Raw genomic sequence first — 50,832 nt, 5'->3', positions numbered from 1 at the left:
TCCATTAAAATACACATAATAATCTGGATCTAAATTATACGGTTTATTAGACACAAACAAAGAAACCACAATTGCCATTAAAAAAATAAAAAATGATAAAAAATGATTTTTTTTAACGATAAAATTCATATTTTATCCTTTTTAATTAAAAATTTCTTCTTATGATATATTTTCCCTAATGTACTTTTTTTGCTAAAAAAACCTTTTCTTAAAAAAAGATTTGTCATATTTCGTGTTTCTTTAGTGAACTTAATTAATTTAGGCGAATTCTCCCTATTTTCAGAAAAAATAAGAAGATATAAAGCAATTATGAACCCATTTGAAATATAAAAGTAATTATAATAGTGACCATGTGAACCAGAATTCACAGTTAATATATTGTATTGTTTTTTATTCATTATAATTGCGGCTGATATATAACACATTAGATAGTCTGTATTTCCAATATTTTGAATTAAATCAGTTTTATTAGCATAATCCTTATAATATTTTTTTGGATCATTACTTGTAAAACACTTAGAAAATTCTTCGAACCAATCATTTATAAAAATATTATTTGGCTCAGATATTATTAACCAATTCTCAATAATTGGTAAACTTTTATTAATTGTACACTCATCAGAATAAAAGACAAAAGTTTGATTAGATTTCATTTTCTTCAATATCCAATCAAGATTTTCAACTAAAAAAATACTAGCATCTAGCCAGATGCCTCCAAAATCTTTAAGCAATGATAGCCTAATATAATCCGCTATGACGGCTGTTTCAATATTTTTATTAAAATTTGGTAATTCTACATAATCTTTTAAATTCGATTTATTAAGAACATTAACTTCGTAATCTGGGTGTAAGTCTATTATATTTTCTATGCATAAATTAACGAGATCATTCTCACACATAGATTCCCAATATATCCAAATTTTCTTGGGAATTTTAGCATGACAAATGTTTTTTTCTGGAAAAAATTCAAGCCATTCTTCCAATACTGTCTGTTTAACAAATACAAACCTCCACCATGCCTTCATAAGAATATAAACTTTATAAATCCTATCTTTTATCATTGGCAATATCTCCACTAAAGAATTTTAAATAACTTAAAAAAATGCAACTTTAGTAACAAACCATTTCTAAAAAAATAATTTAAAACTGTGGCAGCTAGAACTTCTGTAATTAAAACAGCCAAAGCCGCTCCTATTAAACCATAATACTTTACCAACATAAATGTCAACAATATATTAATCAAAAGCAATATTAAAGTCTTTTTAAATAAATAATGATACCCTCTATATCTCATAATATATTTTTCGGATATATTTGAAATAGATGAAAACAATGCTGAAAAAATAAAAATATATAAATACCTTACCGATTCAATATACTCTTCTCCGTATAAAAATAAAATTATAATTTCCCCAAATACAAACATAAATATAAAAAACAAAATACATAAAGTAAAAACCAAATAGTATGTTTTTAATACTATTGATTCAGCCGCCAAATCTTTTTTTTCAGAAAAAACGTTCACCATTAATGAACTTATAAAAGAATTCAGCAATAAAGATATCCCTCCACCCACTGTATATGCGACTGTAAATATTCCTACACTCCTCATATCCACAAATGTACCAATAAAAAATTGAGATGTTCTTGTAAATATTGCTATCGACAAAGTATAAAGTAACAATTTACTACCATTTTTTAATAAATATTTTCTGTATTTATAAGTAATTTTTTTATATCTGTATAAATTACCTCTATAACCATAATTAAAAATATAAAATTTTATTATAAATGGAATTAATGCAACCAATATAATTGGTACACATAACCACAATATATGCGTATTAAGCTTAACTATTAAAAATCTTATTAACAAACTTATAGTTAGACCAATCAAATTACAGATTGTATTAATCTTAGATTTTAATTGTGCGTTAAAATATATAGTGTATAAATCATGTGATGCAATATAAGCTGAGACTGATGCAGCAACTCCAAAATAAAAAGTGTATTGGTCTGTAAAATAATAAAAGTAAAGTAAGAGTGGAATTGCAGTCAAAAAAAATGCAGTATCTCTTATAGTTCTAGTTAATTTTATTAAATACCAACCTGATATGGCATTTTTACTTGTCCGCTGAAAAATAATATTTTCACAACCCATCCAAGCTATGGTTTGAATTATTCCAAATAGACTAATTGCATAATTTAGTTTTCCAAAATTTTCAGCACCAATATACTTTGCCACTAATGAAGTTACAAATATTAGCCCAAAAATTGAAATGACTTTTTCAGAAAAACTCCAAACTGAATTTCTCAATATTCGACTTTTAAGGATTTTTAACTTCATTAGTTTCTTTTATAAAATACTTTGCATCTATTAATTAAAATTTTTTAGCTTTAAATAAATTAGGAGCATCACTATCTTTATCTGTCAATAGTAATTTCAAATCTTTTGCTATAGGCCAATCAATTCCGATCTCAGGATCATTCCACACAATACTTCTTTCACAATCTTTAGAGTAATAATTTGTCGTTTTATATAAAAACTGGGTATTATCTTCCAAAGCCAAAAAACCATGTGCAAAACCAGCAGGAATCCAAAACTGTTTGTGATTGTCTCCTGTAAGCTCAACCCCTACCCACTCACCAAATGTTGGCGAGTTTTCACGGATATCTACTGCTACATCCCAAGCTCGACCTTGAACCACACGAACTAACTTACCTTGCGCATGTGGATTTAACTGATAATGTAAACCTCTCAACACACCTTTTTGTGAAAAGGAATGATTATCCTGTACAAACTTTGGTACGTCCAAACCACGTTCGGTCAGCTCTTTTTCAAAATTTGCTTGATTAAAACTTTCCATAAACCAACCACGGTCATCACCAAAAACTCGCGGTTCAAATATTAATAAGTCTTTAATTTTAGTTTCAATAATATTCATTTACACGTATTCCAAAATAAATTCACACAAGCAACATCATGTAAAATCATTTACAGGATGTTTTGATGTTAAGACTGACTTGAATGCTCTTGATGCAATTTCAATAAATATTGACCATAGCCTGTCTTTTTAAAGAATTCACCGCGTGCTTTGAGCTGATTTAAATCAATCCAACCATTGTTAAATGAAATCTCTTCCAAACTAGCAACCTTTAAGCCCTGACGATGTTCAATCGTTTGTACAAATTGACTGGCTTCAATCAATGAATCATGCGTTCCCGTATCTAGCCAAGCAAACCCACGACCTAACACTTCTACACTTAAACCATTTTGATTAAGATAAACATTATTCACATCCGTAATTTCTAATTCACCACGGTGTGAGGGTTTAATATTTTTGGCAATTTCCACCACTGAATTATCATAAAAATATAAACCCGTAACCGCATAATTTGACTTCGGCTGTTCAGGCTTTTCTTCAATACTTAATGCTTTCCCATTTATATCGAAGTCAACCACCCCAAAACGTTCAGGATCATTCACGTAATAACCAAATACCGTCGCCCCTTGATCTTGAGCAGCAGCTCGTTTGAGTTGCTCACTAAAATGCTGACCGTAGAAAATATTGTCACCCAAAATCAGAGTTACATTATCGTCTCCAATAAATTCTTCACCCAATATAAAGGCCTGAGCCAGTCCATCTGGAGAAGGTTGTACTTTATATGAAAGTTGAATACCCAACTCTTCACCCGTACCTAACAATTTTTCAAAGTTGGGTAAGTCTTCAGGCGTAGAAATAATCAAAATTTCATTAATCCCTGCCAGCATTAAAACTGACAATGGATAATAAATCATGGGTTTATCATAAATTGGGAGTAATTGTTTTGATGTGCCCATCGTGATTGGGTAAAGGCGTGTACCTGAACCGCCTGCCAAAATAATACCTTTACGATTTTTTTGTACTACTGTCATATTAAATCATCTCTGCAATCGCATGTTCTACACCCTGTTGCCATTCAGGTAAATGGATGTGAAAAGTCTGTTGTAATTTTTGGGTATTCAATCTTGAATTCAGTGGACGCTTGGCTGGTGTTGGATAGGCAGTGGTTGGAATTGCTTCCACTCGCTTAATTTGCAGCTCAATGCCCTTCTGTCGCGCTTGTTCAAAAATCAATTGCGCATAGTCATACCATGAGGTTTCACCTTGTGGAGCAAGGTGATAATGCCCGTGTAAATCATTGTGTTGATGTGGATTAAACAGATAATATCGGATGACTTGAGCTGTAACATCCGCGATCAATGCTGCGCCTGTCGGTACACCAATTTGATCCGCAATAATATTCAGTTCATCTTTACTTTTTGCAAGTTTCAACATGGTTTTAATAAAGTTATTGCCATGCGTACCATAGACCCAACTGGTTCTAAAATTAATAAATTTAGCTTGGCTTTGCTCCAGTGCAATTTCACCCGCTAGTTTGGTATGCCCATAAGCATTTTGTGGGGCTTTCTCATCTGTTTCTTGCCATGCGGTTTGGCCAAGACCATCAAATACATAATCCGTTGAGTAGTGAATCAATAATGCATTCACTGTTTTACATTGTTCAGCTAAGTGTTTCACTGCTAAATGGTTTATTAAATCTGCCTGTTCAAGATCAGTCTCAGCTTTATCCACCGCAGTATATGCGGTTGCATTCACGACAATATTCGGACGAAATTGTGTAAGGACTTGAACGATTGCATCAAAATTTGCGATATCACCACAATACTGAGTTTTCGTATCTTGATAGCGATCTAGGGCCAACACATTACCTAACGGTTGCAATGCTCTTTGCAATTCCCAACCAACCTGGCCATTTTTACCTAAAATCAACAGCTTCATCTATATCCACTCTCTGTTTTAGGCATTGGCATACTGTTGTATAACCCAGTTCTGGTATTCGCCACTTTGTACATTTCGCACCCAATCCTGATGATCCAAATACCACTGTACTGTTTTTCGCAGCCCTGTTTTAAACGTCTCTTCAGGCACCCAATTTAAGTCTTGTTTAATTTTAGTGGCATCAATCGCATAGCGTAGATCATGACCTGGTCGATCTGTCACATAGGTAATCAGATCTTGATACTGTGCTATACCTTCTGGCTTGTTAGGTGCAAGTTCTTCTAAAAGTTCACAAATCGATTTCACAACATCGATATTTTTTTGTTCATTATGGCCACCAATATTATAAGTTTCACCAACTTTGGCTTCAGTCATGACTTTATATAGTGCACGTGCATGATCTTCAACATATAACCAATCACGAATTTGCGCCCCGTTGCCATAGACTGGCAATGATTTACCCGCGAGGGCATTTAAAATGACCAAGGGAATCAGTTTTTCAGGAAAGTGGTATGGCCCATAATTATTAGAACAATTGGTTAACACGATCGGTAGACCATAGGTACGGTGCCATGCACATACTAAATGATCTGAACTTGCCTTACTTGCTGAGTAAGGAGAGCTTGGCGCATAAGGGGTAGTCTCTAAAAATAAATCTTCTGTTCCCTCTAAATCACCGTAAACCTCATCAGTTGAGATATGATGGAAACGAAATGCTGATTTTTTTTCTCCTGCTAAAGTATTCCAGTAGTAGCGTGATGCTTCTAGTAACTGATACGTCCCAATAATATTGGTTTCGATAAAATCAGCCGGACCTGAGATTGAGCGATCGACATGTGACTCTGCTGCTAAATGCATCACAGCATCGGGTTGAAAATCTTTAAATAGCTCGTCTAAAGCGATTCGATCACAAATATCAGTTTGGGAAAACTGGTATCTTTCATTCTGATCGACCTCCTTTAAAGATTCTAAATTGCCCGCATAGGTTAATTTATCTACATTTAAGACTTCATTATTTGTATTTTGAATAATATGTCGCACGACAGCAGAACCAATAAAACCGGCTCCACCTGTAATTAATATTTTCATATATAACCTTTTATACTATCTTTTGAATTTAGAATTACAGCCGAATATCACTTTGCGCTTTATCAAGCACATATTTTAAATCATACAAGACATGTTTTTCTTTACCTAATTGTTTAAATTGATCAATCGTCATACTTTTAAATTGATCATGCGCCACTGCGATCACGATCGCATCATACTGACCTTGCTGTAATGTTTTAATAGGTGCAAGACCGTATTCATGTTGGACTTCTGTATCATCCACCCATGGATCATAAATATCTAGATCAAGATCATATTCTTTCAGGGCTTTGACCATATCGACAATTTTGGTATTACGAATATCAGGACAATTTTCTTTAAAACTGAGTCCCATAATCAGGATTTTAGAGCCCACCACCTGTATCCGCTGTTTCACCATCTCCTTGATCAATTGGGTCGCAACATATTCACCCATCCGATCATTTAAACGACGCGCTGCCAGTATAATTTCAGGATGCAAACCAATGGATTGGGCCTTATGGGTTAAATAGTAGGGATCCACCCCAATACAATGACCACCGACCAATCCCGGACGAAACGGCAAAAAGTTCCATTTGGTCCCCGCAGCTTTTAATACTTCTTCGGTATCAATGTTAAGTTTATTAAAAATTAATGCCAATTCATTAATCAGAGCAATATTGACATCACGCTGCGTATTTTCAATGACTTTCGCTGCTTCGGCGACTTTAATACTCGGTGCTTTATAAGTGCCTGCTTGTATAATCAGTTGATAGACTTGGTCGATATAATCAGCAACTTCAGGGGTAGAGCCTGAGGTTATTTTTAAAATATTGGTCACACGACGCTGTTTATCCCCAGGATTAATGCGTTCAGGACTATAACCTACAAAAAAATCCTGATTAAATTTCAAGCCTGAAATTTTCTCTAAAACAGGGATACACACTTCTTCAGTCGCGCCAGGATAGACAGTGGATTCATATACCACGATGTCACCTTTTTTGAGCACTTTACCAATGGTTTCAGAAGATTTAATTAAGGGTGTTAAATCAGGCTGTTTAAAATCATCAATTGGGGTTGGAACAGTGACAATAAAGAAATTAGATTTTATTAATGCAGCAGAATCATGGGTATAATGCAAATTCACTGCTTGTTTTAATTCTTCTGGCGATGTTTCCAGCGTGTGATCATACCCAGAAAGTAGTTCAGCAATACGTTGTTGATTAATATCAAAACCAAGGGTTGGTTTTTGCTTGCCAAACTCAACGGCTAGTGGCAGCCCAACATAACCTAGTCCAATAATTGCGATACTGAGCTGTTCAAGCTGAAACATAAGAAACCTAACAATAACGAAGCCATCTGCGGAGTATATTACGAAAGTATGTCTTTACATTATACGAAATATAGCAGATCTTACATGAAGGATGTTTGAATTATACAATTTAACATTTAAAAACCTACATCTTATTTTCATTATGGTCTACAATTCTGACAGAATTTTGATTCAAAGTTACAACGAATTACAAACAAAGGGTTTTGCTGTGAAGTTGAGAAGCGCCTCATTTTTATTATCTATCTGTATTTTAAGCCTTTCAGGATGTGCTGTTACTTCCGGATTACAGACCTACGATCTACCAGAACAAGGTCATTTTAGAACAGACCAAGGCGCAGATGTCTCTGTCGTTCAGTTGACTCAGGCCAATATTCCTGCATTACAAACCGCAGCGAATGTGACCTCCTCAGATTTAGCATCATTATTTCGTTCGCAACATACCTTATACCGCTTAAGTGCAGGTGATGTACTGTCGATCCAGCTTTGGGCTTATCCAGAACTAACACCTCCTCTCCAACAAGACTCTGCCAATATCAAAGCTTCAGGCTATCCGATTGATAGCGATGGCAATATCTATTTACCACTTGTCGGTAAAATTCACGCTGCTGGCAAGACCGTGTCTGAACTGAATCGAAATCTTCGCGCTCAATTTGCGCATTATTTAAAAACCCCTGATGTTGTGGTTCGGGTGCTTTCTTACGAAGGGAATCGTTATTTTGTCAATGGTCAGGTGATGAAAAGTGGTCAATACACTTTAAATGACCAACCGATTAGTATTTATACCGCACTGGGTATGGCGGGTGGTGTCAATACCGAAACTGGTGACAATACCTCGATTCAACTGATTCGTAATGGTAAAACGTTTGATTTAAACGCGGTGAGTCTAGAAAAACAGGGCTATTCCCTACACAAACTCCTCATCCAGCCCAATGATACGATTTATGTCAACACCAAACAAAACCAGAAACTCTATGTGATGGGTGAATCGAGTAAAAGTCAGGCGCTGTCTTTACGTGATCAAGGCATGACTTTAAGTGATGTATTGGGTGAAAGTGAAGGGATCAATCCATATTCAGCCAGCGCAGCGCGAATTTATGTGATGCGTACTAATTTACAAACGCGTACCTCAACCATTTATCATTTGGATCTCAGCAGTATTGGAAACCTAGCGTTGGCCAATCAATTTCAAATGCAAAAAAATGATATTGTTTATATCGATGCAACAGGTTTAACTCGCTGGCAGCGTATTATGAACCAGATTGTACCGTTCTCTAGCGCACTTTATACATTTGACCAATTGGGTAAAAACTAAGCGAATAAACGAATGCAAATACAAAATATCTTAGTGGTTTGTGTTGGAAATATTTGTCGTAGCCCAATGGCAGAGTATTTTTTAAAACAAAGCCATCCTCATTTAAGTATAGAGTCAGCAGGAATTTCTGGCTTGATTGGCGAAGGCGCAGATGCCAAGGCTATTCAGTGCATGGATGTAATCAACATTGATATGCGTCCACATGTTGCACGTAAACTAAATAGTGATTTAATCAAAAAAGCTGATTTAATTTTAGTGATGAGCTTAAATCAACAAAAGCATTTAGAGCAGACTTGGCCTTTTGCCAAAGGTAAAGTGTTTCGACTTGGACATTGGCAACATAAAAATGTGCCTGATCCCTATCAACACGATCAGGCGTTTTTTGATGAAACCTGCCGTAATATTCAGGCTTACGTGTCTGACTGGAAATCACATATTTAATTTTTAAGTAGTTGCTACCCATGAGTCAAAATTCTACAACAACTGAAGACACCATCGATTTAAAAGAGCTATTTTTCTCTTTAATTGCGCAATGGAAAATGATCGCGCTGTGCATTATTTTAAGTTTAATCTGTGCCTTACTTTATTTACGTGTTACGCCTGATGTCTATTCAGTCGATGCCATGGTTCAGGTTGAAGATAGCAAAAGTGCGGCTTCAGCGGCTTTATTGGGCGAGTTAAGTAGTGTCGCAGGTGCTGTAAGCGGTCAAAAATCACCTGCTGATGCTGAACGAGAAATTTTGAATTCACGACTGGTTCTGGGTCAGGTCATTCAGAATTTACATTTAGATATCCAGATTCAAGACACTAAAGATACACCTTTCAATCGACTAATTTCAGAATCAAAACGACAACTTGATTATTCTCCATCAGGCGTTTTATTGAAAGAAAAGGGACAATCTTTTTTTGTTGAAAAATTTGAGGTTCCTTTTTACTTTCTGGATAAACCTTTAGTCCTTCAATTTAAACAAAATCAGTTTAGTTTAACTTATAAAGACAATATTGTAGCGGAAGGTCGTTTAAATCAGGATAACCTTTTAACAACGAATCAAGGTCAATGGAAAATCCGCATCAACAGTTCTACACCTTTTCAACACGAATTCAAAATTACCAAATTTGCCTTGCCAACAGCAGTTAAAAATTTAACTGAAAATTATAGCGTGGCTGAAAAAGGTAAAATGACAGGTGTACTCGGTCTGACCTATCAAGGGCAGGATCAGAAGCATATTACGCAAGTTTTAAATAATATTTTGACAGTTTATCACGCGCAAAATATTGAAAGAAAATCTTTAGAATCCAAACAGACCTTAGGTTTTTTAGATAAACAATTACCTGAATTACGTAAACAACTGGAAGATTCTGAACGTAAATTTAACCAATTCCGAGAGCAACATAATACCGTTGATGTGACGCAAGAATCTGAGTTACTGTTGAAACAAAATATCCAACTTGAAACCATGCGAATTGAATTACAACAAAAACAAGCTGAACTTGCAGCAAAATACACGCCTGATCACCCCTTAATGGCTGAAATCAATGCGCAAGTGGCAACCGTTAATAAAAAACTGGGTGAACTGAATGGAACCTTGAAACGTTTACCAGAACTACAACGCTTATATTTGCAGTTGTATCGTGATGTCAAAGTCAATACCGAGCTTTATACCAATTTACTGAATAGCTATCAGCAGCTTAAAATTTCTGAAGCGGGTGAAATTGGGAATGTACGTATTATTGATCATGCGGTAGAACCGATTAAACCCATCAAACCGAAAAAGCTGATCGTGCTGATTCTGTCAATTTTTGTAGGTGGCTTTATCGGAGTGTTGATTGCCTTGACCCGTAATATGTTACGCACAGGCATTAAAGATTCTGCTCAAATTGAAAATGAACTGGAACTTCCTGTTTACGCCACTGTGCCGCGTTCTCCTGTTCAAGAAAATCGTTTGGCTGTATTGAAGAAGAAAAAGAATATTCCGATTCTGGCAGTTAAGCATAGTGATGATGTTGCGATTGAAAGCCTGCGAAGTATTCGTACTGCCATTCATTTCGCGCTTTCAGGTGCAAAAAACAATATCATTATGATCAGTGGTCCTGCGCCAGAAGTCGGTAAATCCTTTATTTCGACCAACCTAGCCACAATCTTTGCTCAAGGTGACAAGAAAATCTTACTGATTGATGCCGATTTACGTCGTGGTTATTTGCATAAATATTTTAATCTGGAAACCCAACCGGGTCTGACCGAGTTATTAACCGACCAAGCGACGTTGACGCAAGTGACTCATTCAACTGAAGTGCCGAATTTAAGCTTTATCAGTCGTGGTAAGAGTCCATCTAATCCGTCCGAGTTATTAAGCTCTCAGAAGTTCCAGACTTTATTGCAAGAACTTTCTCAACACTATGATCATATTATTCTGGATACGCCACCAGTGCTTGCAGTGACAGATGGCATCATTATTTCACAATACACAGGCGTGAATTTGATCGTGGCTCGTCATGCCAAAACTCAAATGAAAGAGCTTGAATTATCGCTGAATCGTTTTGAGCAGGCTGGGGCAAAAGTAAATGGCTTTATCCTGAATGATATTCAGCGTTCAGCGAGCGGTAGCTATGGATATAACTATGCTTATGCCTATAAAGCAGCAAAAGATGACTAATTAATCTCATTATTTTGATGTTTTTAAAAAATCGAATCTACGGGTTCGATTTTTTTATGTACAAATAAAGGATTGATGTGAAAATAGATAAAAATCCTGTTATTTTTTTTATTAAACAGGATATGCTTAAGATAGCCATGCTAAGATGCATGCGATTGATATTTGGTTAAATAAACAACTTTTCTGGAACACTCATGAGTAAAGCCTTACCCATTGCTGTCGCTGTAATTTTAGGCGGTGCTGCACTTATTCCCGTTTACTATGCATCTCAACATCCAGTGGCAGAGGTTGGTTCAAAGGCAGACAAGAATGCCTCGCCTGTACAAAAAATCAGCTATGCACTGGGTTATGAAGTTGCCCATCAAACCCCACCAGAACTTGATGTCAATGCATTTGTCAGTGGTATCCGTGATGGTCATGGCAAAAAACCTGCGGCTTATACTGAACAGGAACTTCAAGCAGCTTATGTTGAATTCCAAAAGCAAATGCAACAGAAACAATTGGACGATGCCAAGAAAACAGAATCATCCAATGCCAATTTCTTAACTGAAAATGCCAATAAAGAAGGGGTTAAGACCACTGCATCAGGCTTACAGTATAAAATTATTAAAGAAGGTACAGGGAAGCAACCGACTGCGACTTCAGTTGTCAAAGTTCATTACAAAGGTCAATTGACTGATGGTAAAGTCTTTGACAGCTCTTATGATCGTGGTGAACCTGTTGAATTTCCTTTGAATAAAGTAATTCCAGGTTGGACAGAAGGTCTTCAATTATTAAAAGAAGGCGGCAAAGCCACATTCTACATTCCAGCACAGTTGGGATATGGTGAGCAAGGTGTACCAGGCATGATTCCACCAAATAGCACTTTAATTTTTGATGTAGAACTGTTAGAAGTTAAATAATTCATGAGGAAGGAGAGTTGATACTCTCCTCTTTTATTTTAGGAAGCACAATGAAAAAAACCAGTTTAGCATTCGTATTATTTGGCGTGGCGGCCACTAGTTTTGCAGCACCCGTTACTTCAACAAGCCCACAAAAAGATCAATTGGGTTATAGCTACGGTTATGTCATGGGACGTACCAATGCAGATACCTTAAAGGATTTAAATCTTGAAACCTTTATTCAAGGCCTCAAAGAAGGCTCTACAGGCAAAGCATCTTCTTTAAGTGATGAGGATATGGCCAAAGCCTTGAGTCAATATAAAAAACAGGTTGAATCAAAACAACTGATTGAATTTCAAAAATTAGCACAAGACAATCAAAAACAAGGCCAGACTTTTTTAACTGAAAATGCTAAAAAATCAGGCGTTATAACCACTAAATCGGGTTTACAATATCAAGTACTTCAAGCAGGCACAGGTAAATCACCAAAAGCAAATTCAAAAGTTAAAGTGAATTATGAAGGTCGCTTATTGGACGGTACCGTATTTGATAGCTCGATCGCACGTAATCATCCTGTAGAATTTCAGCTCAGCCAGGTCATTCAAGGCTGGACAGAAGGCGTACAAACCATGAAAGAAGGTGGAAAAACGCGCTTCTTTATTCCAGCGAATCTAGCCTATGGTGATGTCGGTTCGGGCGATGCGATTGGCCCCAACAGCGTTTTAATTTTTGATATTGAACTGCTACAAGTTTTACCCTAATTTATGATCTAAGTGATCTCAAAAAGGATGCAATCCTTTTTTACTTAAAGCACAGCCAGATTTGGGCTGTGCTTTTTATTCTCTATTAAAGATTTCATAACAGCAAAAACATCAAGTTCAATTTAGCAAGCTCATCACTCATGGCGTAAGTCGCGTGGTCGAAATCCTGTGGCTAACAGTGCAACACCATAAGCAATCACTCCCAATACACATAAAGCAGCCACTTCAATAATCCGTATCCACTGTGACGACTGACCATCGTACCAGTGCAAACCAAGCCATAATGCAGCAATCATCGCAATATTGGCAATCGCATATTGAACCGCCAGTTTTTTCCAATGCCCACCAAATCGAAAAATATTGCGTTTATGCAGATAAAAATAGAGTAATCCTGCATTCACCAATGCCGAACCAGATGAAGCCAATGCCAATGCCATATGCTCGGCATGCCAATTGATTAATTTAAAAAAGCCAATCAACACCACGTTTATAATCGCATTGGCAGCCACTGCCATCAACCCAACACGCACGGGTGTCTTGGTATCCTGCTGCGCATAAAAACCTGGGGCAAAGACTTTAATCAACATAAACGCAATCACACCACCGCTCATACACTGCAATGCCAGAGCGGTCATCTGGGTATCCCGCAAATCAAACTCACCACGCTGGAACAATGCCTGAATAATCGGAGTGGATAACATGAAGAGCGCAATACTGGCAGGTAATCCCACCAAGACAATGACACGCGCAGCCCAATCTAACATGCCGCGAAACTTAGCCTGATCCTGTTCTGCATGTCGTGTTGAAAGTGAAGGTAAAATTACCGTACCAATCGCCACACCAATGAGACCGAGCGGTAATTCGGTCATCCGTTCCGCACTATACAGCCATGACACTGAACCATCCTGCATAAAGGATGCCCAGATGGTATTGAGTAATAAATTGATCTGAGTGACCGATACACCAAACAAGGCAGGCAACATCAATTTCATGATGCGTTCTACCCCTTCATGTTTAAAGTCAATTTTGGGTGGAATGAGCAGTTTTTTACGCCATAGTTCAGGAATCTGCACCGCAAGCTGTAAAATACCCGCGCCCAATACAGCCCAGCCCAAAGCCATAATCGGTTGTTGCATATACGGCGTCAACCACCATGCTCCTGCGATCATGGCGAGATTGAGTAACACGGGAGAAAATGCAGGTGAGGCAAACGAGCCATAACTGTTTAAAATACTACTGGCAAAAGCGGTCAACGACATAAACATCAGATATGGAATGGTCAGACGGAATAGACTCACCGCCTGATCAAATTTTTCAGGATCATGATGAAAACCGGGCGCATAAGCATAAATGATGACAGGCGCGATAATCATCGCCACTAAGGTCAATAAACTCATGACTAGAAGCAAGCAACCAAAGACTCGACTAATCAAAATCTGAACTTCGGCATGCACTCGCCCTGTTTTATATTCCGTCAAAACAGGAATAAAGGCTTGTGAAAATGCACCTTCGGCAAATAATCGTCGAAAAAAATTGGGAATACGAAAGGCAACCACAAAGGTATCGAAATCTTTACCTGCCCCAAATACATTGAGCAAAACCATATCCCGAACCAGCCCCAGTACACGGGACAACATTGTCATTGCACTGACAATAAAGGTTGATCGCCATAATGCCATCGCATCCACCCACGGCTAAATACAAAGCCGATATTGTAATGAAAGTAAAAATTTATTTCGTTGTGAAATGATGTCTAGCCTGCATTTTTTTTGCATTCAGCAGTCGCCGAAAATAAGGCCATTGAAAATAAGGACCAGGATCGGTTTTTCGACCACGGGCAATATCCGAATGCCCGGCAATATGCTGCTGAATTTTAGGATAGCTCTGTTGTAGCACGGCAGTGATTTCGGCTAAGACCTGATATTGTATCTCTTCAAATGGCAAATCATCACTGCCTTCAAGCTCGATGCCAATCGAATAATCATTACATTCGACTTGCGCCAGATAACTGGAACGTCCCGCATGCCATGCTCGATCGTGAAAATTAACAAATTGAATCACCTCACCAGTTCTTAAAATTAACAGATGCGCTGACACCTGCATGCCTTCAATGCTTTGAAAATAAGGATGAACAGACCAGTCCAATTGATTTTGAAAAAACTGCTCGATATAGCCACTACCAAACTGGGAAGGTGGCAAACTAATGTTATGCACCACAATCAGTTGAATTTCGGTGGACTCAGGACGTTGATTATAATTTGGGGAAGCAATCTGTCTGGCACCGATCAACTGCCCATGTTCAACTCGATAGGTCGCGCTTAATGGCATGCTTAACATGATCCGATTTATTTTTGAATGATCCTAGTTTAATCGAGTCCTCAAAAATTAAAACTATTGAGATGGCATATTTATGACAATCGTTTGTGAATTTTGAAAAGGACAGTGCTAATATATCGCTCAATTTTCTGGATGAATCCTAGGTATCAAGTATGAGCATTCCTCAATCTTTGCTAGAACAATCGATTCAAATCAATGTGCAACACGCACTGGCTGAAGACATTGGTGATGGCGATATTACGGCTTTATTAACCCCAGAAAATGAACAGGCGACCGCGACCATTATCAGCCGTGAAGAGATGATATTGGCAGGACGTCCATGGGTTGATGCACTAATTTCGCAATATGATCCAACTGTACAAATTCTCTGGTTAAAGCAGGAAGGCGAATTAGTTGCCGCAGGCGAAGCATTTTTAAAATTGGCAGGTTCGGCGCGTAGCCTCCTTACTGTGGAGCGCCCTGCCCTGAACTTTATTCAAACCTTGTCGGCAGTGGCGACCAAAGCCGCGCATTATGTCAAACAACTTGACGGTACTCAGACCAAATTATTGGATACCCGTAAAACCTTACCGGGTCTACGCATTGCCCAGAAATATGCAGTTGCGATTGGCGGTGGTCAAAACCATCGCTTAGGTTTATTTGATGCCTTTTTAATTAAAGAAAACCATATTATGGCTGCGGGTGGCATCGCTCAGGCAATTGCGCAAGCACGACATATTGCACCGAATAAACCGGTTGAAGTTGAAGTTGAAAATTGGCATGAACTCAATCAAGCCCTTGAAGCTGGCGCAGATATTGTCATGCTGGATAATTTTAGCCAGCAACAAATGATCGACGCAGTGAAACACGTTGCGGGTCGTTGTAAATTGGAAGCTTCAGGCAATATCACTTTGGATAATCTACGTGAAGTTGCCAGTACAGGTGTGGATTATATTTCGATGGGCGTACTCACTAAAGATGTCACCGCCATTGATCTTTCCATGCGCTTTAATGCTCGAATTGTTCAAGTCTGATCTGTTTCGCTATTTTCAGTTTTGATGACTTGATTCTCTACATTCGCCGTTTGCTGAGGCTGGGTTAAAACTTCTGGAGTTTTGACCTGCGCCTGCCATGCAGATTGTTGGCGTGATGTCTCATTTGGGCGTGGATCACAGGCCATAATCGTAAATGTAATAATCGCAAAAAGTACAATAAAGCCCTGTAGCATTTTTTATTTCCCCGATCTTGTAAAACCATAAAAATCAGTTGCTACTGTAAGATTGAATCATGACAAACTAGGGTAGACTATGTTTTCAGCTGACGATAAAAAGTTATCATTTGTGAAATAGTTGTCGTTTTTGTAAAAAGGATGTCCAGAGACATCCCTTTTTAATTTTTAAGCCTCGATATATCCCATATACGGATCAGAAATTGAATCTTTTTGGGTTTCAATACGACCTGCAAATCGGCGACTATAGCTTGGGTCAGCCTCCAAATACACAGTGAAATCGTACCAGCCACCAAATTCAGTCATATCCCAAGCCAGTTCTGTTTCTGTGCTTGTGGTTTCAATTGACCATTGCTGATTGGGTAAATAAGCATTGGCTTTAACTTTGAGCTTACTACTTGATTGCCCATCATGACGAACTTTTAAAAACAGTTTGGCTTCGCAATCTTCCACACAGACCCGAATCTCAGCGAGTGACTGTTGTTGCACCGGTTGAGTGAGATTACCTGTAAACGCACGATGAAAACCATTCGGCCCCAATACCCACAAATCATAAAGACCTTGCTGCGTGTTCCAGTCATCCTGTAATTGCTTACCCGCTTCAACCATATAACGGCGAGGGATCGCATCCAGATTTAAACGGTCATAGACATGAAATACCGCAGCCTGTTTTCCGCTATTGGCGAATAAAAGTTGTATGCTCTGTCCTGACGGATTGACTTTGGCACTGGTATGTAAAATATACGGTAAGGCTCTGGATGGACGGATGCCCATTTCTTGCTGCGGAAAGACTTGCGAACTTGGCACAGCGACTTGCGGCAATAATGACTGCGCCAGACGAATCGCATCGGCTTCGGTTTTGGCTTTTTTCCCTTCAAGCTCAGGCAACTGTGTGATATTTGGGGTTTTAAAATCAAACGCAGTGGTTAAATCACCGCAGACTGCACGGCGGTACACACTAATATTCGGTTCTTTCACCCCAAAACGCTGTTCAAGGAACTGGATAATTGAGGTATGATCAAACACTTGCGAATTGACCCAACCACCGCGACTCCACGGTGAAATCACATACATCGGTACACGAATCCCCGGGCCATAGACACGACCATCGGGTTTGGGTTGAGATTTTGCGGTCGCGACTGCTGGATGGGTAAAATACTCTGGTGACAAAGCATCAATGGGCAAAGTCGTTTTTCCATAGATTTTGCCTGTACTGTCCTGAGAAGGCGCGCTCGGTGATGGCACATGATCAAAGAAACCATCATTTTCATCAAAATTGATGAGTAACACGGTTTGTGACCAAATGGCTGGATTGTCCGTCAGTGCATTGAGCACTTCCTGAATATACCAAGCCCCTTGCACTGGACTAGATGGCCCCGGATGTTCGCTATAGGTCGCAGGCGCAACGATCCAACTGACTTGAGGCAATTTCCCAGTCGCAATATCTTGTTTGAAAGTTCCCAAGAAACCACCATCTGGCATGGTATTGGCAATGCCTTTATACAAGGGCTGGGTTGCATCCACTTTTTCATCATAAGCAGGACTGACCAGATCATCATGACTGACTGGCTGTCCTGATAATTCATTGGCACGACGATATTGCTTAAAACCTGCCAGTGGATTATCGGTAAAATTATCGGGCATATTTTGATAGACTTTCCAGCTCACGCCGGCCTGTTGTAAACGCTCAGGATAAGTTGTCCATTCATAGCCGCTGGTCGAGGCACCCAAACCATCAAATTCGTTCACCACCGCAGCCACACCCGCTGAGGGGCCATTGGTTCCTGTCCAGATAAACATGCGATTGGGATTGGTTCCTGCATGCATGGCACAGTGATAGGCATCACACAAGGTAAAAGCGTTGGCTAAAGCAAACTGAAATTCAACTTCCTGTTTTTGATAATAACCCATGGATTGTGGCTTTTTAAACTTGACCCAATCCCCCATACGCCCATGATTCCACGCATCCTGACCATCTGACCATGAATGCGGTGTACCTGAAACACGCTGAGCATTGCCTAAACGACTATCTAAATGATAAGGCAGGATTTTATTTTGCTTGGCATCATACTGTTCCCAGACTTTACGCTTTTGACTCAATGGAATGCTAAAACGATCACCAAAACCACGGACGCCTTTTAAGGTGCCAAAATAGTTATCAAAAGATCGGTTTTCCTGAGTCAAAATCACCACATGTTTAACATCCTGAATGCTACCTGTTTCTACTTTGGCATCAATGGCGAGTGCTTTCTGGATACTCAAAGGAAAACTGGATAATGCAGCAGTGCCAAATAAAGTCTTGGCAGTATTCAGTACAAAATCACGACGGTTCATTATTTAATCCTTATTTATGATTTTTATTATGGCGCACAGTGCATCGTGCAATTATTTTTAGGCGATTGTGTCGGCTGGGTCGATGATTCATCGTCCTTGCAAGCACTGAGCATGACAGTGCTAATCATGAGAAAAAAACAAAAGAATTTAGACATGGGTCTCTCCATTGAACAATGGAGACTAGTAAAAAGCTTGAAAATTACAACAATATGATGATTTGATGTCGATTAGATGAAGACATAAAAAAACGCATCCGAAGATGCGTTTTCACTTAAAATATTTCCACTCAAGAAAAGATTACCAGCCCAATGCTTCCTGTTGTTTTTGAATCAGGGTTTGAATGCCTTTTTCAGCCACTTCCAACATGTCATTGGCTTGAGTACGAGTAAATGGTTTTTCTTCAGCCGTGCCCTGAATCTCGATAAATTCGCCCGCTTGGGTCATCACTACATTCATATCGGTTTGGCAATTTGAATCTTCTTCATAGCACAAATCCAGTAAAACTTGGTCTTGATAAATCCCGACCGAGATCGCTGCAACCAAACCTTTAAGAGGATCTTGTTTGATTTTCTTCTTTTCTAATAACACATTCATGGCATCAATCAAGGCCACTGCCGCACCTGTAATCGCTGCGGTACGTGTCCCCCCATCGGCCTGAATGACATCACAGTCGATGGTAATGGTATTTTCACCCAATTTTTTCAAATCGACCATCGCACGTAAACTACGACCAATCAAACGTTGAATCTCTTGGGTACGGCCGCTTTGTTTGCCACGAGCCGCTTCACGGTCACTACGAGTATGCGTAGAACGCGGCAACATGCCATATTCCGCTGTCACCCAACCTTGGCCTTGTCCTTTCAAAAAGCGTGGTACCGAGTGATCAACGCTTGCGGTACATAATACCTTGGTATGACCGAATTCGACCAAAACCGAACCTTCAGCATAACGGGTGTAATTTCGCGTAATTTTTACATCACGTAATTGATCAAGTGCTCGTTGGTCAAGACGCATCATCTATCCTTTCTTTGCCGCTAATAAGATTGCAACATAGTATAGCAAAAGCCCTCAATAAAATTGGGCCGAATTTGGCCCAATCTTGTCTTTTTACAAAAGCACTTATTTTGCAAATGAAAATAGATTTTTCACTTTTTGAATCGTATTGGATACTTGATCGCTATAGCCATTGGGTAATGAACATTTAGCTAAACGCACCCAAACACTCCAGAACTGTTTCATAAAGTTGGCTTCGTTATAGTTCACGCCATATTCTTCACACAATGCTCTGATTTTAGGGGCAACTTCCGAATAACGATTTGCGGGCATATCAGGAAATAAATGGTGTTCAATTTGGTGGCTCAAATTACCACTCAAGATATGTAAACCTTGAGTTCCACTAAAGTTACTTGAACCCCGAATTTGACGTAAATACCATTGCGCGCGGGTTTCAGTCTCAGTGTTATCTTCTTCAAAAGTCTCAGCATCTTCAGTAAAGTGACCGTTAAAAATCACCGCAGACGACCATAAACTACGAATGACATTTGCTACAGCATTACCCAAAAAGACAGGAATGGCATTTGGTCCAGCAATCAATGGAAAAAACACATAATCTTTACCGACCTGACGCACTACTTTTTTGCGCAATTTAGCCGAATCTTTCCAAACCTCTTTCCATGATTTGGTTTTGTATACAATGGCATCTTCTAAATGTAAATTCTGCGCCCCAACATACCATTCAAAAAACACCATTAGTTGCATTGCCATTGGAACATTCAATAAGAAGCGGGGTTCCCATTTTTGTTGTTCACTGACGCGCAATAGTCCATAACCGACATCATGATCTTTACCGACAATATTGGTATAGGTGTGATGGACATAGTTATGGGTATGTTTCCAGTCATCCCCTGTGGCAATGGTATCCCAGTCATAATTGGCACCGTTTAAGCTTGGGTCATTGAGCCAGTCAAACTGACCATGCATGACATTATGACCCAGCTCCATGTTCTCTACAATTTTGGAAATACCGAGTAAACCTGTACCGACTAACCATACGGGTGGAATCCAGCCGCCAAACATTAACATCCCGCGTGATGCGATTTCGCTATAACGGACAAAGTTACGAATTTTGTAGATGTATTTGGCATCGGCTTCGCCCAGATTATCCATGACTTCACGGCGAATCTCTTCGACACGGCGACCAAATTCCTCAACCTGTTCTGGGGTTAAGTAGTTAGATTTACTGTTTAATGGAAATTTTACGGACATATTCATTATTTTTCTCCGAATCTATTCAAATGGACTGACGATTGTTAAAGATTGATCGTGACAGGACTAATCGCCTGACTGACGCACAGTTTAATTTGGGTGTTATTGCCATGATCAATTTCACCGGTCAGTATATTTTTGGTTGAACCACTGACTTTGGTACAGGTACAGGTATTACAAATTCCCATACGACAGCCATGTGCTGGACGTAAGCCCGCTTGCTCGGCACTTTCCAGTAAGTTGCTGTGGGCTTCAAAGGCCTGTTGTGAACGTAAGAAAGTGACGGGTTGTGCTTCAAGACTTTCATCGACCACGGGCTGGAAATATTCCATATGTAGACGATCACTCAAATTTAACTCGGCAAAAATGCTTTTCGCCGCCTGCATCATATTGGCTGCGCCACACAGATAAGTTTGTTTTTGATGCAAATCACTGATCAGTTGATTTAACAAATCTACAGTCAAATGCTGTTTTTGCTGCGTTGTATCAATATGATGGTAGTGAATGTTTGGATGACGCTGCGCCAAAGCCTGTAATTCCTGATGAAATGCAGCATCACGGCTAAAATAAATCACATTAATCTGGCTCAGTTGTTGCTGAACCGCCTGCTGTAACAGCGAATAAATCGCGGTAATGCCACTGCCCGATGCAATCAATAGCGCAGCAGTCTGATCGGTATGTAAGCAAAACTCACCTTGGGTTTGTGAAATTTCAATCACATCGCCTGCTTTTAACTGACTCATGGCACGCGAGACCACGCCCTGAACTTTGATGCCTAAATACAGATTGCCTTGTGCATCAATTTGCATGACAGAATAACTGCGTTGATAACGCACGCCTGCCACGACAACGGTCACCAAAATGCTGTGGCCTGCTTTAAAATTTTGTGCTGCAAAATTGCTATTCGGTTGTAAACAAATTTGATACAGCTCAGGGGTGATAGCGGTCACTGAAGTGACCTGAGCTTTGACTTTTTTCCACGTCCACATTGGGTTGACTTTTTCCAATATGAAATCGACAAAATCTTCACGAATCCATTGAGGCTGATAATTGGCTGCAATGTTCATACGTTCCTCGTTTGTATCTGGCTATTTATATGAGTGAACAAATGTTCTTTCAGTGAACATGTGTACACAGTATTCTTTTTTTTAAATTCAGTCAACAGGTGTTCACTGATTTTTTTTAATCATTTGTTTTATTTTTTTTAAAAGACTTCAACTTTTTGTTAGACTCTTGGCTGGTTTAACATAGGTCTAATGCATGTCGATCCGGGACGAACGTAAACAACAAAGCCGTCAGGCGCTGCTGGATGCTGCATTGCAACTGAGTACTGCTGGACGTTCATTTAGTAGTATTAGTTTGCGTGAGGTAGCACGTGAAGTGGGCTTGGTTCCTACGGCGTTTTATCGACATTTTCAGGATATGGATGCACTTGGGCAGGAACTGGTCGATCAGGTTGCCTTGCATATTAAAAGCCTGATTCATCAACTTGGACAAAGTTATTTACATCAGTCCAAAGCCAATCCACAAACCAGCATTGAGTTATTTGTACAGGCGGTCAACCATAGTCCACTCGAATGGCAATTTATGATTGCAGAACGCTGGGGCGGATCGAGCACGGTACGTTATGCGATTGCCCGCGAAATTGAGGATTTGACCGAAGCCCTGACCAGCGACCTGCGTAAATTACCGACCTTTGAACACATTCAGGATAATCAGGATCTTAAAGTACTTTCTACCATCCTGATTAATATGTCATTTACGTGGGCCATGACTTGGCTCAGTTTACCACGGCAGTATCAAGACGAAGCCCTACAGCAACAACAACACGCGTTTATTGAAAGTGCATCCACACAAGTCCGTTTGATTTTCCGTGGTATCGCCAACTGGGAATGAATCCTGAATCAAATTAAATCTTTAAAAAAAAAGATTTAAAAGTCATAAATGCGCTTGGCGAATCCGCGAATTTGGCTTAATGTCAAAGCATGCTCGTTAAAGCTAAACCGTGATAGGAACTGTTATGAATCCAGATCGTCATCAACAATTTTTAATTCGCAAGGAACGCATATTAAATGTTGCCGAAAAGCTATTGCTGGAAAATAATCAGGAAATCACCCTAGATGAACTGGTCGCCGAGCTGGATATTGCCAAAGGCACGCTATATAAACATTTTAAAAGTAAAAATGAGCTGTTACTGGAATTGGTGATTGAGAACGAGAAAAAACTCTTAGATATCTCGCAAAAGCACAATAGCAACTTTAAGGAATATGCACCGATTTATATGCTGCATCATTTACTTGCGCCAGCCAGAACTATTTTGCTGCATCAGCTCGAAGAAAACCTCACCATGAGTGAGTCTAAGCTGAATCATTTGTTTAAAGAACTATATGACATTCGTCAGGAACGTATTCTGGCAATTAAAGAGATTACCGAAGCCTATTTGAAATCAGTCAATTACGATATGTCCATTCGCGACTATTTATCTTATATCTGGTCACTGACCTATGGCGCGGCGTTACTGCTTAATTCAAGTTATTATCAACGTTCGATCGGTTCACGTCAGAAGCTGATTAATTTGTATGTCAATCAGGCACTTTCGTTGCCTAAACAAGCCATTAATCTGGATGCATTCGAGCTGGAAATTAAACTGGATGAGTTGAATAAATCTTAAAGCATAAAAAAGTCGCTTGATGATTTCTGACCAAGCGACTTGTTATCTTAGCGTCTGTTATTTGCCTTTACGCTCTTTTTCAATCAGATAATTGACCACTTGCGTCACTTTACCATCTTCACCCTGTACCACATATTTACCATTGACCACCACCGCAGGGACACCTGTCAACTGGTATTGCTGCGCCAATTTATTTGACTCTGCAACTTTTGCAGTAATTGGGAAGGAATTAAACATGCTATTAAACTTTTGTTCTGGAACGCCATAACCTGCGTAAAACTTAGCTAAAGAAGCCTGATCAAAAATTTGTTGGTTTTGTGCATGAATCGCGTGGAACAATGGCAAATGCGTTTTTTTACGCACACCTAAAGCTTCTGAAACATAATACGCACGTGCGCCCTGTTCCCAAACTTTATTCATGGCAGCAGGTGTACGCACAAACGTGACATCTTTAGGAATCTGCTTTAACCACGTCTGCATATATGGTTCAAGTTTAAAACAGTGCGGGCAGCCGTACCAAAAAAATTCGCGGACTTCAATTTTACCCGGAGCGACTTTGCCCGGATTGGCAACCACGGTGTAATCTTTGCCTGCCACAAAGTCAGCAGCCATTGCAGTTCCAGAAACTGCCATCATTGCGGCACAAAGACCACCAAAAACAAACTTTTTCATTACCTGTTTTTTCCTCTAAATCATTCTGTTGAGTGTATGCCTTAAATATAGAACAAATATGCCAAATTCGTTTTGCTTGTGTGAAGATTTTTAGCATATCTTTGAGCAAGCAGATCACTTTTTTCAGATTTGTGGTTACACTAACCCTAGTAAACCAAACTTAACGATTGATGAAAACACAAATAAAAGAGGTGACACCATGTCGCAACTGAATGTTGATCCACAAGAAATTGCAAAATTTGAAGCACTCGCAGCCAAATGGTGGGATCAGCATTCCGAATTTCGTCCTTTACACCAGATTAATCCATTACGTTTGAACTGGATTGATGAACATGCTGGTGGCATTGCAGGCAAGAAAGTGCTGGATGTCGGTTGTGGCGGTGGTATCTTGGCTGAAAGTATGGCGCGACGCGGCGCAAATGTACTCGGTATTGATATGGGCGAAGCGCCGCTGAATGTCGCACGTTTGCATGCCGAGCAAGAACAGGTCAGCAATATTGAATATCGTCAGATTCCGGTCGAACAATTGGCTCAAGAGCAAGCAGGACAATACGATGTGGTGACCTGTATGGAAATGATGGAACATGTGCCTGATCCAGCTTCAATTGTGAAGGCCTGTCAAACGCTGGTGAAGCCGGGCGGACACGTATTTTTCTCGACCATTAACCGTAACCCTAAATCGTATTTGTTTGCCATTATTGGAGCAGAATATGTTTTACGTCTGTTGCCAAAAGGCACCCATGATTATCACAAGTTTATTCGTCCCTCTGAAATGGCACAGGATATTCGTGAAGCAGGGCTGACCTTAAAAGAAATGACAGGCTTGCATTATAATCCACTGACTAAACACTACTGGCTGGCACCCAACGTAGATGTCAACTATATGGTACATACTGTGAAGGCTGCTACAGTATGAGTGCAGCGATGAAAGCAGTTCTATTTGATCTCGACGGTACTTTAATCGACACTGCGGCAGATTTTATTCGCATTATTCAAGCCATGTGCCGCGAAGAGCAACGTGAAGTCGTCGAGGCTGATCTGATTCGCACTCAGGTATCTGAGGGCGCACGCGCCATGGTGAAACTGGTCTATCCTGAACTGGCAGTTGATGATTCTGTGTTTTTACAGCATCGCCAGCGTTTTCTGGATCTTTATGCCGAGCAGATTGTCGTCGATACTGACTTATTTTCAGGCATGTATCCATTGCTTGAAGAACTGGAAACGGCGCAAATTCCGTGGGGTATTGTCACCAATAAACCACGCCAATTAAGTGAGCTGTTACTGGCTGAACTCAATTTAACTGAACGTTGCAGTGTATTGGTCTGTCCTGAAGATGTGACACAAACTAAGCCAGATCCTGAACCGATGTATCTCGCCGCTCAACAGTTGAATTTGCCCAGCGAACAGATTATTTATGTCGGAGATCATCCACGTGATATCGATGCAGGTCGTGCCGCCAAGATGTATACCATTTTAGCCGCCTATGGGTATTTGCCTTTAGAATCTCAGCATAATCTGAAGGCTTGGCAAGCCGATACAATCGTGCAGGATGTTACTGAATTACACTGCATTTTACGCCAATTACTACAGTTAAACGCACAAAAACACGTTAGCATGTGATGAATATCATTATAATTTGATTCACATTTTAGGGAGGTTCACCATGAAATACTCAGAATATCAGCCTCGTTCAGATTTATTAAAAGACCGTATTATTCTGATTACAGGCGCAGGCGATGGCATTGGTCGTGCTGCTGCCATGAGCTATGCCCTGCATGGCGCAACTGTCGTATTACATGGTCGAACCCTGAATAAACTTGAAGTGATCTACGACGAAATCGAAAGTTTAGGTGCGCCACAACCTGCCATTTTACCCTTACAACTTTCGAGTGCCTCGGTACGTGACTATGAGCTTTTGGTCAATACGCTCGAATCCCAGTTTGGTCGTCTGGATGGTATTTTGCATAATGCAGGTATTTTAGGAGAACGTGTTCCATTGGCAGATTATTCATCGGAAATTTGGGATGATGTCATGGCTGTCAATGTACGCGCCCCTTTTATGCTGACTCAGGCTTTGTTGCCCCTGTTGCAAAAGTCTGATCAGGCTTCGGTGGTATTTACCAGCTCAGGCGTAGGTCGTGAAGCACGTGCGCTTTGGGGAGCTTATTCGGTTTCTAAAGTCGCCATTGAAGCTGTCAGTAAAATCTTTGCTAAGGAACAAACCTACCCGAATATCCGATTTAACTGCATCAATCCTGGTGCAACGCGTACCGCGATGCGTGCCAAGGCATACCCTGATGAAGACCCATTAAGCTTGGCAACTTCTGAGTCGATTATGCCCGCTTATTTGTATTTGATGGGCGAAGACAGTCTGCATTTAAATGGTCAGAGCATTGATGCACAAGACTAAGACTCAATCGCTTGACATAAGCATCCTTCGGGATGCTTTTTTATTGAGTGTTTAAAACACAACTTATTAATCGTATTTTTGAATTACTATTAAAATTTTATTCGTTTTTACAAATTAAAAGAAGATTTATACACTTATGCTCAACAAAAGTTGTTCTGTTCGGGAGAATGTTGTGCGTGATCTCAACCACAAAAGACAATTGATTCAATCTATTTATGAATTACAACTTTCAGAGCATTTTGTGATGGCTCTGGAGGATGCCCAACAGGCGCAGCAGATTATCAGCCTGCTGAACTCTTTACAGCAGCATGCCGAACAGTGGCAATAAAGACTTTTCACTCCTCGGCAGGAGTGAAAAGTCTTCGAAAACCCAGAGATCAATTTAAAAAAACTCATCACATGTTATTGCTTTGGTTTGATACTGGATCAGTTTTATTTTTATAGCATGATTTTCAAAAGTAACTTATTATAAAAACAATGATTTTTGAATGATTATTCAACTAATTATTTTAAAAGCTGGCTTGCAATTGGGCTAGAATACGCGACATTGCCCTATAGACAATACAATTGCAAACAAGGCACAATCATCCAGCTTGAAGAATGTTGTTATCTTCATATTTTTAATTGAATTATTGCGTAATCTTCACAGTTTCTCTGCATTTTTTTTGTACATTAATATCCATAAGAGAAACAATAGCTCCATGAGGATGCATCATGAAAAAGATGTTGACCGTTCTGACATTATCTTTGACTGTGCTGATGAGTACGGTCAGTTTTGCAGGACCGTATTTTGATCGCAATAATGACGACTATTCTCAAGGACGTAAAGAACGCAGTTATGATCGTGACAGTGAGGATGATCGCAGCCGTTCAGAACGACGTATTCGTGAAGAACGTGGTGTACAACGCTTAAAGCAGCATCGCTGGCAAACTGGTTATGTCATGCCGCAACATTATCGCGGTAATGGTTATAAAGTTGAATATCGAGATCACCACCTGCCAAAACCAGACCGTAATCAGCAATGGTATAAAATCAATAATGACTATATTTTAGTGAACTCAGATACCAATGACATTATTCGGATTATGGCTTTTTAATACCTTTGCGTTTTGATGACTGCTTACTTTTATCGCCCAGATGACACATCTGGGTTTTTTTTGTTTGCCTTCACATGTCCTCCTTAATGTGCACCGATATTTCACAATTTGCTATATGTGCTTCACGCTTTCTCTCAAATTTGCTCTTACATTAAAACCATCAGACATGAGCTAAAAAAGTAATTGAGGTATAAGATGAAAATGAATCAATGGATCGGCACCCTCGTTTTGAGTCTCAGTGGTTTATTGGCAACCAGTGCCATGGCAGCGCCACAAGATCCGCATTCGAAGCATTATGTCCATCATCAGGCTCAAATACATCAGCCTTCGCACAGTAAAGATAAAAAGCTAGATCCGAGCCGTGACTGGCGAATTGGTCAAACCATGCCACGTCAGTACCAATTGGCGCGTTATCAAGTCGATTACCGTGCGCACAAACATCTGGCACAACCTCAACGTGGACAGCAATGGTATCAGGTGAATGGACGTTATCTGTTGCTCTCGCAACATGATCATAAAATTCTAAAAATGATTTAACTCTGTCCAAAGCCCTTACAAAACACCCTCTCCCATATAGATGAGGGTGTTTTTTTGCATCAGGCATTCCTCTTTGGTCAATTTTGTTTACAATCAGACCATGTCTTCTTTTTTTGAGTCGATTATGCAACCCAACAAGACTGAGTTTAGCCCCAGTACAGCACAGGATTATGTGCATTGGTTCCGCGACTCAGCCCCCTATATTAATGCGCATCGCAACAAAACGTTTGTTTTGATGTTTGGCGGTGAAGCCGTCCAACACCCAAATTTTCAACATATCATTCATGATATTGCCTTATTACATTCGCTGGGCATTCGACTGATTTTAGTGCATGGTGCGCGTCCACAAATCAATCAGAATTTAGAAGAAAAAAACCTGAAAACGCCTATTCATTTACATCGTCGTGTGACCACTCGTGAATCACTGGGCTGTGTCATGAATGCGGTCGGTTCAATCCGTCTGCAAATAGAAGCTTTGTTGTCGATGGGTTTAGCAAACTCCCCGATGTTTGGTGCACGGATTGATGTTGTTTCAGGAAATTTTGTGACCGCCAAACCTTATGGCATTAGAGACGGCGTCGATTTTCAATTAACTGGCGAGGTACGGAGTTTAGATATCGCCGCCATGCAACGACATCTGGATAATCATAATATTGTGCTACTGGGTCCAACTGGTTACTCCACCACTGGAGAAGTATTTAATCTATTGGCAGAAGAAGTCGCAACCAAAACTGCCATTGCATTCAAAGCGGACAAACTGATTTTTCTTGGCGAAAAACAAGGCTTGCTTGATGGTGAGCATCACATTGTTCGTGAACTCAGACCGAATCAGCTAGATACTTATATTGAACAGTTTCAGCAACATGACCATGAAATGGCACTGCATTTACAAGGCGCACAAAAAGCCTCTCTTTCAGGCGTACATCGGGTTCATTTAATTTCGTATGCCTATGATGGTGCATTGATTGAAGAATTATTTACCCGCGATGGTATTGGTACCATGATTACCGATGCGCACTATGAAGAAGTGCGAATGGCCACCATTCAGGATGTGGGCGGACTTATTCATTTATTACGTCCCCTTGAGGAAGATGGCATTCTGGTCTATCGCTCGCGGGAACGACTGGAAAGTGAAATTGAACAATTCGCAGTCATTGAACGTGATGGTATGATTCTGGCCTGCGCTGCGTTGTATCCAATCCCAACTGGAAAAAATGAGGTGGGTTCAGCAGAAATTGCCTGTGTCGCAGTTGATCCAGCTTACCGTAAATCCAATCGTGGTAGCCAGATTTTACATTTTCTGGAGGATAAAGCACGTCAACAAGGCATTTTACAGTTATTTGTACTCACCACGCGGACTGCGCACTGGTTTCTGGAGCAGGGATTTCAAACAGCCAGCGTCGATGATCTGCCCAATGCTCGACAAGCGTTATATAACTTTCAGCGTAATTCATTGGTCTTTAAAAAATTATTGATGTAACGCGTGTGATTGAAAGCAATGCAAGCCAGTACATTGGAGTGATCTCGACTGGCTTAGCATGAATGACTATATCTTTATTCCAACTAAACTTTGCAAGAAAAATGCTTTTCCAATTTAAAAATTAATATTCAAACGCTTCATAAGTTTATATCTTTAAAGTAAAACATTAAAAATCAAGTTGATAGGCGATTAAAGTGAAACATTATTGGTTGTTTTAAAATCTTTTTTTTAGCTATCTTTAGCTTTTTTTTATTTATCTATTATTTTCATAACTAATATTAAAAAACTTATTTTTTATGCAATAGAAATCACTTTATGGTGTGCCCTCAATATCCACTTTTAGTTAGGCTCAGGCACATCATGGCAAGCATCACTTCTTCTACATGGTTCAAATGTTCAGTAATGACAGCAAGTATTGCTGGAATCATGATGCTCAGTGGCTGTGCCAAAAAAGAAGCCCAAGATTTAACCACCTTAAATATTGGCTTCCAAAAATACGGTTTACTGCCGATCGTCAAGGAACGTGGGGTATTAGACAAGGCACTGAAAGCGCAAGGTATTCATATTAAATGGGTAGAATTTCCAGCGGGTCCACAACTGTTGGAAGGTTTAAATGTCGGCAGCGTAGTCTTTGGTGAATCAGGTGAAGCTCCTCCTATTTTTGCCCAAGCCGCCAACTCTAATTTGGTGTATGTTGCCAATCAGCCAGCCGCACCTCTTGCAGAAGCATTAATTGTGCAAAAAAATTCTGCTATTCAGTCAGTTCAAGATTTAAAAGGTAAACGCATTGCCCTGAATAAAGGTTCAAATGTGCATTATCTGTTGTTAAAAGTATTAGAAAAGAACAACTTGAGCTTAAATGATATTCAGGTGGTGTATCTCCCCCCTGCCGATGCGCGCGCTGCTTTTGAAAAAGGTGCAGTCGATGCTTGGGTAATTTGGGACCCGTTCTTTGCCGCAGCAGAACAACAAATTGGTGCACGCGTATTAGCCACAGGACAAAATCTAGTCAGTAATCATCAGTTTTATCTGGCCGATCGTAAATTTGCTCAAAATCATCCTGAAGTGCTGAAAACTTTAGTGAAAGAATTGAATCAAAGTACCGAATGGGTCAAAACCCATCAGGATGATGCTGCCAAACTTCTGGAAAAACCCACTGCTTTGGATTTCAACATTTTAAAAACATCAATTTCAAGAATGGGCTTTGGAGTCACGCCATTGTCAGCGCAGGTTATCAGTGAGCAACAACAAGTCGCAGATGCGTTCTATCAGCAAAAATTGATTCCACAGCCCTTAAAAATTCAGGATGCCATTTTAACTGGCGAAATTAAATAAAGAAAATCTACAGGATAATCACACATGGTGAGTTTAAAACAATTGGGTGTCATCGGAACCATAAGTCTGGGATTAAGTCTCAGTGGCTGTCAGAAAACCGAGTCTCACACACAGGCACAACAAGATTCAACAGCAGAACATACAGCACCAGTCAAAACCTTGTCGATTGGCTTTCAAAAATCTTCACTGAATTTCTTGATTGCCAAACAGCAAAAAATATTTGAACAGGAATTTCCAAATGCCAAGATTGAATGGCGTGAATTTCCTGCTGGTCCACAAATGTTGGAAGCATTAGCGGTGGGTGCCGTTGATTTTGGAGCAGTTGGAAATACGCCGCCTATTTTTGCGCAAGCTGCCGATAAGGATTTAAGTTATGTCGGTTATGAGGTGGTTCCAGCAAACTCACAATCTATTTTAATTCCAAGCAATAGTTCAATCAAAACGATTCAGGATCTTAAAGGTAAACGCATTGCGGTACAAAAGGGTTCCAGTGCGCATGAACTGTTAGCCAAAGTGCTGCAAAAAGCAGGTTTAAGCTGGCAGGACATTCAACCCATCTGGTTACCACCTGCGGATGCTCGTGCTGCATTTGATAAAGGCGCGATCGACGCATGGTCCATCTGGGAACCGTACTTAAGTACCACTGAACTCAAAGGTCATGCCAAGTCTCTCATTGATGGAACTGCGTTTCCTACCACTTACGCTTTCTACATTGGTAATCCAAAATTTATCCAGCAACACCCGGATGCCACACAAAAAGTGCTGAATGGTTTAAACAAAGCCGATCAATGGTTTGTGAAACATCAGGATGAAGGTCTGAATATTTATGCGCAAAGTACGGGGCTGGATACACAAGTCGCCAAAGCAGTACTGGATAAACGCCTTAAACCTTCTCCAGTACAGCCATTGACACCAGAAGTCACCCAAGCACAGCAACAGATTGCTGATTTATTTCAACAGGTCAAATTGATCCCTAAAGATATTCAGGTCAGTCAAAGCATTTGGGCACCCAAAGCTTCGTAAACCTTCCCCAAACGCAATTTGATTAAAACGCACGATTAAAACGTATTTCAAGGAAATTTAGATATGAATATTTTCTGGTTTATTCCCACTCATGGTGACAGTCGCTACTTAGGTACAAGCAAAGGTGCGCGTCAGGTGGATCATGCGTATATGAAACAGATTGCAGTGGCTGCCGATAATCTGGGCTACACAGGCGTACTTATTCCAACTGGACGCTCTTGCGAAGACCCGTGGATTACGGCGGCCAGCCTGATTGATGCTACAACACAGCTTAAATTTTTAGTGGCTTTACGTCCGGGCATTACTACACCAGCATTGGCAGCACGTATGGCGGCCACCTTTGACCGTTTATCAGGTGGTCGTGTGTTACTCAATCTGGTGACAGGCGGTGATGAACAGGAACTCAAAGGCGATGGCTTATATGAAGATCATTCAACACGCTATCAAACCGCCAGTGAGTACGTCAAAATCTGGCGTGAAATTCTGACTCGTTCCCATACAGGTGAAGCCTTTACCTTTCATGGTGATCGCTTAAGTGTCGATGACGCAAAATTGTTATATCCACCCATTCAGCAGCCTTATCCTCCACTTTGGTTTGGTGGTTCATCCGATGCTGCCTCAGAACTTGCAGCAGAACAGGTAGATACTTACTTGACTTGGGGCGAACCTCCTGCGGCAGTGAAAGAGAAAGTTGACGCGATGCGCGCTCGTGCCGCAGCCAAAGGTCGTACCTTGACCTATGGTATTCGTTTACATGTGATTGTTCGTGAAACCAATGAACAGGCATGGGCAGCAGCCAATGAGCTGATTCAATATCTGGATGATGACACCATAGCCGCAGCACAGAAAAAATTTGCGCAAATGGATTCTGTGGGTCAACAACGTATGGCCGCTTTACACGGCGGCAAACGTGATCAACTTGAAGTTTCACCAAACTTATGGGCAGGTATTGGCCTTGTGCGTGGTGGTGCTGGGACTGCGTTGGTTGGTGATCCAGAAACCGTAGCAGCACGAATTCAGGAATATGCCGATTTAGGTATCGATACCTTTATTTTTTCTGGTTATCCGCATCTGGAAGAGTCCATTCGTTTTGCTGAACTGGTGTTCCCTTTACTGCCACTCAAAACCCGTGAAAAACTGACTCAACCGAATCTGACAGGTCCTTTTGGTGAAATTATTGCCAACAACTATGTGCCTGAACAAAAGAGTCAAGAGACCAATAGAAAAGTCTCTAAGGAGTCCGCATGAGTCAAGCTGAAACGTCCATTGTTTCACGTGGAACAAAAGCCATCGGGCAGCGTTTGCTGCCGTGGCTGTTCCCGGTCGCCCTGATCCTGTTCTGGCAATTGGCATCTGTTTCGGGTCTTTTGCAGAGTCGTGTTCTGCCTGCACCCACTGCGGTGGTCAGTGCATTTTGGCATTTACTGGTCAGTGGTGAACTTTGGCATCATGTCAAAGTCAGTGCAGGTCGTGCATTGTTAGGATTATTCATTGGCGGTGGTTTAGGTCTACTGTTGGGGCTGCTCAATGGGTCATCCAAGGCAGCTTCTACCTTACTGGACACCACACTACAAATGATCCGAAACATCCCTGCTCTTGCATTAATTCCTTTAGTGATTTTATGGTTCGGAATTGATGAAACTGCAAAACTGTTTTTAGTTTCGGTAGGTGTGTTCTTTCCGATGTATATCAATACCTATCATGGCATTCGTTCTGTCGATCCACAGTTGATTGAAATGGGCAAAAGCTACGGCTTAACTCGTTGGCAACTGTATAAAGAAATTATCTTGCCAGGCGCGATGCCCTCCATCTTAGTCGGATTACGCTTTTCGCTGGGTCTGGTTTGGGTGTTGTTAATTGTGGCTGAAACGATTTCTGCACAGGCTGGCATTGGCTATATGACCATGAATGCCCGTGAATTCTTACAAACCGATGTGGTCTTGGTCGGCATTCTACTTTATGCCTTGCTCGGTAAGCTGGCAGATGTTTTGGCACAGGCACTGGAACGCTATTTATTGCGTTGGCATGCGGGTTATCAAGGATAAAACAGGAGCTTTCATCATGACAAGTTTAAACATTCAACGTTATCAAGCTGATTTAGTCCCTGCCCCAAAACAACATACCGAACCTGAGCAGGCCGTAATTGGTGCGGAAATTCTGATTGAGCAACTGCATAAATTCTATGGTCAGGTCAAAGTTCTGGAAGATCTGGACTTACACATTCAACCGGGTGAGTTTGTGGCGATTGTCGGTCGTAGTGGTTGTGGAAAAAGTACCCTATTGCGCCTGATTGCCGATCTGGAACAGCCAAGTTACGGTGAAATCAAGTTTAAATCCGCACGACATTTCCGCGAAGGCATTACCAGTGACGATATCCGAGTCATGTTTCAGGACCCGCGTCTATTACCGTGGAAGAGCATTTTGCATAACGTCCAATTGGGATTAGCCAAAGATCAACGTGATATTGCGGAACAACTTCTGGAAAAAGTCGGACTCAAAGATAAAGCAGGTCAATGGCCTTCGCAACTGTCAGGGGGGCAACGCCAGCGCACCGCTTTGGCACGTGCTCTTTCGCATTCACCACGCATTTTATTGTTGGATGAACCGTTGGGCGCACTCGATGCTTTAACCCGACTGGAAATGCAGAACCTGATTGAACGTTTATGGAAAGAACAAGGCTTTACTGCAATTTTAGTCACACATGATGTGAGTGAAGCCGTACAACTGGCGGACCGAATTATCCTGCTGGATAAAGGACGTATTGCGCATAATTTTAAAGTCGATTTAGCACGACCGCGTAAGAAAGGGGCTGAATTTGCAGCATTAGAACAACAAGTACTCGAAGCTGTATTAGCCACCTGATTGAAGCCGCTGTGCGCGGCTTCATGATTCAACTCAAGGGTTTAAGAATGAGGAAGTACCGAATGAATCTCTTTTTCTGTCGTGTGATGAGTCGTAGCTGAAGGCTGCGGTGACTCGTTACGATTTAACAATAAATTCAGAAAAATAGCAGCTAAGGTTGCCGTCCCGATTCCCCCCAGATCGAATGAGCCAATATGTAAACTAAAATTGCCTGCGCCCATAATTAAACTCACCGCAGCAATAATCAACATACTGTTTTTACTAAAATCGACCTTGTGATCAATCCAGATTTTAGCACCAGCCACCGTAATTAATCCAAAGACCACAATAGAAGCGCCGCCAAGTAAAGCCACGGGTATGGTATGAATCACGGCACCAAATTTAGGCGACAATCCGAGTAAAATAGCAAATAAACCCGCAATCACAAAAATGGTGGTGGAATACACTTTAGTGACTGCCATCACCCCAATATTTTCTGCATAGGTGGTCATGCCTGTGCCACCCACCGATGCCGATAATGTCGTACACAAACCATCGGCAAAGAAACCTCGTCCCATATATGGCGATAAATTACGTCCAGTCATGGCAGACACTGCTTTAAAATGACCTAGATTTTCTGCCACCAAGATAAGAGCCACAGGTGCAATTAATAACATGGCATTGGCTTCAAACACAGGTGTATGAAAAGTTGGTAAACCAAACCATGCTGCCTGAGCAATTGGCGAAAAATCAATGGGTTTGCCCCACCCCATTACATTGGCAAACAAAAAGTAAACCACATATGCCGCACACAGTCCCACCAATAATAGCAAACGGCGTAACATGCCTTTGGTAAATACTGCAATCGCACTAATACATAAAATGGTAACGACTGCCATCCACGAATCAAAACTGTTTGCAGCGACACTTTTAATGGTAACCGGTGCCAAATTTAAACCAATAATCATCACAATTGCGCCTGTGACAATTGGAGGCATCAATTTTTCAATCCACGCGGTGCCTGTACGCATCACCACCAGACCAATCAGGGCATAGACAATCCCACAAGCTATCGTGCCGCCCAGTGCGACCCCAATATTCGGATTTGCACCAACCCCGTTATAACCGGTTGCAACTGCCACTGCGGCAATAAAAGCAAAGCTAGATCCTAGATAACTCGGTAGTCGTCCGCCTGTGATCAGAAAGAATAAAATCGTACCAATGCCTGTAATAAAAATGGTGAGATTGGGATCAAAACCCATTAGCAGTGGCGCAAGTACCGTTGCACCAAACATGGCAAATGCATGTTGTAAACCCAGCACCAGACTTTTTCCTGCGGGTAGATATTCATCAATCTGCACAGGCGTTTGGTCAATATTACCGTGATAGGGTTTAAATTTTGGAAACCATGATTCTTTTTGTGGCATCGGTTCTGACGTTTCTGGAATGAGGGGTTCTGGGACTTGGGATGGTTTGTTTGACATGATGACTTGCTCCAGCATCCAGTTTTATGCAACGCACAACGGTTCACAATAATTACGATTGAAATACATCAGCCCGTTTAAACCCTGATGCTGCTGAATGGCCTTGACCTGACAGAATAAGACATCATGGCTACCCACACTGTGGCTATATACCACCTCACAATCAAAAGACACTAACGCATCTTCCAGTACTGGCGCTTGAGTCACCAAGGTCGTCCATTGCCCTTGAGCAAAACGTTCCTGCATTGGCGTTTTCCCCCCGAACAAATTGGATAAATGACGTTGATGTGTCGCCAGTGTGTTGACGCACAACACCTGATTTTTTTGAAATGTTTCGAATACAGATGCTGAACGATTAAGACATACCAATAAAGTCGGTGGTGAATCCGTCACACTACAGACTGCGGATGCCGTGAAACCTGATTTTCCCGCCACGCCATCGGTGGTAATTACATTGACTGCTGCCCCTAAATTTGACATTCCCTGTCGGAAAGTCTGTTGATCGACCTGTAAATGGGTAGAACGATTTTGACTGTGCTGTTGTAACAATTCTTTCAATACAGATTGTGTTTGATCTGACACATTCATGGTGCTCTCTCCTACCCCATGGCTTTCACCTTCACAAGCGAAATGGGGTCAATATATTCATCGGCATAAAATTCATAAAATACAAAAAATGCTATACATGGGCGATTGAGGCAATTTCAACCAAAGCTTCAGGTTTGACCAACCCCACCTGCACGCAATAACGCGCTGGACGTTCATCAGGAAAATATTCAGCATAAACCTGATTTATCGCGGCATAATCAGCCCAGTCGCGCAGAAAAATATGATTAAAGGTGACATCTTTTAAAGTGCCACCAGCATTGGCTAAAATTCCCTTAATGGTTTCCAAGACATGACGGGTTTGCGCGGCTGCATCGCCGATGTGTACCACGTTATTGTGTTCATCGAATGCCAAAATACCCGAGACATACACGACATTATTGGCCTTGGTTGCAGGGACATAAGGTGCAAGCGGTGGCGGTGTTCCTTCAGGTAATACGATTTCTTTAGGCATAGTGATCTCCCTGAGCGGTTATGCAGATTTAGCCAATGTTGAAGATGAAGCAAAAGTTTCGACAAAATTCTGGGTATCAGACACCCAACCAAAAAAAGTTTTAATGTTATACATGCTGGCGGTATGCATCTCGACTGGGCCCGCCTGATAACAAGCATCGTCTAGGGCCACGCCAAAATATTCGAGGAAAAAACCATCGCGTAAAGTCGACTCGACACAGACATTGGTGGCAATACCGACAAAGACTAGGTTACGAATACCACGGGCGCGTAACATGCTATCTAGTGCAGTATTGAAGAAACCGCTATATCGTGGTTTTTCAATCACAATATCTTGTGCTGTGGGTTGTAATTCATCAATCAATTCGAAATCCCAGCCACCTTTGGCCAATAACTTGCCTTGCAATTCAGGTTGTTTGCGCATGGTTTTCAACGCATTGGATTTATGAAAATTAGGCGAGCCTGCACCACCCGCCTCAACATATTGATTGTCCCAACCATTTTTAAAGTAAATCACCTGAATGCCAGCTGCATGGGCTGCGCTTACTGCTTTTTGAATATTTTCAACCACGGGTTTGGTTTTTGATACATCAAAACCTGCTAGGTCTAAATAGCCTCCAATCGAGGTATAGGCATTTTGCATATCAATTACGATGAGAGCGGTGTGCTCAGGCGCAAGCTGGATCGCTTCAGGTTCCGCTTTCAAGACACGCCCTGTGCCAGCGCGTTCGGTAAAATCTGCAACGACGGTATTCATGCGCTTTTCTCCAGTGTGGTCAAGGGTTGATACTCCGTCACAATATCCTGACGGGACTTCATCAATGGTTGAATCCGTTGACCAAAATCTTCAACCCCTTGTACAAAATCATCAAAGGTCAGCAAAATACCTTCTGTGCCTTTAACCTCAGCGATTTCATCCAGCATGGCCGCAACTTTTTGATAAGAACCCACTAAAGTTCCCATGTTGATATTGACAGGTGAAACACTGGATGCCATTTGACGAATATTGGTATCAGCACCTGATTTAGTGTCTTTGCCCCCTTGATTCATCAACCAATTAATCGCTTCTACATCCGCGCCCTCGTTGTAGCTTTGCCATTTTGCCATCGCTTCTTCATCGGTTTCTGCCGCAATCAGCATAAATAGCACATAGGTCTGAACGTCACGTCCAGTCTGATCGGTAAAGCTTTTTAAACGGTCATTAATGTCCGCATAAGCGGTTGGCGTATTAAGTCCTTTCCCAAACACAAAATTGTAGTCCGCATGTTGTGCTGAAAAAGCCAGACCTGTGTCAGATTGTCCTGCACAGATAATTTTCATTTCGGTTTGTGGTTGTGGACTGACGCGACAATCTTGCATTTGAAAATGTTCGCCCTTGAAATCAGATTTTCCAGTTGCCCAGAGTTCACGCAAAATCTGCACATATTCCGACAAATAATCATAACGTTTGGCAAAATATTCATCGCCCGGCCACATGCCCATTTGACTATATTCAGGGGCTTGCCAACCTGTGACCACATTTAGACCAAAGCGACCATTTGAAATGGAATCAATGGTTGATGCCATACGTGCCACAATCGCTGGAGGCATAACCAGTGTTGCCGCAGTCGCGTAAATTTTAATTTTACTGGTCACTGCGGCCAGTCCCGCCATCAAGGTAAAGGTTTCAAGGTTATGATCCCAAAATTCAGTTTTTCCGCCGAAACCGCGCAACTTGATCATTGACAGTGCAAAGTCAAAACCATAATGTTCTGCGCGCTGTACAATCGTTTTATTTAATTCAAATGTCGGCATATATTGCGGCGCGTTTTCAGAGAGCAGCCAGCCATTATTTCCGATGGGACAAAAAACACCTATTTTCATATGGGGAATCCTCTTTTAGGGAGCACCACGCCTGTCTGCATGAGCTGTTCCTTGCATCAAATCACGATTGCCAAAACAACCACCTGTTCTTATTTTTATAATGCATACACTGTGCCAACTTTTTATTTTTTATATTTTTCAATAAATTAATAATAACCAATGGTAAAATCATTTTTACCATTTAGTAAAATAACAGCGCACAACCATGCACTATAAAAGTGAATCAGTATTCAATACTGTGCAAAATTAAAGCAAGAGGTTGACCATATTGCTGCTTTAAAATTCGCCACAAATAGATTATTTTATCAGCAACCATCGACAATATCGTGATTAGCACAAGTCAAATGGCGCAGTTATTTTTTCTAAAGTGCAGGAAAAATAATGTGGTTTTGTGCACAAATCATGCGGTTTACCTTACAATTAATGAATCACCTAACTTAGTTATGCTAATGGAACAAAAAAAGAGTACGCAAAAACGAAATCAGTTGCTCAATGCAGCACTTGACGTCTTTTCAACTTATGGTTTTAGTGGGGCAAGTCTGGACGAAATTGCGCAGTTGGCCAATATGCACAAGTCCAACATTTTTTATTACTATGAAAATAAAGAAGCACTTTATGTAGAAGTGTTAACCACCGTTTTACAAAAATGGCTCGCCCCATTGCAAACCCTTGAAGTCGAACTTGAGCCGACCGAAGCACTGGCGCACTATTTGATTCAGAAAATTGAGGTGTCACGTACTCAGCCTAAAGCCTCAAAACTGTTTGCCTTAGAGATTATTCAAGGTGCACCGCATATTCTGGAAATCTTAAAAGGGCCACTGAAAAAACTGTTTAAGCGCAAAGCCAAAGTCATTCAGACTTGGCAGGAACAAGGCAAAATTTCTCCAGATATTGACCCAGAACTGCTCATTTTAAATATCTGGGCAATTACCCAAAACTATGCCGACTTCAGTACCCAGATGGAAATGGTCACTGGCAAAACCTTGCGCAATCGCAGTATGCAGCAACGTGCCATTGAACATACCGTACACATGATGCTATACGGCGTTCTGCCTCGCGCTTAATTTTTTCAAGATGGTAATGCCCTAATATGCATTGCTTGGGTCATTTATTACCGGTTCAGTGTAGTTCAGGTCTGTTCATCGCTTTTCTTGTAAAAACTTTAAGATGCGCTGATTCACTGCGGAGGCTTGCGTGACGGTTGAAGCATGTCCTCCTTCTGCCATTAAGCATAAATGGGCGTGAGCCAATTGTTTCCATACATACAGGGTTTGCGTATAAGGCACCAACATATCATCCTGATTGGCGATGAGTAAAACAGGCAGCTCCGCCAATGCCTCAACATGCGCAGCAGTCAGAGCAAAGGCTTTAAGCGCTTCAATGCGTTTTTTGACATTGGGAATAGGCGGAAAATCACTTAGTTGTTGATATTCCTGCTGTTTAATCTCGTCATGATAGTTAGAAATCCAGCTCGGCGGATACAAAAATAAAGCCTGCGCATTGATATATGCGGCTGCGCCAGCATGCTCAAGCAAAGCCAGACGGGTTTGGAAACACTTTAATGTATGTGGATCAAGCGATGCCCAACCATTAATGATAGTCAAACTTTGCATGTGCAATGCATGTGATGACAATAATTGTGTCAACTCCAAACCAATAAAACCGCCAATCGCATGTCCAATAAAATGGAATTTTCGAATATTTAATTGCACTAATAAATTTTTAATTTGCACTGCCAAATGCATAAAAGAATAATCATCGGGCAATAGATCACTGTCAGCATGACAACCCTCTTGGTCATAGACCAAGACGTGATAATGTTGTTGAAAAGCAGCGATCTGGGCTTGCCAAAACTTGCCATGCCCACCTAAACCTGAAGAAAAAACCACATATTCCTGACTGGCATGTAAAGTAGGATAAAGCTGATAGTTCATTTTAAACCGTTTGGTCAAATTAATCTTTTTATCAATCAGCAAGATTTATGCCTTTTTTTACTATTCAGTATCCTTTTTTTAAAAATGCTGTCGATATAAGGCCAGTAACTTCTGTGCGCCGAGCAATAAGTTGGCTTCCCAATCTAAGTGCGCCGTATCATTGGCACCATCGGTGATGTATTTCACCGAAATACAACGAACGCCTAATTTTTTACACACCTTAGCTATGGCATAGGCTTCCATATCTACAAGATCACAAGCAAGCTTAGCTGCACCCGTTTCAAAAGAATCACCTGTTCCACAAATACCTTTTGGCAATTCTGAAAAAAAGGGTTCAAGCTCAATTGCTGCGGGAAAATCATGGTCAAGTGGTGTAGTGCCAATAGGAAATCCCAAGGGTGAAACATCCATATCGCGTTGCACGACTTGCCTCACTTCCACCAGTGAATGCGCATCAAACACAGAACTGCCTGCGCTGCCCAGATTAAGCAATACATCACAACCGGTTTTTTGAATCACGTCAAAAGCAGTGAAGGCAGCATTGACTTTACCGATCCCACTATAATGTACGGCGATTCCTGCTTGTTCAAACAAGCCTTTGGATTCATCAGACAAAGCCATTATTAAGGCCAGATTCATGGGCACACGCTCTACAGTCAGTTAAATTTTATTGAAAAGAATCGCAGAGTCAGCAATCCAAAATAAAAAATGCTTTTTTTGGTTGCATAAAAACGCAACAACAACACGAACGCTTCAGTTTATGGCAATATATAGGACTTTCAAAATTTAAGCTTGTTTTGAGTCCATGAAACTGCTCCGCCTGAATGCATTATCGCCAGATTTTAAGTTGCCCACCACTGCTGTGACCATTGGCAACTTTGATGGTGTTCATCTCGGACATCAGGCGATGATTGCGCAACTCAAAAATATTGCTCAACTCGATCACTTAAAAACGCTGGTCATGATTTTTGAGCCACAACCGCTTGAATATTTTAAAGGCTTTGACGCACCGCCACGCATTAGTTCACTACGAGAAAAAGTCGAATACCTTACTGAACTCGGCGTAGATTATATTGCGGTTGCCAAATTTGATCAGCAATTTCGCGGTTTGAGCGCACAGCAATTTGCAGATTTACTGCATTTTAAATTGAATGCACAACAATTAATCTTAGGCGATGATTTTCACTTTGGTAAAAACCGTCAGGGCAATAGTGAATTTCTACGTGACTATGGTTTTAAAGTCACCAATCTGGACACCATTGAATATCATGGGGAACGGGTGAGTTCTACGCGTATTCGTCAGGTTTTGGCTGAAGGAAATTTGTCGCTGGCTGCGCAACTTTTGGGTCGCCCTTATAGCATTACTGGTCGAGTGCAATATGGCGATCAGATTGGTCGTACCCTCAACTTTCCAACCATTAATGTCCGTTTAAATCGACATAAACCGTGTTTAAGCGGCATTTATGGGGTCGACGTGGTCTGTGAAACTACCTCGCTACGCCAAAAAGTATACACCGACAATCCTGCGCAAACAGGAGTTGAAGGTTACCAAGCTCATAGTTTATTTGGTGCAGGTCATGTGGGCACACGGCCTGCGATTCAACAGGAACAGCCTGAATGGCGATTGGAAGTTCATTTTCCACACGTTTCTGCTAATCTGTATGGCTTGCTCATGCGGGTGACTTTTCTAAACTTTTTGCATGGCGAGCGAAATTATCCTTCGCTAGACGCACTGAAAGCAGGGATTGACCAAGATGTGGATGACTTGCTTGAATTTCGTCAGCAACATCCCCAATTCCCATTTTAATTTCTAATTTTTTTGATGATAAAACACGTCAGCTTAAATGCTGATCGAACTGGAAGACAACTTGCATGAGCGATAAGCAAACTCCTGAAAATGCCGTGGATTATAAAGCCACACTCAACCTGCCGGGCACCGAATTTGCCATGAAGGCTAACTTAGCTGTGCGCGAAGTGAAATGGTTAGAAGAGTGGTATGCCGACAACATTTATCAGAAGATTCGTGCTGCACGTATTGGCAAGAAAAAATATGTTTTACACGATGGCCCTCCCTATGCCAACGGTCAGATCCATTTGGGTCATGCCGTCAATAAAGTTTTAAAGGACATCATTATCAAAAGCCGTGTCATGGATGGCTTCGATGCGCCTTACGTACCGGGCTGGGACTGTCACGGTCTACCGATTGAACTCAAAGTTGAGGAAAAAGTCGGTAAAGTTGGTGTCAAAGTTGATGCATCAACGTTCCGTAAAGCTTGTCGCGAATATGCCATGAGTCAGGTCGATTTACAGCGCAAAGACTTTATTCGTATGGGTGTGTTTGGAGATTGGCAAGATCCATACCTCACCATGAATTTTAAACAGGAAGCCGATATTGTCCGTGCTTTGGGTGAAATTCAAAAAGCAGGTCATATCGAACCGGGTCTAAAACCAGTGAACTGGTGTATCGACTGTGGTTCTGCGCTGGCTGAAGCCGAAGTTGAATATGAAGATAAAAAATCCGATGCGATTGATGTCGGTTTTGGCGTGGTTGATCTTCAGGATTTGAGTCAACGTGTCGGTGTCGCAGTAAATGTCCCGACTGATATCGTGATCTGGACCACAACACCGTGGACATTGCCAGCCAACCAAGCCGTTGCTTTAAATGCCGAAATTGACTATCAATTGGTACAAGTGCAAAGCGACCGTGGTACACAAAACTTTATCTTGGCTCAAGATCTGGTTGAGTCTGCGATTGCGCGCTATAAACTTGAAAATCCATTGGTTTTGGCTGACTTTAAAGGCGCGGTGCTTGAACATCTGAGCTTGCAGCATCCCCTGTTGGCTGATCGTCAAGTGCCTGTGATTTTGGGTGAACACGTCATTGCTACCAGTGGTACAGGTGCTGTACATACTGCACCGGGTCATGGTGCGGACGATTATAAAGTCGGTCTAATCTATAACCTCAAAGTCGATAATCCTGTCGGTGGTAATGGGGTTTATTTACCGACTGCACCCATTTTTTCTGGTGAGCATATTTATAAAGCCAATCCGCAAATTATTGAAGCTTTGGGTGCTGTGGGCCGCTTATGGGCGCATCAACCGATTGTGCATAGCTATCCACATTGCTGGCGCCATAAAACCCCGATCATTTTCCGTGCCACGCCACAATGGTTTATCAGCATGGATGCCAAAGGTTTACGTGAATGCGCCTTGAATGCCATTGAAAATGACATCAGCTTCGTGCCTGACTGGGGTAAAAACCGAATTGAGTCGATGATTGAAGGTCGTCCAGACTGGTGTATCTCGCGTCAACGCACATGGGGCGTGCCAATCCCATTCTTTGTACATAAAGATAGCCATGAATTACACCCACGTACCGCTGAACTGATTGAAGAAGTGGCAAGCCTGATTGAAAAAGAAGGCATTGACGCGTGGTATAACCGTGAAGCCAAAGATTTTATCGGTGCAGATGCCGAGCACTATAATGCGGTACGCGATACGCTTGATGTCTGGTTCGATTCAGGCACGACGCATTATGCAGTATTGCGTCAGCGTGAAGAATTGACTGATCCTGCTGATTTATATCTGGAAGGTTCAGACCAGCATCGTGGTTGGTTCCAGTCTTCGTTATTGACTTCGATTGCCATCAATGAACGCGCGCCATATAAAGGGCTACTCACACACGGTTTCGTGGTGGATGAAAAAGGCCGTAAGATGTCCAAGTCTTTGGGCAATATCATCACGCCGCAAGACATCATCAAAGATATGGGTGCTGATGGTTTACGCTTCTGGATCGCATCAAGTGACTACCGTTATGAAATGACTGCGGGGAAAGAAATTTTCAACCGTGCATCCGATGGCTATCGCCGTATTCGTAACACCTTGCGTTTCTTATTGGCCAACTTAAATGGCTTCAAACCATCGACCGATGCGTTGCCTGTAGATCAATTAATCGCGCTAGATCAATACATCTTGCAACGTGCAGCCGATGTTCAAAAAACCATTCAGCAAGCCTATGAAGATATGAACTTCCATATCGTATGTAGCGCATTGACTAATTTCTGTATCAATGACTTAGGTGGTTTCTATCTGGATATCATTAAAGATCGTCAGTACACCACCAAAGCAGATTCTCAAGCGCGCCATTCTGCACAAACTGCGCTGTATCATCTGGTACAAGCTTTTGTACGCTGGATGGCACCGATCTTGAGCTTCACTGCGCAAGAAGCATGGCCTCTGATTCCAGAGCAAACTGAGCAATATGTATTTACCGCTGAATGGTATGAAGTACCTGTCGCATCGACAGCCAACCTGATTTCAGAAGCCGATTGGCAAACCCTGATTCAGGTTAAATCCGCTGTCAACAAACAGATTGAAGCGGCACGTAATGCCAAACTGGTCGGAAGTAATTTGTCCGCTAAAGTTGAAATCTGGGCCAAAGATGAACTTCAAACGGTACTGAATCAACTCGGTGATGAGTTACGTTTTGTTCTAATTACCTCTCAGGTCAATGTTTATCCTTTTGCTGAACAAGGTGAAGCAACAGAAATGGAAGGCTTACGTGTACAAATCTCAGCAGCAGAAGGCGAAAAATGTGTACGCTGCTGGCATGTACTCCCTGATGTAAATACCCATGCCGATCATCCGGGTTTATGTGGTCGCTGTATCGTGAACGTCGCAGGTCACGGTGAGGTAAGAAAATATGCCTAAAGCTCAATCAAATAAAGGCTTATTTCAATTTTATCCGCATAATTTGATCTGGCTTGGGCTGTCCGTGCTTGCCATCATTTTAGATCAATGGACCAAATGGATTGCCAGTACTCATCTGAATTATGCCGATCCTGTACCTGTCTTGCCATTTTTAAACTGGACGTTGCTACATAACTATGGTGCAGCCTTCAGTTTTCTATCTGATGCAGGCGGTTGGCAGCACTATTTATTTACAGGTCTAGCAGGTATTGTTTCGATTATTTTTGTGTTTTGGCTGATGCGTATGCCCAAACACAATATCATCTTGCCTGCTGCGATTGCCCTGATTTTAGGCGGTGCATTAGGCAATTTGATTGATCGCATGACCTTAGGTTATGTGGTCGATTTTATTCATGTCTACTATCAAAATCACCATTTTCCTGCGTTTAATATTGCCGACAGTGCCATTACCCTAGGAACTATCCTCTTGTTAATTGATACTTTTTTTCTTGAAAAGAAACGTATCCAACGTGCAGAAGTGAAGCATGACTGAAATTATTCAACCGAATGAAGAAATTCGTATTCAAGAAGGCGCTCAGGTCGAGTTACATTTTTCTGTAGCACTAGAAAATGGTGTTGAGATTGATAACACACGTAGTCGCGAACAGCCTGTCAGTTTAACCATTGGCGATGGTAATTTATTACCAGGTTTTGAAAAGGCTTTATTTGGTTTACGTGCAGGCGACCGTCGTACGGTACATTTGCCACCTGAAGATGCCTTTGGTCCATGGAACCCTGAAAATGTTCAAAAGTTTGATACGGTTAAATTTGAACAACGTCCTATCGTCGGACATATGATTGAATTTGAAGATAAAGCCAAAGCATCCTTATTTGGTGTTGTGGCATCAGTCAATGATGATATTACTGAAGTGGATTTTAATCATCCACTCGCGGGAAAAAATATTAGCTTTGAAGTTGAAATTTTTAAAGTCACCCCTGCTGGTCAGCAAGGGATTAAGTTGATGTGATAATCATTCAACTCAAAACCCTCTTATGAGGGTTTTTTAAATTGGCGTTTTAGTACGATTGAATAAGATTAAAATCTGCAATCGTTTTCAGCTTTCTTATCACCGAAGTATTCACTAATCCTATTTTTAAGTACTTTCTGTTTTGAATCTACCCATGCGTACGTGCTAGTGTAGTCAAGATTAGAGGGTAAATCTTTTTTATGTGTGAGAAGAAAGTTGTTTACCCAACACAGTTGGTTGGCGTTACCTACAGTGAAGTCATCTTCGATTGTATAACCATTGCCTATTTCTTCTTCATACCGTTTAAGTACTGCCATCTTATCTAATGTTGAGAATAGTAAAGATACCGTAACAGCATCTAAAGCTTTGGGTGTGGCTTTTCGATATACTTCTGAATCGATTAAAAGCATACCTACAGCCCCATTACTGCCTGACTTTAAAGATTCTTTAACTGGTTGGTTAGTACTACACCCACCCATTAGGCTAATACAAATACCTAACTTAACGGCCAAACTTACTTTCAAACTCAGCTCTTTCCACATTAAGCGGATCTCCTGTATAAACCCCTTCATCACGTAAAATTTGTACCATACGTGGATTGTAATCTTGATTAAATACTTTCTTAAACATATCTCGATTGATGTGCAGAGGCCCCTTATTCTGTACTAAGAGGGATAGGTCACGGGTTGCACTGACAACATTCAATTTACTAATAGTCTTTTTTAAATCATTTAAACTTTTTAAAGCCCCTTTTCCTTGAGCGAAGGGCTCAAGATTTCGTAGTTCACGTAATTCATCTACCGCAAATACGCTTAAAAATCTAACTTTAAAAGCTGTCTGTTCAAACTCCCCAACGATTTTAGGTATCTCTTTAAGAGATTGTTTTAAAACATAATTGTGGAATCTAATGTACATTTGTGTATGAAACGCTGGGTCATACAAATTTCCATCTGCTAATTTGTTTGTATCCCACTCCATCCCAAAACGTATGGCCATTAACAATTCAATTTTGTTCTTTACATTTCCCCACTGCTCAATATAGAGCATGAAGTTGTATGGTCGGGCCATATAATAATTGCGTTCTTTTATATATTGATTACATAACGGTTCAGTGATTACACAAATTTTTTGCTCTTTAGGATAGCCACTCCAAGCTGGAGCATCACCTGATACAGTTCGATTATATGGATTATTTAGTTGTTCAGTCATTATTATTCCCAAGGTTTCATCGGTTCTGATAAGTCAAAAGTGGTTAAGTCCACTTCTTTAGCTTCTTTTCCTGTTTCAACCATCTCTGTATGTCCAGTTTCGTCAGTAAAGCCTTCAAGTAATTTTCCGTCTGGTGTTACTAACTTAAAATATTGCTCAATTAATGGTGAACCTGTTTGCTCATCACGCAAAAGGAATTTCACACCGTAATCATCGATCTGGTTCACAAAGCTATTCTGTGGTGATGTAGCATCTGATTTGGTTGGATTTGCTCCTGAAGAAGGACCATTCTCCTGCACCACCAAATTCTGCTTAGGTAATAATTTACACCCACAAGATAATGAATCATTGACCCGTGCAGCAGCTTTTCCCATCACTTGCATATGCGGATCGCCTGAGATAATCGTAGCAACTGTTTTATGTTTGGGACACGTGGCTTTATCACCAACACAGGCAATCGCAATTCCATCCACCAGAAACGTACTATTACCACTAATTACTTGCCCGCCGCCCGTAGTTGGGCAACCAATCACAATATAAGGTGTCGCCATATAACCTCCAGCTTCATTATTAGAGCACTTCAAACTCAATTCGACGGTTTTTGCGTCTTCCTTCAGCAGTATCATTATCCGCCACAGGTTTATTTGAGCCAACGCCTTCCGTACTTAAATTATCCGCTGAAATGTTCTTGGTAATTAAGTAATCTTTAACAGCATTGGCACGTTGCTGACTGAGTAGCAAATTTTTGGATGCATCACCTGAACTATCAGTATGTCCAATAATCTTGACTTTTTTTCCGCCAACTTTATGAAGTGCTGCCGCCATTTCATTTAAAATCTGTTGCCCTGAAGCAGTTAAAATTGCACTGCCTGATTCAAATTCAATGATTCTATTTTTAAGGGCATCATCAATGATTTTTTGCTCAGCCTGATTCACTGTCAATTGTGAATTAAAACGATAAGGGGGCTGTACCAAGGATTGAAATTGACTAATCGTAGGCTGAATGTCATTCGGATTGGTCATTTTCCCTGTTAATTCAACTTGTGTGCCACGTACGGTCAATTTGCCCTGTTTCACTTTTTTTAAATCTGGACTAATCACTTGGGTAACCGAATTACTCCAACCATTGGGTGCAGACACGGCACGAACCTGTATTTTATCGACCACTTGATCTGCACCATACACACTTTGCATTTTTTGCAAAATCGCTTGTTTAAATGCTTCGTTAGGTACGACACCCTCGACCACAATCGGTTCTGCAAAAACCAAACCACAGCTTAGAGAAGCCATGCAAATCAATATTTTTTTTAAATGTTGCATAGGTAGCATCTTCATGATTATTCATCTAAAAATGTTTGTCGAAATAGCTTAAGTGCCTGACTTAAACTGAGCTGTCTTTGGCACAAGGACTGTTCTAATACAGCTAAACCTGCATTTTGTTCAAGATAGGGATCAATCCATTTGGCATCTATCAAAGAAACCCAATGCTCGCTTTGCATACTTTGGGTAAAAATATCGCTGAGTGCCAAGATATCTGCGCCCTGAAAACCAAACAATAAAACGGGTTCTTCTTGATGTAATAAACCAATCAGTACTTCAGTATTGTCTTTTTGCAAAAAGCGACCAATCATGCTGACCCAAAATGCCGCAATTTCGTAGCAATACATTGGGTTATTAAGTGGCAAGATCAAAACTCATCCTAATCAGCTGTGGGTGACTGATATCACCTATATCCGTACTCATGAAGGGTGGTTATATCTAGCAGTAGTCATCGACCTGTTTTCTCGCTTAGTTGTAGGATGGTCGATGAAATCTAGAATTACTACAGATTTAGTACTTGATGCATTATTGATGGCGTTATGGCGGAGAAAACCACAGAGCAAGGTTTTTAATTCATTCAGACCAAGGTAGCCAATATACTAGTCATGAATGGCAAACCTTTCTGAAGTATCATAATCTTGAAAGCAGTATGAGCAGACGAGGCAACTGCCATGATAATGCTGTTGCTGAAAGCTTTTTCCAGTTATTAAAGCGGGAGCGTATTAAAAAGAAAATTTATACAAATAGGTCTGAAGCGAGGACAGATATCTTTGAATATATTGAGATGTTCTACAATTCAAAACGCAGACATGGTTCTAATGGCCAACGTTCTCCATTAGAGTATGAAAAAGCCTATTTCAATCGGGCTATGTGTGTCTAAATTTTTGGTGGCTGTTCAGATTTCAAAATATGATTCTATAAGACTTTCACACTTCTGTAACCTAAAAAGTGCCTCATTTACTTTTTCAATATAAATTTTTTGTAAATCTTTCATTTCAATATCTGTTTAAAATTCAAACGATACATTAATTATATAAAAAAAGCACCCTAATCTGATTATAGATTAGGGTGCTTAGAATTTAAAAGCTGGCGATGACTTACTCTCACATGGCCAATGCCACACTACCATCAGCGCGAAGAGGTTTCACTTCTGAGTTCGGGAAGGGATCAGGTGGTTCACTCTTGCTATTGTCGCCAGCAAACT

51 protein-coding genes, 1 rRNA gene and 2 pseudogenes are annotated in these 50,832 nt (G+C 40.9%); 26 read left to right on the top strand and 28 right to left on the bottom strand.

What is annotated here, in order from left to right:
- Positions 1-125: 125 nt before the first annotated feature.
- The 7 genes from E0D95_RS15105 to tviB form a co-directional block, all read right to left on the bottom strand.
- Complete coding sequence (locus E0D95_RS15105; protein ID WP_165443269.1) at positions 126-1,025, bottom strand: glycosyltransferase family 32 protein; 900 nt, start codon at positions 1,023-1,025, stop codon at positions 126-128.
- 50 nt (positions 1,026-1,075) lie between these two features.
- Complete coding sequence (locus E0D95_RS15100; RefSeq protein WP_130804959.1) at positions 1,076-2,347, bottom strand: oligosaccharide flippase family protein; 1,272 nt, start codon at positions 2,345-2,347, stop codon at positions 1,076-1,078.
- A 34-nt stretch (positions 2,348-2,381) separates the two neighbouring features.
- The gene (gene rfbC / locus E0D95_RS15095; protein WP_130804958.1) at positions 2,382-2,945 is read right to left on the bottom strand and encodes a dTDP-4-dehydrorhamnose 3,5-epimerase; all 564 of its coding nucleotides are present in this window, start codon (positions 2,943-2,945) and stop codon (positions 2,382-2,384) included.
- Positions 2,946-3,013: 68 nt separating this feature from the next.
- Positions 3,014-3,916, bottom strand: a complete 903-nt coding sequence (gene rfbA, locus E0D95_RS15090; protein WP_130804957.1) for a glucose-1-phosphate thymidylyltransferase RfbA — start codon at positions 3,914-3,916, stop codon at positions 3,014-3,016.
- Position 3,917: 1 nt separating this feature from the next.
- Positions 3,918-4,823, bottom strand: coding sequence for a dTDP-4-dehydrorhamnose reductase (rfbD, locus tag E0D95_RS15085; protein ID WP_130804956.1), 906 nt, complete (start codon positions 4,821-4,823; stop codon positions 3,918-3,920).
- 18 nt (positions 4,824-4,841) lie between these two features.
- Positions 4,842-5,912, bottom strand: a complete 1,071-nt coding sequence (gene rfbB / locus E0D95_RS15080) for a dTDP-glucose 4,6-dehydratase (RefSeq protein ID WP_130804955.1) — start codon at positions 5,910-5,912, stop codon at positions 4,842-4,844.
- A gap of 34 nt (positions 5,913-5,946) precedes the next feature.
- On the bottom strand, positions 5,947-7,224 hold the full coding sequence (gene tviB, locus E0D95_RS15075) for a Vi polysaccharide biosynthesis UDP-N-acetylglucosamine C-6 dehydrogenase TviB (protein ID WP_130804954.1): 1,278 nt from the start codon (positions 7,222-7,224) through the stop codon (positions 5,947-5,949).
- 208 nt (positions 7,225-7,432) lie between these two features.
- Between tviB and E0D95_RS15070 the strand changes: the two genes are divergently transcribed.
- The 5 genes from E0D95_RS15070 to E0D95_RS15050 all read left to right on the top strand — a co-directional run bounded on the left by E0D95_RS15070 (position 7,433) and on the right by E0D95_RS15050 (position 12,832).
- Positions 7,433-8,536, top strand: a complete 1,104-nt coding sequence (locus tag E0D95_RS15070) for a polysaccharide biosynthesis/export family protein (RefSeq protein ID WP_171478600.1) — start codon at positions 7,433-7,435, stop codon at positions 8,534-8,536.
- Between the two features lie 12 nt (positions 8,537-8,548).
- A complete protein-coding gene (locus tag E0D95_RS15065; protein ID WP_130804952.1) occupies positions 8,549-8,977 on the top strand; it encodes a low molecular weight protein-tyrosine-phosphatase in 429 nt (142 codons plus the stop codon).
- Between the two features lie 20 nt (positions 8,978-8,997).
- Positions 8,998-11,190, top strand: coding sequence for a polysaccharide biosynthesis tyrosine autokinase (locus E0D95_RS15060; protein ID WP_130804951.1), 2,193 nt, complete (start codon positions 8,998-9,000; stop codon positions 11,188-11,190).
- Between the two features lie 194 nt (positions 11,191-11,384).
- Positions 11,385-12,092 carry a BamJ family beta-barrel-assembly machinery protein gene (locus E0D95_RS15055; protein WP_004994529.1) on the top strand — a complete coding sequence of 236 codons (708 nt, stop codon included), beginning with the start codon at positions 11,385-11,387 and terminating at the stop codon, positions 12,090-12,092.
- 50 nt (positions 12,093-12,142) lie between these two features.
- Positions 12,143-12,832 (top strand): BamJ family beta-barrel-assembly machinery protein, encoded by a 690-nt coding sequence (locus E0D95_RS15050; protein WP_130804950.1) that lies wholly within the window; start codon positions 12,143-12,145, stop codon positions 12,830-12,832.
- 134 nt (positions 12,833-12,966) lie between these two features.
- Here the strand turns inward: E0D95_RS15050 and murJ are convergent, their stop codons facing one another.
- Both murJ and ampD read right to left on the bottom strand, forming a co-directional pair.
- Complete coding sequence (gene murJ, locus E0D95_RS15045) at positions 12,967-14,520, bottom strand: murein biosynthesis integral membrane protein MurJ (RefSeq protein ID WP_171478599.1); 1,554 nt, start codon at positions 14,518-14,520, stop codon at positions 12,967-12,969.
- A 43-nt stretch (positions 14,521-14,563) separates the two neighbouring features.
- Positions 14,564-15,160 (bottom strand): 1,6-anhydro-N-acetylmuramyl-L-alanine amidase AmpD, encoded by a 597-nt coding sequence (gene ampD / locus E0D95_RS15040; protein ID WP_130804948.1) that lies wholly within the window; start codon positions 15,158-15,160, stop codon positions 14,564-14,566.
- Positions 15,161-15,321: 161 nt separating this feature from the next.
- On the opposite strand from ampD, the gene nadC reads away from it, so the two are divergent.
- Entirely contained in the window at positions 15,322-16,182 is an 861-nt protein-coding gene (gene nadC / locus E0D95_RS15035) for a carboxylating nicotinate-nucleotide diphosphorylase (protein WP_130804947.1), read from the top strand.
- Here nadC and E0D95_RS15030 read toward each other — a convergent pair.
- The 5 genes from E0D95_RS15030 to E0D95_RS15010 form a co-directional block, all read right to left on the bottom strand.
- Positions 16,173-16,376, bottom strand: coding sequence for an ABZJ_00068 family colistin stress protein (locus tag E0D95_RS15030; protein ID WP_130804946.1), 204 nt, complete (start codon positions 16,374-16,376; stop codon positions 16,173-16,175). The genes nadC and E0D95_RS15030 overlap by 10 nt on opposite strands.
- A gap of 168 nt (positions 16,377-16,544) precedes the next feature.
- Complete coding sequence (locus E0D95_RS15025; RefSeq protein ID WP_130804945.1) at positions 16,545-18,710, bottom strand: phosphocholine-specific phospholipase C; 2,166 nt, start codon at positions 18,708-18,710, stop codon at positions 16,545-16,547.
- A gap of 297 nt (positions 18,711-19,007) precedes the next feature.
- Entirely contained in the window at positions 19,008-19,724 is a 717-nt protein-coding gene (rph, locus tag E0D95_RS15020; RefSeq protein ID WP_004988810.1) for a ribonuclease PH, read from the bottom strand.
- 105 nt (positions 19,725-19,829) lie between these two features.
- Entirely contained in the window at positions 19,830-20,981 is a 1,152-nt protein-coding gene (locus E0D95_RS15015; RefSeq protein ID WP_004988813.1) for a fatty acid desaturase family protein, read from the bottom strand.
- 38 nt (positions 20,982-21,019) lie between these two features.
- Positions 21,020-22,042, bottom strand: a complete 1,023-nt coding sequence (locus tag E0D95_RS15010) for a flavin reductase family protein (protein ID WP_130804944.1) — start codon at positions 22,040-22,042, stop codon at positions 21,020-21,022.
- 193 nt (positions 22,043-22,235) lie between these two features.
- Between E0D95_RS15010 and E0D95_RS15005 the strand changes: the two genes are divergently transcribed.
- Both E0D95_RS15005 and E0D95_RS15000 read left to right on the top strand, forming a co-directional pair.
- A complete protein-coding gene (locus tag E0D95_RS15005) occupies positions 22,236-22,871 on the top strand; it encodes a TetR family transcriptional regulator (protein WP_130804943.1) in 636 nt (211 codons plus the stop codon).
- A 124-nt stretch (positions 22,872-22,995) separates the two neighbouring features.
- A complete protein-coding gene (locus tag E0D95_RS15000) occupies positions 22,996-23,646 on the top strand; it encodes a TetR/AcrR family transcriptional regulator (protein WP_130804942.1) in 651 nt (216 codons plus the stop codon).
- Positions 23,647-23,703: 57 nt separating this feature from the next.
- Here E0D95_RS15000 and E0D95_RS14995 read toward each other — a convergent pair whose 3' ends face one another.
- Complete coding sequence (locus tag E0D95_RS14995; RefSeq protein ID WP_130804941.1) at positions 23,704-24,318, bottom strand: thiol:disulfide interchange protein DsbA/DsbL; 615 nt, start codon at positions 24,316-24,318, stop codon at positions 23,704-23,706.
- 199 nt (positions 24,319-24,517) lie between these two features.
- On the opposite strand from E0D95_RS14995, the gene ubiG reads away from it, so the two are divergent.
- From ubiG to E0D95_RS14940, 12 genes are all read left to right on the top strand, one after another.
- Positions 24,518-25,234, top strand: a complete 717-nt coding sequence (gene ubiG, locus E0D95_RS14990; RefSeq protein WP_130804940.1) for a bifunctional 2-polyprenyl-6-hydroxyphenol methylase/3-demethylubiquinol 3-O-methyltransferase UbiG — start codon at positions 24,518-24,520, stop codon at positions 25,232-25,234.
- A gap of 8 nt (positions 25,235-25,242) precedes the next feature.
- A complete protein-coding gene (locus E0D95_RS14985) occupies positions 25,243-25,938 on the top strand; it encodes an HAD family hydrolase (RefSeq protein ID WP_130804964.1) in 696 nt (231 codons plus the stop codon).
- A 43-nt stretch (positions 25,939-25,981) separates the two neighbouring features.
- Positions 25,982-26,728 (top strand): YciK family oxidoreductase, encoded by a 747-nt coding sequence (locus tag E0D95_RS14980; RefSeq protein ID WP_130804939.1) that lies wholly within the window; start codon positions 25,982-25,984, stop codon positions 26,726-26,728.
- 172 nt (positions 26,729-26,900) lie between these two features.
- Complete coding sequence (locus tag E0D95_RS15695) at positions 26,901-27,056, top strand: hypothetical protein (RefSeq protein ID WP_165443268.1); 156 nt, start codon at positions 26,901-26,903, stop codon at positions 27,054-27,056.
- A gap of 386 nt (positions 27,057-27,442) precedes the next feature.
- Entirely contained in the window at positions 27,443-27,826 is a 384-nt protein-coding gene (locus E0D95_RS14975) for an RcnB family protein (protein WP_130804938.1), read from the top strand.
- A gap of 195 nt (positions 27,827-28,021) precedes the next feature.
- Entirely contained in the window at positions 28,022-28,363 is a 342-nt protein-coding gene (locus E0D95_RS14970; RefSeq protein WP_130804937.1) for an RcnB family protein, read from the top strand.
- A 124-nt stretch (positions 28,364-28,487) separates the two neighbouring features.
- Complete coding sequence (argA, locus tag E0D95_RS14965; protein ID WP_130804936.1) at positions 28,488-29,843, top strand: amino-acid N-acetyltransferase; 1,356 nt, start codon at positions 28,488-28,490, stop codon at positions 29,841-29,843.
- 360 nt (positions 29,844-30,203) lie between these two features.
- Positions 30,204-31,178: a sulfonate ABC transporter substrate-binding protein gene (locus E0D95_RS14960; RefSeq protein WP_130804935.1), complete on the top strand. Its 975-nt coding sequence runs from the start codon at positions 30,204-30,206 to the stop codon at positions 31,176-31,178.
- A 24-nt stretch (positions 31,179-31,202) separates the two neighbouring features.
- Entirely contained in the window at positions 31,203-32,201 is a 999-nt protein-coding gene (locus E0D95_RS14955) for an aliphatic sulfonate ABC transporter substrate-binding protein (protein WP_130804934.1), read from the top strand.
- 63 nt (positions 32,202-32,264) lie between these two features.
- Positions 32,265-33,449 (top strand): FMNH2-dependent alkanesulfonate monooxygenase, encoded by a 1,185-nt coding sequence (gene ssuD / locus E0D95_RS14950; protein ID WP_130804933.1) that lies wholly within the window; start codon positions 32,265-32,267, stop codon positions 33,447-33,449.
- The gene (gene ssuC, locus E0D95_RS14945; RefSeq protein ID WP_130804932.1) at positions 33,446-34,246 is read left to right on the top strand and encodes an aliphatic sulfonate ABC transporter permease SsuC; all 801 of its coding nucleotides are present in this window, start codon (positions 33,446-33,448) and stop codon (positions 34,244-34,246) included. Before ssuD ends, ssuC begins: the two co-directional genes overlap by 4 nt.
- Positions 34,247-34,262: 16 nt before the next feature.
- Positions 34,263-35,063, top strand: coding sequence for an ATP-binding cassette domain-containing protein (locus E0D95_RS14940; RefSeq protein ID WP_130804931.1), 801 nt, complete (start codon positions 34,263-34,265; stop codon positions 35,061-35,063).
- Positions 35,064-35,104: 41 nt separating this feature from the next.
- On the opposite strand, the gene rutG is transcribed toward E0D95_RS14940, so the two are convergent.
- From rutG to rutA, 5 genes are all read right to left on the bottom strand, one after another.
- The gene (gene rutG, locus E0D95_RS14935; RefSeq protein WP_130804963.1) at positions 35,105-36,469 is read right to left on the bottom strand and encodes a pyrimidine utilization transport protein G; all 1,365 of its coding nucleotides are present in this window, start codon (positions 36,467-36,469) and stop codon (positions 35,105-35,107) included.
- 81 nt (positions 36,470-36,550) lie between these two features.
- On the bottom strand, positions 36,551-37,114 hold the full coding sequence (rutF, locus tag E0D95_RS14930) for an NADH-dependent FMN reductase RutF (RefSeq protein ID WP_130804930.1): 564 nt from the start codon (positions 37,112-37,114) through the stop codon (positions 36,551-36,553).
- Positions 37,115-37,205: 91 nt separating this feature from the next.
- Positions 37,206-37,586 (bottom strand): pyrimidine utilization protein C, encoded by a 381-nt coding sequence (rutC, locus tag E0D95_RS14925; RefSeq protein ID WP_130804929.1) that lies wholly within the window; start codon positions 37,584-37,586, stop codon positions 37,206-37,208.
- Between the two features lie 18 nt (positions 37,587-37,604).
- Positions 37,605-38,342 carry a pyrimidine utilization protein B gene (gene rutB, locus E0D95_RS14920; protein WP_130804928.1) on the bottom strand — a complete coding sequence of 246 codons (738 nt, stop codon included), beginning with the start codon at positions 38,340-38,342 and terminating at the stop codon, positions 37,605-37,607.
- Positions 38,339-39,448 (bottom strand): pyrimidine utilization protein A, encoded by a 1,110-nt coding sequence (gene rutA, locus E0D95_RS14915; protein WP_130804927.1) that lies wholly within the window; start codon positions 39,446-39,448, stop codon positions 38,339-38,341. The genes rutB and rutA overlap by 4 nt, the downstream gene beginning before the upstream one ends.
- Positions 39,449-39,897: 449 nt before the next feature.
- Here rutA and E0D95_RS14910 point away from each other — a divergent pair, with 449 nt between their 5' ends.
- Entirely contained in the window at positions 39,898-40,512 is a 615-nt protein-coding gene (locus tag E0D95_RS14910; RefSeq protein WP_130804926.1) for a TetR/AcrR family transcriptional regulator, read from the top strand.
- A gap of 75 nt (positions 40,513-40,587) precedes the next feature.
- On the opposite strand, the gene rutD is transcribed toward E0D95_RS14910, so the two are convergent.
- Entirely contained in the window at positions 40,588-41,382 is a 795-nt protein-coding gene (gene rutD, locus E0D95_RS14905) for a pyrimidine utilization protein D (RefSeq protein ID WP_130804962.1), read from the bottom strand.
- A 78-nt stretch (positions 41,383-41,460) separates the two neighbouring features.
- Positions 41,461-42,021 (bottom strand): 5'-methylthioadenosine/S-adenosylhomocysteine nucleosidase family protein, encoded by a 561-nt coding sequence (locus E0D95_RS14900; RefSeq protein ID WP_130804925.1) that lies wholly within the window; start codon positions 42,019-42,021, stop codon positions 41,461-41,463.
- Between the two features lie 166 nt (positions 42,022-42,187).
- Here E0D95_RS14900 and ribF point away from each other — a divergent pair, with 166 nt between their 5' ends.
- The 4 genes from ribF to E0D95_RS14880 all read left to right on the top strand — a co-directional run bounded on the left by ribF (position 42,188) and on the right by E0D95_RS14880 (position 47,099).
- Positions 42,188-43,189 carry a riboflavin biosynthesis protein RibF gene (ribF, locus tag E0D95_RS14895; protein ID WP_130804924.1) on the top strand — a complete coding sequence of 334 codons (1,002 nt, stop codon included), beginning with the start codon at positions 42,188-42,190 and terminating at the stop codon, positions 43,187-43,189.
- Between the two features lie 65 nt (positions 43,190-43,254).
- Positions 43,255-46,092 (top strand): isoleucine--tRNA ligase, encoded by a 2,838-nt coding sequence (gene ileS, locus E0D95_RS14890; RefSeq protein ID WP_130804923.1) that lies wholly within the window; start codon positions 43,255-43,257, stop codon positions 46,090-46,092.
- Complete coding sequence (gene lspA, locus E0D95_RS14885) at positions 46,085-46,624, top strand: signal peptidase II (RefSeq protein WP_130804922.1); 540 nt, start codon at positions 46,085-46,087, stop codon at positions 46,622-46,624. The genes ileS and lspA overlap by 8 nt, the downstream gene beginning before the upstream one ends.
- Complete coding sequence (locus tag E0D95_RS14880) at positions 46,617-47,099, top strand: FKBP-type peptidyl-prolyl cis-trans isomerase (protein ID WP_004988866.1); 483 nt, start codon at positions 46,617-46,619, stop codon at positions 47,097-47,099. Before lspA ends, E0D95_RS14880 begins: the two co-directional genes overlap by 8 nt.
- Positions 47,100-47,167: 68 nt before the next feature.
- Here E0D95_RS14880 and E0D95_RS14875 read toward each other — a convergent pair whose 3' ends face one another.
- From E0D95_RS14875 to E0D95_RS14855, 5 genes and pseudogenes are all read right to left on the bottom strand, one after another.
- Positions 47,168-47,641: a hypothetical protein gene (locus tag E0D95_RS14875; RefSeq protein WP_130804921.1), complete on the bottom strand. Its 474-nt coding sequence runs from the start codon at positions 47,639-47,641 to the stop codon at positions 47,168-47,170.
- Positions 47,601-48,308, bottom strand: a complete 708-nt coding sequence (locus tag E0D95_RS14870; RefSeq protein WP_431830768.1) for a hypothetical protein — start codon at positions 48,306-48,308, stop codon at positions 47,601-47,603. Before E0D95_RS14870 ends, E0D95_RS14875 begins: the two co-directional genes overlap by 41 nt.
- Positions 48,309-48,310: 2 nt before the next feature.
- The gene (locus E0D95_RS14865; protein WP_130804920.1) at positions 48,311-48,859 is read right to left on the bottom strand and encodes a PAAR domain-containing protein; all 549 of its coding nucleotides are present in this window, start codon (positions 48,857-48,859) and stop codon (positions 48,311-48,313) included.
- A gap of 19 nt (positions 48,860-48,878) precedes the next feature.
- Positions 48,879-49,628 carry an OmpA family protein gene (locus tag E0D95_RS14860; protein WP_171478597.1) on the bottom strand — a complete coding sequence of 250 codons (750 nt, stop codon included), beginning with the start codon at positions 49,626-49,628 and terminating at the stop codon, positions 48,879-48,881.
- Between the two features lie 17 nt (positions 49,629-49,645).
- Positions 49,646-50,002, bottom strand: a pseudogene (locus E0D95_RS14855) (type VI secretion system-associated protein TagF); the annotation flags it as partial.
- A 4-nt stretch (positions 50,003-50,006) separates the two neighbouring features.
- Between E0D95_RS14855 and E0D95_RS14850 the strand changes: the two are divergent.
- A pseudogene (locus E0D95_RS14850) lies at positions 50,007-50,508 on the top strand (IS3 family transposase); the annotation flags it as partial.
- Positions 50,509-50,712: 204 nt separating this feature from the next.
- On the opposite strand, the gene rrf reads toward E0D95_RS14850, so the two are convergent.
- Positions 50,713-50,827: ribosomal RNA gene (gene rrf / locus E0D95_RS14845) — 5S ribosomal RNA — on the bottom strand.
- Positions 50,828-50,832: the final 5 nt, after the last annotated feature.

This window comes from Acinetobacter ihumii, from assembly GCF_900625095.1.
In the GTDB taxonomy this organism is placed as follows: domain Bacteria; phylum Pseudomonadota; class Gammaproteobacteria; order Pseudomonadales; family Moraxellaceae; genus Acinetobacter; species Acinetobacter ihumii.
Note: the sequence above shows the minus strand (reverse complement) of the source record. Positions and strands in the feature narration are given on the sequence as shown.

Bases quoted from the DNA above. Each gene is read 5' to 3' on its own strand.
- E0D95_RS15105 (WP_165443269.1), bottom strand. From the start codon at position 1,025: ATGAAGGCATGGTGGAGGTTTGTATTTGTTAAACAGACAGTATTGGAA.
- E0D95_RS15100 (WP_130804959.1), bottom strand. From the start codon at position 2,347: ATGAAGTTAAAAATCCTTAAAAGTCGAATATTGAGAAATTCAGTTTGG.
- rfbC (WP_130804958.1), bottom strand. From the start codon at position 2,945: ATGAATATTATTGAAACTAAAATTAAAGACTTATTAATATTTGAACCG.
- rfbA (WP_130804957.1), bottom strand. From the start codon at position 3,916: ATGACAGTAGTACAAAAAAATCGTAAAGGTATTATTTTGGCAGGCGGT.
- rfbD (WP_130804956.1), bottom strand. From the start codon at position 4,823: ATGAAGCTGTTGATTTTAGGTAAAAATGGCCAGGTTGGTTGGGAATTG.
- rfbB (WP_130804955.1), bottom strand. From the start codon at position 5,912: ATGAAAATATTAATTACAGGTGGAGCCGGTTTTATTGGTTCTGCTGTC.
- tviB (WP_130804954.1), bottom strand. From the start codon at position 7,224: ATGTTTCAGCTTGAACAGCTCAGTATCGCAATTATTGGACTAGGTTAT.
- E0D95_RS15065 (WP_130804952.1), top strand. From the start codon at position 8,549: ATGCAAATACAAAATATCTTAGTGGTTTGTGTTGGAAATATTTGTCGT.
- E0D95_RS15060 (WP_130804951.1), top strand. From the start codon at position 8,998: ATGAGTCAAAATTCTACAACAACTGAAGACACCATCGATTTAAAAGAG.
- E0D95_RS15055 (WP_004994529.1), top strand. From the start codon at position 11,385: ATGAGTAAAGCCTTACCCATTGCTGTCGCTGTAATTTTAGGCGGTGCT.
- E0D95_RS15050 (WP_130804950.1), top strand. From the start codon at position 12,143: ATGAAAAAAACCAGTTTAGCATTCGTATTATTTGGCGTGGCGGCCACT.
- ampD (WP_130804948.1), bottom strand. From the start codon at position 15,160: ATGCCATTAAGCGCGACCTATCGAGTTGAACATGGGCAGTTGATCGGT.
- nadC (WP_130804947.1), top strand. From the start codon at position 15,322: ATGAGCATTCCTCAATCTTTGCTAGAACAATCGATTCAAATCAATGTG.
- E0D95_RS15030 (WP_130804946.1), bottom strand. From the start codon at position 16,376: ATGCTACAGGGCTTTATTGTACTTTTTGCGATTATTACATTTACGATT.
- E0D95_RS15025 (WP_130804945.1), bottom strand. From the start codon at position 18,710: ATGAACCGTCGTGATTTTGTACTGAATACTGCCAAGACTTTATTTGGC.
- rph (WP_004988810.1), bottom strand. From the start codon at position 19,724: ATGCGTCTTGACCAACGAGCACTTGATCAATTACGTGATGTAAAAATT.
- E0D95_RS15015 (WP_004988813.1), bottom strand. From the start codon at position 20,981: ATGAATATGTCCGTAAAATTTCCATTAAACAGTAAATCTAACTACTTA.
- E0D95_RS15010 (WP_130804944.1), bottom strand. From the start codon at position 22,042: ATGAACATTGCAGCCAATTATCAGCCTCAATGGATTCGTGAAGATTTT.
- E0D95_RS15005 (WP_130804943.1), top strand. From the start codon at position 22,236: ATGTCGATCCGGGACGAACGTAAACAACAAAGCCGTCAGGCGCTGCTG.
- E0D95_RS15000 (WP_130804942.1), top strand. From the start codon at position 22,996: ATGAATCCAGATCGTCATCAACAATTTTTAATTCGCAAGGAACGCATA.
- E0D95_RS14995 (WP_130804941.1), bottom strand. From the start codon at position 24,318: ATGAAAAAGTTTGTTTTTGGTGGTCTTTGTGCCGCAATGATGGCAGTT.
- ubiG (WP_130804940.1), top strand. From the start codon at position 24,518: ATGTCGCAACTGAATGTTGATCCACAAGAAATTGCAAAATTTGAAGCA.
- E0D95_RS14985 (WP_130804964.1), top strand. From the start codon at position 25,243: ATGAAAGCAGTTCTATTTGATCTCGACGGTACTTTAATCGACACTGCG.
- E0D95_RS14980 (WP_130804939.1), top strand. From the start codon at position 25,982: ATGAAATACTCAGAATATCAGCCTCGTTCAGATTTATTAAAAGACCGT.
- E0D95_RS14975 (WP_130804938.1), top strand. From the start codon at position 27,443: ATGAAAAAGATGTTGACCGTTCTGACATTATCTTTGACTGTGCTGATG.
- E0D95_RS14970 (WP_130804937.1), top strand. From the start codon at position 28,022: ATGAAAATGAATCAATGGATCGGCACCCTCGTTTTGAGTCTCAGTGGT.
- argA (WP_130804936.1), top strand. From the start codon at position 28,488: ATGCAACCCAACAAGACTGAGTTTAGCCCCAGTACAGCACAGGATTAT.
- E0D95_RS14960 (WP_130804935.1), top strand. From the start codon at position 30,204: ATGGCAAGCATCACTTCTTCTACATGGTTCAAATGTTCAGTAATGACA.
- E0D95_RS14955 (WP_130804934.1), top strand. From the start codon at position 31,203: ATGGTGAGTTTAAAACAATTGGGTGTCATCGGAACCATAAGTCTGGGA.
- ssuD (WP_130804933.1), top strand. From the start codon at position 32,265: ATGAATATTTTCTGGTTTATTCCCACTCATGGTGACAGTCGCTACTTA.
- ssuC (WP_130804932.1), top strand. From the start codon at position 33,446: ATGAGTCAAGCTGAAACGTCCATTGTTTCACGTGGAACAAAAGCCATC.
- E0D95_RS14940 (WP_130804931.1), top strand. From the start codon at position 34,263: ATGACAAGTTTAAACATTCAACGTTATCAAGCTGATTTAGTCCCTGCC.
- rutG (WP_130804963.1), bottom strand. From the start codon at position 36,469: ATGCCACAAAAAGAATCATGGTTTCCAAAATTTAAACCCTATCACGGT.
- rutF (WP_130804930.1), bottom strand. From the start codon at position 37,114: ATGAATGTGTCAGATCAAACACAATCTGTATTGAAAGAATTGTTACAA.
- rutC (WP_130804929.1), bottom strand. From the start codon at position 37,586: ATGCCTAAAGAAATCGTATTACCTGAAGGAACACCGCCACCGCTTGCA.
- rutB (WP_130804928.1), bottom strand. From the start codon at position 38,342: ATGAATACCGTCGTTGCAGATTTTACCGAACGCGCTGGCACAGGGCGT.
- rutA (WP_130804927.1), bottom strand. From the start codon at position 39,448: ATGAAAATAGGTGTTTTTTGTCCCATCGGAAATAATGGCTGGCTGCTC.
- E0D95_RS14910 (WP_130804926.1), top strand. From the start codon at position 39,898: ATGGAACAAAAAAAGAGTACGCAAAAACGAAATCAGTTGCTCAATGCA.
- rutD (WP_130804962.1), bottom strand. From the start codon at position 41,382: ATGAACTATCAGCTTTATCCTACTTTACATGCCAGTCAGGAATATGTG.
- E0D95_RS14900 (WP_130804925.1), bottom strand. From the start codon at position 42,021: ATGAATCTGGCCTTAATAATGGCTTTGTCTGATGAATCCAAAGGCTTG.
- ribF (WP_130804924.1), top strand. From the start codon at position 42,188: ATGAAACTGCTCCGCCTGAATGCATTATCGCCAGATTTTAAGTTGCCC.
- ileS (WP_130804923.1), top strand. From the start codon at position 43,255: ATGAGCGATAAGCAAACTCCTGAAAATGCCGTGGATTATAAAGCCACA.
- lspA (WP_130804922.1), top strand. From the start codon at position 46,085: ATGCCTAAAGCTCAATCAAATAAAGGCTTATTTCAATTTTATCCGCAT.
- E0D95_RS14880 (WP_004988866.1), top strand. From the start codon at position 46,617: ATGACTGAAATTATTCAACCGAATGAAGAAATTCGTATTCAAGAAGGC.
- E0D95_RS14875 (WP_130804921.1), bottom strand. From the start codon at position 47,641: ATGTGGAAAGAGCTGAGTTTGAAAGTAAGTTTGGCCGTTAAGTTAGGT.
- E0D95_RS14870 (WP_431830768.1), bottom strand. From the start codon at position 48,308: ATGACTGAACAACTAAATAATCCATATAATCGAACTGTATCAGGTGAT.
- E0D95_RS14865 (WP_130804920.1), bottom strand. From the start codon at position 48,859: ATGGCGACACCTTATATTGTGATTGGTTGCCCAACTACGGGCGGCGGG.
- E0D95_RS14860 (WP_171478597.1), bottom strand. From the start codon at position 49,628: ATGCAACATTTAAAAAAAATATTGATTTGCATGGCTTCTCTAAGCTGT.